The organism is Anaeromassilibacillus sp. Marseille-P3371 (assembly GCF_900169665.1).
Lineage (GTDB): Bacteria > Bacillota > Clostridia > Oscillospirales > Acutalibacteraceae > Anaeromassilibacillus.
The window spans coordinates 1-57,671 of record NZ_LT835157.1; the positions used below are offsets into that span (position 1 = coordinate 1).

Consider the following 57,671-nt stretch of genomic DNA (forward strand, 5'->3'; position numbering starts at 1 on the left):
AACCGTTGACGGAAGCGCGCTTTTGCAGGAAACGCCGAAGGTTCGAAAGGCGCTGTGTACCCACAGGAGCATGGCCCAGCCATCCTTGGCGGACATCTTAGTAAATTGAGCGAAGGGAGCCCCTTTCACAAAGAGCAGAATCCCCGCTCCGGGAAACCGGAGCGGGGGTTTTGCGGCTTTGAGACTTTGTGTACTTGGGATGTAAGCGAAAGATAAAATGTATGGGAATTTCCAAAAGGAAGCAAAAGATTGCAGGCCGAAAAGCACTGTGGTCCGCCGTGCCAGAGCACAGGTGTTTACACCACACTTCCGGGCCAGAATGCGAAGCTGCATTGCGAGGTAGCCATTGGCTGAACGCCGGGCAATTTGTATAAGGTATAAACGTGTACATATTCGATCAAGCACCCGGCAGCTGATAGCAGAAAGCTTGCGTAGGAGACGCCGCAGGCGCGGAAGACGCTGTGCGTCCACCGGGTCAGAGCACAGGCGTTTACACCACCCTTCCGGGCCAGAATGCGAAGCTGCATTGCGAGGTAGCCATTGGCTGAACGCCGGGCAATTTGTGTAAGGTATAAACGTGTACATATTCGATCAAACACCCGGCAGCCGATAGCAGAAAGTTTGCGTAGGAGACGCCGCAGGCGCGAAAGACGCTGTGCGTCCACCGGGCCGGAGCACAGGCGTTTACACTACCCTGCCGGGCCAGAATGCAAAACTACATTGCACGGTAACCATTGGCTGAACGCCGGGCAATTTGTGTAAGGTATAAACGTGTACATATTCGATCAAGTACCCGGCAGCCGATAGCTGAAAGCTTGCGCAGGAGACGCCGCAGGCGCGGAAGACGCTGTGCGTCCACTAGGTGAGGGCGCGGCAGGTCTATACGACCTGCCGGGTCAGAATGCTACGAAGCACTGCACGATTACGATTGGCGGATTGCCTCCGTAGGAGGAAACAAGTGCTGGACGCCTAACCAGCAGATTACAGATCAAAAGAACGGGAACAAACTCTTCCCTGTAAACAAGAAGGGCTCAATCCTGGGAATTCCCGGGGTTGGGCCCTTGTCTGTATTTTACCTTTCTATTTTTTAATGGTATGGTGAAGCCGGGATTTCCCGCATTTGTCGAACGCCCTTCACTGCTTTTATAAGGCATCCCCGTGGGGCAAAAAACAAACTCCTTGCATCTTGCTTTCGTCGGTCTCGCCATGGGTGCGAAAAGGCACTGCGTGCCCGCCGTAGGCGCGTCCCGACTGGAGATCCGCGAAAGACGCTATATATCCACTGTAAACAGCGAAGCCCCAGCCTGAAAATTGATTTCCAGGCTGGGGCTTCGTGTATTTTTGTAGGTTCTATTCTCCTGCCTGCACCGGCAGAGAATGGAGCCAAACGGATCTTTCAAAGACTATCGGATCTCCTGTTCCAAATGATCAAATTCATCCGTGTCGAAAAATTGTGCAAGCGTGATACCTAAACCATCGCAAATCATTTTAATGGTCAATACCTTTGGATTTTGGCTTTTTCCATATAGGATATTCTTTACAGAGGATGGCGGCAATCCACAGATATTTGCCAATTTGTTTATAGAGATGTTTCGTTCCCCACAGAGCTGTAAAATACGGTTTCGCACAGCTACTACTGTATTCATATCCTATATCTCCTTCGTTTTTTAATAGGATATAAAAAACAGTTGCAATTTATAGGCTATGCATGCTACTATATAGTCTATATATAGACGATAGGGATGTTTATATTATGAAAGTAGCAGTGATTGACTCCAGAAATTTATACATCGATCATTTAGAAAAATATCTTCCGGAAGATGCCACAGAAATCGTTTCAGGTGGCGCAAAAGGAATTGATACATGTGCAAGGAAATACGCCATAGAACATCACACCAAATTGACGGAATTTTTGCCTGAATACGATAAGTACGGTAAGGGGGCTCCTTAAAACGAAACTTACAAATAATCGAGTATACAGATGTTGTAATCGCGTTTTGGGATGGACAATCAAAAGGTACAAAGTATGTGATGGAAAACTGTAAAAAAAGGAATATCCCGATACAGGTATACAAAATTTAAAATCTCCATTGCGCTTCATTCATTTTATGAAAAATAAAAGGCTTCCGCCCTTGAATCTCTCTGGACGGAAGCCTTTTGTTTACAGCAGCGCTTTGATCTCCGGGATGGATAACCCCTGCGCCTTCAGCCTTTGAATCTCCTTTAAACGGGAAACCGCCTTTTCCCGGGGAAACCGCCGGGTGAGGTTCTCCTCCGGCTGCTCAAAGGGCAGCATCCCCTCTTCTGTATAAAACTTTAATGTGCTATACCGGCAGCCGGTCAGGCGCGCCAACTCCCCGATACTCACATAGGTAGATGTTTGAATTTTTTCCATGGACCGCTGGCGCGACACGACGGTTCCCCCTTCTATACCTCTTGGACTTACAGCGGATATTTGCGCAGACGCATGCCCTGTACCGGTACTTTCATCTGAACGGCAGTCGGTACGGCTTCATACAGCACATTATCGATTCGAATCAACGGCACAGCCCCCTGGCGTAAAACCGTATAGTGATGGCCGTATTGGGCCAAGCGCGCTTCTACGTCCTGTAGGCGCTGTTCCTTGTTCTCAAACCAAGCTTCTGTTTCAATAAAGATCGATTGTGAACGCTCCAAAAAAGGAAATACAAAGTCCACACCCGTGCCTATCGGAGTGGAAAAGGCTTCCTTCTTCCCTCGTAAAAAGTTTTTAACCGCAATTTCCGGAGCCCGATGAATATCTATAGCCAAAATGGCCCGAGCCATAGCATTGGTCTGATACAGTTGTGTCATGCGCTGTGCCACACGTTTTAACTCCTCTTTGGAGAAAAAGTCATATAGGCAACTGCTCTCGCGAAGAAGCCAAAGCATCAGAATGGTTTCATCGGTCATCTCGCCGTCCTCCAAAATCTCAGCGCGCAATCCCTCTGTAATGCGGGTATAGGCCTCTTCATTGCTCCGGTATTCCCGCATCGTCACACTGGCTGTCACATAGTTCATATCACAGCCGAGGAGGTTTGGAATTTCCTCCAAGAGATCCATTCCTTTGAGGGGATCCGCAAAGGAGCTTTCTATTCTTTTTAATGTTCTATTGGAAAAATGTATAACTTGCTTCAATCGTTCCGGCAGCGCCGTTTGAAGGCCTTCTTTTCTTTTCAGTAGCTCCCGTAATACCTCCTGTTGATGCGGAACCGCGGCGAGGTTTTCCACATCTTCTTCGGAAATGGTGGAAAATGGGCCCTGTAAGTTNAGCACTGTGGTCCGCCGTGCCAGAGCACAGGTGTTTACACCACACTTCCGGGCCAGAATGCGAAGCTGCATTGCGAGGTAGCCATTGGCTGAACGCCGGGCAATTTGTATAAGGTATAAACGTGTACATATTCGATCAAGCACCCGGCAGCTGATAGCAGAAAGCTTGCGTAGGAGACGCCGCAGGCGCGGAAGACGCTGTGCGTCCACCGGGTCAGAGCACAGGCGTTTACACCACCCTTCCGGGCCAGAATGCGAAGCTGCATTGCGAGGTAGCCATTGGCTGAACGCCGGGCAATTTGTGTAAGGTATAAACGTGTACATATTCGATCAAACACCCGGCAGCCGATAGCAGAAAGTTTGCGTAGGAGACGCCGCAGGCGCGAAAGACGCTGTGCGTCCACCGGGCCGGAGCACAGGCGTTTACACTACCCTGCCGGGCCAGAATGCAAAACTACATTGCACGGTAACCATTGGCTGAACGCCGGGCAATTTGTGTAAGGTATAAACGTGTACATATTCGATCAAGTACCCGGCAGCCGATAGCTGAAAGCTTGCGCAGGAGACGCCGCAGGCGCGGAAGACGCTGTGCGTCCACTAGGTGAGGGCGCGGCAGGTCTATACGACCTGCCGGGTCAGAATGCTACGAAGCACTGCACGATTACGATTGGCGGATTGCCTCCGTAGGAGGAAACAAGTGCTGGACGCCTAACCAGCAGATTACAGATCAAAAGAACGGGAACAAACTCTTCCCTGTAAACAAGAAGGGCTCAATCCTGGGAATTCCCGGGGTTGGGCCCTTGTCTGTATTTTACCTTTCTATTTTTTAATGGTATGGTGAAGCCGGGATTTCCCGCATTTGTCGAACGCCCTTCACTGCTTTTATAAGGCATCCCCGTGGGGCAAAAAACAAACTCCTTGCATCTTGCTTTCGTCGGTCTCGCCATGGGTGCGAAAAGGCACTGCGTGCCCGCCGTAGGCGCGTCCCGACTGGAGATCCGCGAAAGACGCTATATATCCACTGTAAACAGCGAAGCCCCAGCCTGAAAATTGATTTCCAGGCTGGGGCTTCGTGTATTTTTGTAGGTTCTATTCTCCTGCCTGCACCGGCAGAGAATGGAGCCAAACGGATCTTTCAAAGACTATCGGATCTCCTGTTCCAAATGATCAAATTCATCCGTGTCGAAAAATTGTGCAAGCGTGATACCTAAACCATCGCAAATCATTTTAATGGTCAATACCTTTGGATTTTGGCTTTTTCCATATAGGATATTCTTTACAGAGGATGGCGGCAATCCACAGATATTTGCCAATTTGTTTATAGAGATGTTTCGTTCCCCACAGAGCTGTAAAATACGGTTTCGCACAGCTACTACTGTATTCATATCCTATATCTCCTTCGTTTTTTAATAGGATATAAAAAACAGTTGCAATTTATAGGCTATGCATGCTACTATATAGTCTATATATAGACGATAGGGATGTTTATATTATGAAAGTAGCAGTGATTGACTCCAGAAATTTATACATCGATCATTTAGAAAAATATCTTCCGGAAGATGCCACAGAAATCGTTTCAGGTGGCGCAAAAGGAATTGATACATGTGCAAGGAAATACGCCATAGAACATCACACCAAATTGACGGAATTTTTGCCTGAATACGATAAGTACGGTAAGGGGGCTCCTTAAAACGAAACTTACAAATAATCGAGTATACAGATGTTGTAATCGCGTTTTGGGATGGACAATCAAAAGGTACAAAGTATGTGATGGAAAACTGTAAAAAAAGGAATATCCCGATACAGGTATACAAAATTTAAAATCTCCATTGCGCTTCATTCATTTTATGAAAAATAAAAGGCTTCCGCCCTTGAATCTCTCTGGACGGAAGCCTTTTGTTTACAGCAGCGCTTTGATCTCCGGGATGGATAACCCCTGCGCCTTCAGCCTTTGAATCTCCTTTAAACGGGAAACCGCCTTTTCCCGGGGAAACCGCCGGGTGAGGTTCTCCTCCGGCTGCTCAAAGGGCAGCATCCCCTCTTCTGTATAAAACTTTAATGTGCTATACCGGCAGCCGGTCAGGCGCGCCAACTCCCCGATACTCACATAGGTAGATGTTTGAATTTTTTCCATGGACCGCTGGCGCGACACGACGGTTCCCCCTTCTATACCTCTTGGACTTACAGCGGATATTTGCGCAGACGCATGCCCTGTACCGGTACTTTCATCTGAACGGCAGTCGGTACGGCTTCATACAGCACATTATCGATTCGAATCAACGGCACAGCCCCCTGGCGTAAAACCGTATAGTGATGGCCGTATTGGGCCAAGCGCGCTTCTACGTCCTGTAGGCGCTGTTCCTTGTTCTCAAACCAAGCTTCTGTTTCAATAAAGATCGATTGTGAACGCTCCAAAAAAGGAAATACAAAGTCCACACCCGTGCCTATCGGAGTGGAAAAGGCTTCCTTCTTCCCTCGTAAAAAGTTTTTAACCGCAATTTCCGGAGCCCGATGAATATCTATAGCCAAAATGGCCCGAGCCATAGCATTGGTCTGATACAGTTGTGTCATGCGCTGTGCCACACGTTTTAACTCCTCTTTGGAGAAAAAGTCATATAGGCAACTGCTCTCGCGAAGAAGCCAAAGCATCAGAATGGTTTCATCGGTCATCTCGCCGTCCTCCAAAATCTCAGCGCGCAATCCCTCTGTAATGCGGGTATAGGCCTCTTCATTGCTCCGGTATTCCCGCATCGTCACACTGGCTGTCACATAGTTCATATCACAGCCGAGGAGGTTTGGAATTTCCTCCAAGAGATCCATTCCTTTGAGGGGATCCGCAAAGGAGCTTTCTATTCTTTTTAATGTTCTATTGGAAAAATGTATAACTTGCTTCAATCGTTCCGGCAGCGCCGTTTGAAGGCCTTCTTTTCTTTTCAGTAGCTCCCGTAATACCTCCTGTTGATGCGGAACCGCGGCGAGGTTTTCCACATCTTCTTCGGAAATGGTGGAAAATGGGCCCTGTAAGTTCCCCTGATCCAGTTCCCATTCCAAAATAGCCGCAGCCGCCATACACCGAACAGCAATTTTCTTCGCCGTTGTCATATGCAAGCTATCCTGTGCATTCAGTGCCAGCAAGGCGAAGCCTTGTGCAAAGGTCCATTCTCTCATCCTATATTCCTCCCCTTTATCAAGACAAGCAGCCCGTCACTTATTACTTACTACTTACGATTTAAGTATAACGTATTGCCCTTTCTTTGTCAACATAGAATTCCTAATTTTATATATTGGGTTTTATTGAGTGCATAGAAACCATTTGTTTGATTCTTCATCCCTATGGGCCATCTTGCTCCTGTTCAGCAAATGTGAAACAGATTTACGGATGGGGATTGTGTCAGGGACTTTGGAGAATTGCCACCCGGATGGTTTGGGCTGTCTGATTGTCACCATGTTGCTGAAACATACGGAACACCCTGGGATATATACTACGCTACAAGCAGCAATCCTTTCGGTTTCTGATATTGTATGAACCCCTTTCAGGTTTTAAGGGTCTTCGCTCTACTTGACCTTTTCCAGCCCAAGGACAGGTATCGTACTTCAAGGGGACCATCGTACGGCCACCGTATCGCTGCATTTTCAATGGCATGTATCGAAAAAAGTAAAAGTGGAGTACCGTTTCCTTAGATACAGAATGGTTCCCCGCGTTCCGCTGGTATCCGTACATGTTTTGATACAAGTAAACAGGCAAATGCCCATGGGCCAGAAAAATACATTCCACCCACGGGCATTTGAGATGTTCGATTTTTTTCACCGCAGTAAGGCAATAAGGGGACATCGGTCTTTTATTGACCGATCTTACAGCCCAGCTGATCCCAATTCCGAAGTTCCTGCTCTCCACAGGGGGTCAGATGGAACTTTTCGGATAGAAGGTTCAGCACGTTGGGCGAAATAAATGCCGGAAGCGTCGGACCGATATGGATGTTCTGAATTCCCAAATAGAGCAGGGACAACAAAATACATACCGCTTTCTGTTCATACCACGAGAGCACCAAAGTCAAAGGAAGATCGTTTACTCCACATCCAAAGGCTTCTGCCAGTGCGGTAGCAACCTTGATGGCTCCAAACGCATCGTTACACTGGCCCATATCCATCAACCGCGGTAAGCCGCCGATCTCCCCCAGGTCCAGATCGTTAAACCGGTACTTCCCACAGGCCAACGTCAAAATAACGGTATCTTTGGGTGTATTTTTGACAAACTCTGTATAGGCATTTCGGCCTGGACGCGCTCCATCACAGCCGCCAACCAAATAAAAGTGCCGGATAACGCCCGCCTTAACGGCCTCGACCACCCGATCTGCCACGGACAGGATCGTTCCATGGCCAAATCCGGTTGTGACTTGTGTCCCCCCATTGATTCCAGTCATCGGATGATCCTCGGAATATCCTCCCAATTCCAGGGCTTTTTCAATCACAGGGGTAAAATCGCGCTCTTCCCCGATGTGTACCATTTCCGGATAAGCCACCACTTCTGTAGTAAATATACGGTCAGCATAGTTCGCTTTAGGCGGCATCAGGCAGTTGGTCGTAAACAGAACCGGAGCCGGAATATCTTGAAATTCTTTCTGTTGGTTCTGCCAAGCGGTTCCAAAATTTCCTTTCAAGTGCGGGTAGGCTTTGAGTTTCGGATAGGCATGTGCGGGCAACATCTCGCCATGCGTATAAATGTTAATCCCTCGCCCCTTTGTCTGTTCCAGCAGTGCATGCAAATCAAACAAATCATGGCCGGATACAACGATAAATGGCCCCTTCTCTATGGTCAAAGGCACTGTGGTAGGCTGTGGCGTTCCGTAAGTCTCTGTATTTGCCCGGTCCAACAATTCCATGCATTTCAGATTGACGCGTCCCGTTTCCAGCACCAATGGCAGGAGGTATTCCATATCCGCATCCTCCCCGACGGCAAACAGCCCGCGATAGAAGAAGTTATTTACTTCCTCGTCCGTGTAACCGAGAACACGGGCATGGTAAGCGTAAGCGGCCATACCTCGAAGGCCAAAGAGCAGAATCGACTTGAGGGACCTGATGTCCACATTCGGCTCGTTCCAAAGTTGATCCATGTCGTAATCTGTATTGTGAGAACAAGGGGAAGCGCAACCGCTACATCCCGGAAGCAACGCCTCCTTTTCTGCATGGACGGCATCTATTTGGCGTTGCACAACTTGCGCGTCAAAGCAAACATTTGTAATCGTAGTAAATAGGCCTTCAAGCATTACCCGGTGGGTGGACTCTGTCACCTCATGGCCATCGGAAGCGCGCGCCAAGCCAATGAGTGCGCCAGTCAGCTGGTCCTGCAGCGCCGCTACCTGGGCGTCTTTTCCGCAGACCCCCTGTGCACCCGTACATCCAGAACAACCGGCTGTTTGTTCACATTGATAACAAAACATTTTTGGATTCATAGCAATCCCTCCATCATCTTCCGCTGTTTTCAATCGTATTTTTGTACTTAAACCCTTGCGCTTACAGGTATGCAGGGTTTACCTCGATAAAATGGAACCGTTGGTAGAGAGAACGACCACCTGCCAGGGAATCATCTTTCCGCTCTGCTGCAAGGCGCGCTTCACCGCCTGTTCAATCCCGCCACAGCAAGGTACCTCCATGCGGACGACCGTTACACTTTGAATATCGTTTTGCCGGAGAATCTCTGTCAGCTTTTCCGCATAATCCCCTTCGTCCAATTTTGGACAACCGATCAGAGTCACGCGGCCGCGCATAAACCTGCGGTGAAAGTCCCCGCAGGCATAGGCCGTACAGTCGGCAGCAATCAACAAACTCGCTCCGTCCAAGTACGGTGCATTCACCGGGATCAATTTTATCTGTACCGGCCATTGGATCAATTCACTTGGCAATTCCTCAATCGGTTCTTTTGTTGCCGGAGCTGCTCTTTGAATCCGTTTCGCCTGACTTCCCGGACAACCGCATGGAAGATTGGCCGCTTTTGCCATTTTTGCCGCTTCTACAGCAGCCTGGTTATAGGCGGGCGCTTCCCGTTCCTCAAAGGAAATTGCTCCTGTCGGGCAAGCCGGCAAACAATCTCCCAGACCATCGCAGTAATCCTCACGGAGTAGCTTGGCCTTTCCGTTCACCATTCCGATAGCACCTTCGTGGCATGCCTCTGCGCAAAGTCCGCAGCCATTGCATTGAACCTCATCGATTTTAATAATTTTTCGTTTCATCCCAAATTTCCTCCCAGCCAGTTCCAGTTTCAATCATTTTCCAGGAACCTTTGTCCGGTTTCACTTGCTTTTGTGCTCTTATCCTACTATACTGAAGAAAATATGTATGTTGGAAATCCAACAATCGGAGGAAAATATGAAAAAATATCAGGAACTCTTTCGTACGATCCCCTTGTTCCGAGGAATCGCCGATCAAGAGCGCGAGACCATGTTGGATTGTTTGCACGCACGAGAACAACGTTTTGCAGCGGATTCGGTTATCTTATTGGCAGGACAGCCTGCAGACCGCGTCGGCATCGTATTGGAAGGGCAGGCGCAGGTCATCCGCGAGGAGTTTTCTGGAAACCGAACCATTTTGACCGCACTTGGCCCCGGCGATCTATTTGCCGAAGCCTTTGCGTGCGCCTCGGGAGAACACAAAACGCTTCCAGTCACCGTTTTGGCGATTACTGAAAGCGTCGTCCTGTTGATGGATTATCGAAAGATTCTACACGCCTGTCCTTCGGGTTGTAGTTTTCATCAAAAACTGGTGGAAAACATGCTTGCCGTCGTTGCGGACAAAAATCTGATGCTAAACCGCCGCCTGGGTCATCTCTCCAAGCGCAGTACGCGCGAAAAACTGCTCTCCTACCTTTCGGAACAAGCGACCTTACACGATAGCGCAGATTTCTATATTCCATTTGACCGGCAGGAATTGGCGGACTATCTCTGCGTGGAGCGCAGTGCCATGTCCGCAGTGCTGTCAAAACTACGGGCTGAGGGCCTCTTAGAGGTAGAACGCAATCACTTCCATTTAAAATCCTCGTGGAAAGTGGTATGAAATGTTTAGCTTTCCATTCCATTTGACCGGCTGAAACGGGCGGACGATCTCTATATAGCGCACTGTGCTCTGTCGCAGTGCTGTCAAAACTACATGTTGGAAGGGATTTGGAAAGTAAAACACAATCATTTCCACTTAAAATCCTGATGGAAAGTGGTATGAAACGTTTAGCTTCCCATTCCATTTGACCGGCTGAAATAGGCGAACGATCTCTATGTAGCGCGCTGTGTTATGTCCGCAGTGCTGTCTAAACTACGTGCCGAGGGGATTTTAGAAGTGAAGTGCAATCATTTCCATTTAAAATTCTCCTGGAAATTGGTATGAAACGTTTAGCTTCCCATTCCATTTGACCAGCTGAAACGGGCGAACGATTTCTATGTAGTGCATTGTGCTATGTCCGCAGTGCTGTCAAAACTACAGGTTGGAAGGGCTTTTAGAAGTGGAACGCAATCATTTCCACTTAAAATCCTGATGGAAAGTGGTATGAAGCGTTCACCATCGAATGAAGAACAAAAATCCAGTATGGTTTGCCGTCCTACAAAAATAAGCGGAAGCCCTTTGAATAGACCCCCACCAGCTTTGCTAGTGGTTTTACAGAAGCGGGCAAAGCCCTATGATACTAGCCACACCTCAAGGCGTTGGTACGGTCTGCCACATGCGAAAGATGGTTACTTGCTACCCGTAAACGGGTCTAGGTAATCTTTGGGTAGCATCTGATCCGAAATCGAATCCTCTTTCAGTTGGTTGTGGATCTATTCCGCAATTCTTTTCGCATTCTTACTCGCTGTTATCAACGTAACACCCGCGGCGCAAAACTTCCGGTTAGCTTAATAGCGATAGGGATACCCTGATTCTTGCGGCGACTGTCCCTATAAAAAATATTCATTTGCTTATTTGTGGTATAGATATATCGAATAACTGCCACAAATAAATTGTAAATATCCCTATCACTGTTACACTTTGTCCTATTTGTATTTGGAATGAGCATGACAGTCAGCTGAAATTGCCTACAAAGATAAGTAAGCGCAGATTGTCCAGATAATTATTGCATATATTTGCCTATATACAGGCAAATACGGCGAACCGACATGCCTGTTGAAATAATCAGATTACCTTTCCTTGGAGAAAGCTCACAAACTGGATACACTCATCTTCGATGGTATTCCTGCCAGCATATGCAATGGTACCGTGTATACTTCTGTCTCTACAATTGTTACCCATTTCCCGTTGTATAACTCTCTCAGTAGTATTTCTATTTCTTACACAGTTTTCTTATACAATATTTTCCTCTAGTCCTTTAGGACAATGCTATACTGTTCTGAATTCCATATTTCACGATAAGGAAAGGTCATATGGAACAGGATTTTTCTTTTTGATAAATTTACGGAACAGATTTGTTTCGATTCCTATAGACAAAACAATATGGTACTTGCAGTTCCAATTCGTTTGTGCGAGACTATTCCGTTGTCAGTTGCCTTCATACCTTTTGTCCTCCCTTTGATATTTCTGTGCAGTTGGCAGACCGCATTCCTATTGTATCAAAAAAAGTCTTATTCCTATGCAACGCTAAAGCTTGTTTGAACTCCTCAGCACGGCCGGGGATTTTTGAGATACAACAAAAAAGAACTGGCTCTGCTATTTCAGAGCCAGTTCTTTTCATGCACTTGTACCTTTGCTGAGAAACTCAATCCACGTTCATGATCGCCATACAGGACAAAATCTCCATTTTCTTCTATATGCCCTCCATAGATCTTGAGCGTCTCCCCCAGTTTACTTTCACTGACATAACTGATATGAATGTGTTTCATGCTTTGTTGGCGCATCTCCGAAGGCAAGAAATCCATCAGAATATCTCCATAAACGGCGTTGTTTAGATGGCAGTTAAAATCCAAATCGGAATAGTAAATGGGTCGTTCTCCCAAAAGCGGAAGATTTTCCGGCAGTACCAGGCGTTCCACCCGGTCCTCGGAGTCCACCTTTCCACCCTTAAAAATATTGTACGCCAAAAATACCTTGGGGCGGAGGATCTTATGGGTCTCCGGATCTGCGGAAACCGACGTCTGCATAATGCGGACAATTTCCTCTCCATCGGCATAAAACACAAAATCTCGATAAAACTGTACCCCGGCTGTGCCGCATGGATGGGTTTTGATGGTCAAAACATCATTGTGGACCGGCATACGCTTGATTGATACACTGTAATTCGTAAACAAAAAAACGATCCCGTCCGCTTTTAAGCGCTCATATCCAATGCCAAGCGCGCCCAGGTGCTGTTCACTGGTCTCCTGCGCCATCCGTAACAGCACACTCAGTTTTATTTTTGCATTCGCCCCTACCTCATAGCTCGCCACTTGTACGGTACGGCTATATTCTTCGATGGTAACCATCCAACTCCTCCTTTTCCTGTTCTCTTGTAAAAGAATTGCAATCCCCCGGACACTTAAAACAGTGCCGGGGGATTGTATCCGTCCCTCTTCCCGATGTTCAAGAACGATTTCCTACCAAGTATCACATTTTACGGGAAGGCAACCGCTTGAATCGTTCGTACAAAGCCGTATGGGACAAAGACTTATCGAATCACGTCAATACCCATATACGGACGCAAGACTTCCGGCACGGTGATACTACCGTCCGCGTTCTGATACTGTTCGACGATGGCCGGCATCACGCGGCTGGTTGCTAATCCGGATGCATTCAGAGTATTGACAAAATGCAGTTTTCCATCCTCCCCGCGATACTTCATATTCCCGCGGCGCGCTTGATAATCGCGCGCATTGGATGCGGAACTGACCTCTTTATAGATTCCCATACTGGGGATCCAGACCTCAATGTCATAGGTGCGCGCCATGGAGAAGGAACAATCGCCTGCGGCAAGTTTGCTCAGGCGGTAATGAAGCCCCAATTCCTGTACAAGGCGCTCTGCCTTGCCAACCATTTCTTCAAATGCCGCATCGGAGCCTTCGGGCGTTGTATATTGAACCATTTCCACTTTATTAAACTGATGGCCGCGGATCATACCACGCTCTTCCGCGCGATAGGAACCCGCTTCGCGGCGATAACACGGAGTATAGGCGATATACTTGCGGGGTAGCTCGTCCAAAGTGAGGACTTCCTCCCGGTGCAGATTAACCAGCGCTGTCTCCGCAGTCGGCAACATAAATTTGCGGTCTGCGCTGGTAGGATTGGCGATCCAATAGTCCTCTTCCACAAACTTCGGGAACTGCCCGGCGACATAACCACATTCATAATTCAACATGTGCGGCGGCAGAACCAGCTCATAGCCGTCACCCAAATGCTCGTTGACAAAGAAATTGAGCAGCGCCCATTCCATACGGGCGCCCCAACCGCGATACAGCCAAGCGCCATTGCCTGCAATCTTGGCGCCGCGCTGGTAATCAATCATCCCATGCGCCTCACAGAGGTCCACGTGGTTCTTCATGGGGAAGTCAAAGACCGGTTTCTCTTTAAAATAATGGAGCGGGACATTTTGCTCCTTCCCGCCGGCAACAACATCTTCATCCGGCAGGTTCGGCAAGGAAAGCATGAGTTCTTTTTGCTTTTCTTCCAACTCGCCCAGCTCTGCATCGTATTCCTTGATCTCTGCGGATAGAACTTTCATCTGCGCCATCAATTCCGTGGTGTCCTGTCCGGCCTTTTTCATCGCCGGAATCTGCTTGGAAGCCGCATTCTGCTCTGCCTTTTTCGCCTCCACCTTTCCAGTAACCGCACGGCGCTCGACGTCGATCTTCAAGATTGCGTCAATCGAGTCATCCAAATTCATTTCTCTTTTATGAATGGCCGCTTTCACCTTATCCGGTTCTGTCCGGATCAATTTCAAATCCAACATGTTCGTTGCTCCTTTGTCTTCTATATGTGATTATATGGGATGTTTCATGTGAAACACTCAATTGCTTTCTGAATCGAATAACCGCATCAATCCCGCCAAGTCGTCCTCCCCATAGAATTCAATCTGGAGAGTCCCGCGTTTTTTGGTGCCACTGACGCGGACCTTCCGCCCTAAATGTTCATTGAGGGCCAGCTCCACCTCGTCAAAGTAGTGAATCCTCCCACTTTTGCGCGGGGGCTTTTTTTCTTCCTTGCCATTGGCCTTGTTTACAAGCTTTTCCAGCTCGCGCACCGATATACCTTGCTCAACCACCAGTTGCGCAGCCCGCCGCATATCGTCTACCTCTTGGAACCCGAGAAGCGTCCGCGCATGACCTGCCGAAAGCTTTCCCGCGGCGACCAGCTCTTGAAGGTCCTCTGGAAGATGCAAAAGGCGCAGGGCATTTGCAACAGCCGGCCGGGATTTTCCAACCGTTCGGGCGATTTCCTCCTGTGTCATGCCGTACTGATCGATCAGGGACTGATACCCTTGTGCCTCTTCCAGCGGCGTCAGGTCCTCCCTCTGTAAGTTTTCAATCAGAGCGAGTTCCATGACCTCATGGTCGCTCATATCGCGGATGACCACTGGCACCTCGGAGACTCCCGCCATGCGCGCTGCACGCCAGCGCCGTTCACCCGCGACAATCTGGTATCCTCCCCCCAGAAGAGGACGTACCAAAAGCGGCTGCAATACGCCATGCTGGACAATGGAATCCGCCAACTCAGCTAAGGCCTCATCCTTAAATTCTTTGCGCGGCTGGCTGCGGTTCGGCTCTATCTCACTGATCTTCAGCGTTACGGTAGCGTTTGCGTCTTCCATATCATTTTCGGCAAAGATGGCATCCAGTCCCTTTCCGAGTCCGCCTTTCTTTTTTCCCGCCATAATCTGCGTTTCACCCCCTGTTGCCTGTTATTTGTGCGCCGTTCAACGCGACGCCTTTCTCAACACCTCGTCCGCCAATGCATCGTATGCATACGCGCCCTTGCTGCTGTGATCGAAATAGCCGATCGGCCGTCCAAAACTGGGCGCCTCGGAGAGACGCACGGTGCGCGGGATGACCGTAGCAAATACCTTCCGCGGAAAATATTTTTTTACCTCTTCCACCACCTGCTGCGTCAGGTTCAAACGGCCGTCGTACATTGTCAGCAAAACGCCTTCAATGTCCAGCTGTTCGTTGTATTGGCGCTTGACGCGCCGGACGGAATTCATCAGCTGGGACAGCCCCTCCAACGCGTAATATTCGCACTGGATAGGCACTAGAAGGGTGTCCGCCACGCAGAGCGCATTGGTGGTGATAATCCCAAGGGACGGCGGACAATCGATCAGAATAAAATCGTATTCCACACGCAGAGGGACAATGGCATTTTTTAAAATAGCCTCGCGATGTTCCATCTCAATCAGTTCCAATTCGGCGCCGGCCAAGTCCATGCTGGAGGGCAGCAGATCGAGATTTGCAAACTCCGTATGGATGCGCGCATCCTTTGCCGGGGTTTCCCCAATCAATACCTCATACATGGTATTTTTCAGCTTCCGGCGGTCCACGCCGACCCCGCTGGACGAATTCCCCTGTGGGTCGATGTCCACCAACAGTGTCTTCTTCCCCTTCGCGCCGAGCGCCGACGAAAGGTTGACCGCTGTGGTGGTCTTTCCCACGCCGCCTTTCTGATTTGCAATGGCTATGATCTTTCCCATCGTCCGCCCCCGTTTCTCAAAAAATTGCCACTCTCTTTGCTTAGTCCGGGTACAATTCATCCCAAAAACAAAAGGATATGGCAATCTGTTTTCTTTCCATATCGTTTATTCTCATGAACGTTTCTATTATAGCACGGAAGAGCTGGAAGGAAAAGTAGTTCTGTTTGAAAAAAGCCTGTTTCACGTGAAACAGGCTTTTTAAATGGGGAACAGCCGGCAAACAGGATGGAAAGTGATATGAAACATTTCGCTTTGCATTCCATTTGACCGGCTGAAACGGGCAGACGATCTTTGTGTAGCGCACAGCGCTTTGTCCTCGGTACGGTCTAAACTACAGGCTGAGGGGCTTTTAGAAGTAGAATGCAATCATTCCCACTTAAAATCCTCATGAAAAATGGTATGAAACGTTTAAAGTCCAGTCCTCTACAAAGAAGCCCTTCCCGGTGGGTTTGAAGGCCACATCTGGGAAGGGCTCCTACAAATTGTGTGAAAAAGGGGCGCTCAATCGTAATATATCAGACGTTTGCATCGGGGGCAAAACTCTTGGCTGCCTTTGGCATGAAAGCGGTCCAGTATCTTTGTAGAGTGGCAGTAGGGACACCGGCACTTTCTACGATTGACCCACTGTCCAATTAAGATCACAAGCAGAGGGCCAAAATATATGCTCCACAAGGGAAACGCCCACCGGTAAAACAAATAGATCAGTAGAAAGGCTGCACCATAAAATAGTAAAGGAACGAATGTCCATACCGCTTTGATTGTCTTATGTAAATCTTCCATGGTGATCCCTTCTCAACTCGTTTTTGTGCATGGAACTGAATAAATTAGGGCCTATCCCGACTGGATGCAGGAAAAAGGCTTGTTTTTTGTATGGATAAATTTGACACTACAATATTTCTAAAAATATTTCAATAGGAATCGTATATGTAGCCGCTGATTCTGTTCAACTGAAAGAAAGGGAACACTTCCATAAAAAGAATTCCTTTCCTACCTCGCAGATGGCCTTGAAATAGACGTACCTTTCCCAGGATACAACGATGAATCTTTTATGGGTATATCCTGGCTCAAGTCCACAAAATGCGTTTCGCCAGTTGTATGATCGACATAATAGGCGACCGTCCATATTCCGAAGTCCCCCTTTGTCACAGGTTGAAATAGGAAAATGGACAAATGGTTTTCCTCGTTCGAGAGGGTAAATTCCAGCCCGTTGCGCAGTACCTTCTTTGCGAGCGGCTTCGGTCCTGCCTCTATGTTCAGATGGTTGATTAAAAAGTCTGAAACGACCTGTTCCGGAACGATTCTCCACGGCTGATGCCCGTTATTGACTTCGTTTTGCAGCCATTCGTAATATTCCATCTGCTCCGGCGGCAGGGAGACCATTTCTTTGTCCATCCGTATGGCGGGTATGAACAAGCACCCCAAAAGGATGCAAGCAATCCCAACAATGCATAAAAATAATCTCGTGTGGTTTCTCATTGATCTTTTCCTCTTCATGCGCAAAAAGAATTAAAGAATGTCCGAAAAAGTCACCTCCACCCATCCACTCTCATACGAACTATAACCCAAATCTTTTGCAACCTCTGTTCCTAAATCAATGCCTGCTGGGTTTAAAACGGTTCTTTCACGATCATCCTTACCATTGTTATCATTATCATAATAGGCTGCATAATCATCTTTTCCATGGGGCTATCCCCTATCATTCAATTATACTTTCTATTTAAATCTTATATTAAAAAATTTCAATCATATCTGTATATGTGGTCATTTATTTTGACTATGATGCAATATCCTTTTATCCATGCTCTTCATATAATATCTGCTCATCCAAAGCGCTTGTGTGTCATCCAATCGTATTTCATTTTTATGGATCGATTTTATATGCTCTACATTGACTATCTCAGATTGATTCATCTGCACAAAACGATAATTTTGTAAATCCTGCAAGTAGTGGGATAAAGTCCCATTGGCACGGACAATTTCTTTTGTTGTATGAATCAAAATATGCCTGTCATATACTTCCACAAATACGATCTCTTTTATAGGGATCGTTATACTTTCGCATCGATTGCGTGTAATATGCAGAATCCCTTGATCCATATACTCTTGTACAGCGCGTTCCATCTCTGCATTTAATAACGCAGGATCGATTGGATGTTGAAAAACTTGAAATGCCTTGAGCATAAAGGAAAACGAATAAAATTGGGGATCATCAAAAATAAGCATCAGAAATGTGCTTGGGAGTTGTGTTCGAACCTTTTGCAAACTTTGCAAAAAGTTTGAATCGTGAATCAATTGTATTCATAAAAAATCCACAGACAATTGTCGGTTATGTAGGATATAAAATATCCCCTCTAAAGTTGTTATAAACGTAAAATGAATTGTTTGACTATACTTTTTACTTAGCTTAATAGTGATAGGGATACCCTAACTTTTGGGACGGCTGTCCCTGTTAAAAATATTAATTAGTTTAATAGCGATAGGGATACCCTGACTTTTGCGGCAGCTGTCCCTATTAAAAATATTGATTGCAGAATTTTTATTTAATAATCCCTTATCATCTTGCTTACACAAGATTAAGCAATTCATTATTGCTCACTTTCAAATTATTCTACAACAATTATAATTCTATTTAAAATTATTAGCAATACTTTTTTCAATTTAGATGGATTGTATCGCTATGCCAGTAAATAATCGCCCATGTCCGGCCATCTATCTCAAAACAGCAATGGAAAAAGCCGCTGTAGCGCAACGCGCCGCAGCGGCTTTTCACAGGGAAAATATAAGGGAAATGGGAGTAGTCTTGTAATCTGTTTTAAGGGCGCAGAACCTCTGCGCAGGGCTTTGCAGCGCAAACGGCCCGATTGGCCGTCCGGCTGCCGCCAGGCTGTCATGCCGGCTTTCTATGGGCTATGTCTTTTCCATTTCAGACCGCCCAACAAAATCCTTTTCAATCTGTACTTCCCCAAAAGGGACGTGTCCCCTTTCTTATTTGGGACCCGTTTGGAAAATCACCCTGCAATACGCGGGGCGGTTTTGTCCTCTACTTTTTCTTCCACATCTACGGCAGGAACTGCCTGTTCTACCCCAACCGTTACAGACGGGCTCTCCGATGGCCGCGCTACTGCGTTTGCCACCGGTCCTGTCTTTGGGATGCGTACAATGCACTCGATGTATTCTTCCGTTTCATTCCGGATGGTCTTTGCCTGAATGCCCGAAAGCTGCATAGTTTTGATCGCATGGCTGATGGTGTTCATGAAGATACGAATATCTTTTACAATGATCCGCTTCTTATTCTTGGGCTTGTCCTCTTTTTCCGCGAGAAGCCGTTCGATGTATTGGTCGGTCTGCTGTACGTTCAAATGCTGTGCGAGGATGGCGTCAAGCACCTTTCCACGCAATTCAATGTCCTCCAGCCGCAGTAAAGCGCGCGCATGGCGTTCGGTCAACCCATTTTCGCTGATTTTTTTGCGTTCTTCTTGCGTTAAACGCAAAAGGCGCAGTTTATTCGCCAAAGTGGACTGGCTTTTTCCTAAGCGAAGCGCTGCTTCCTCCTGTGTAACGCCCCATTCTTCGATCAACCGCCGGATTCCCTCTGCTTCTTCAAAGATTTGCAGATCCTGCCTTTGTAAATTCTCCGTCATTGCGAGGACTGCACTCTGTTTATCGCTACATGAGTTTACAATACAGGCTGCACTGTCCAGCCCTGCCAAGCGGCAGGCGCGCCAACGCCGCTCTCCTGCAATCAATTCATAACCATTTCTAGTCCGGCGTACACTCAGAGGTTGTAACAGGCCATTTTGCCGGATACTCCGGCTTAATTCCAGGAGTTCCTTTTCTGGGAATGACCGGCGCGGCTGGGCGGGATTTGGATAAATGTCATCCAGCGGGATTTCAATCACCCGCCGTTTATCCTGCATGATGCCCATAAAAATACCTCCCATCTGGTTTCTTTCTGCACATTTATGAAAACCCGCGTATGGGGCTTGTCCTTCTGTGCTTTAAGAATACCATATGGGAGGGAAAGTTTTTGTTGGAATGTGTACGCGAAAAAGTGTTTTTCCTGTGGCTTTTCGCCTAATTCCGAAAGATTCTCTTTATAATCCCAGGGAAACGTCACTACACCATCGTTTTTTCAATCCGCGCCTTCCACAGAGAATCATTCCATACCAAGCAAATAAGGAACCATATTTTTATTTTGAAACTCCTTTGACAGAGCAACTCAAAAATTTTTTGGTACGAAACCTGGTCTTTCCTCAGCGATACACTCCTTAGAAAGGCGTCCTATTTAAATAGCCTATGTATCTTGCAAGGCTGTATTGATTCCTGAATATCCTCATCTTTCTCTCCTGACGTCCAAGAAGCAGGCAAATCATATCTAAAAGACAGGTAATGCAGTCATCGAAATAGAGCCTTCCAAGTATTCATTTAGAATTTTATAGTTCGTAAGATTATAGTTGATTCTCTTTACAGCTTTTCTATTTTACCTGCGTTTTGGCTATCTCTGTGCCAAAGAAGGGCCGTCTCAAGGTTGTATTCCTGGACATCCCCGTCTTTATCCCCGGACAGACAGGAAAACGGGCCAATACAAGCTTCCAAAAGACTGGCAATCCAACAATCAAAATAGAACCTTTCAAGTATCCGATGAAAATTTGCCATTCGTAAGAGATATGGCTCATTTTCTTTGCGGCTTTTCTATTTTACCAGCGCTTTGGCTATCTCTGTGCCAAAAAAAGCCGCCTCTGCGAGTTTTCCTTCATTTTGGTTTAGATCGTCCTCGGTCAAAACACCGCATGTATAATAATTCGCCATCGGTTTAATCCCCAAACGAACAAAAAAACGGTCAATCCGCGCCAAAATTTCTTTGCACTCGCGGGGGTCCTCCCGTGCGCTCAGGGCAAGGCTGATTCCCCTCTTCCCTGCCGGCAGGGCCGCATGCGGCTGATGAGCGGGGCTGTAGGGGGTACAACGGTCGATAAAAGCTTTAAGCTGCCCGGTGATTCCGCCCCAATAGTCTGGGGAGGCGATCGCAATGACGTCTGCTTCGCTCATCCTTTTTAAAATCTCTTGTACATCATCCCGTTGGACACATTCCGCCGTCTGATAACAACTCCTGCATCCCCGGCAAAATGCATACTGCTGTTCCCCCAAACATAGAATCTCTGTCCCAATTCCTCTTTGTAGAAAGGCTTCTGCCACCAGGCCGAGCAGCCGCGCGGTGTTGCCATCCTTCTTAGGACTTGCATTGATCAGTAACGCTCTCAAAAAAATCTCTCCCTCCATCCGTAGTCTCCTTTTTTTCTGCACAATCTAGCGTAAAAAGTAGTCGCCATCCCCCATATTCTGAGGGAATTTCCTTCCCTTCTTTAAACAGCCCAAGCAAATGGCCCATCTTCCCATTGACGCCCGTTTTCCGGCGTAAACGCGCGGCGTCTCCCTTTTTCTATCGATCTTTCTCCGACGTCCCATCCGCCCCCATGCCCTATGTAAAAACTTCTGGGCATAGACGGCATCGAACAATCCATACCATAAAAAAGGATTCCAAAAATAAAAATCCCAAGAATTCTCGATTCAAAGGTCCCTATATCTTTCAGATTTTCAGATTTGTTGTAAATGAGTTGTGAACCATCGATTGATAAGCCTATGGATACAACACGATTGGAAACCAGTCATTTTCAAAAATCCATTCATTATACATCCATTCCCTTAAAATGGTTTTAAGAAAAGTACAAATGAATTTTTATGCCAAACGATTCCATATCTTTGCTCCCAATACCATTTCAATACCGTTTTGTCGTCCGCTTTCTGTTCAAAACAGAATTCCCTCTTTCCGTACAGCCCATAAAAAATCACGCACACAATGCACCATACGTGGATATTAAGAACAATCAAACCAGGGCCTTCGATATACAAGCTTTGCAAAGCATGGAAAAGACTTTATTCCCCAGGGCGCACCTTCTCATATTCTTTCAATTTGCTGAGACTCATTTTTATTTTAGATTGGGAACAATCAAAACAGAATTCGGTGTACAAACCTCGCAAAGCATGGGAAAGACTTTATTCCCCAAGGCGCACCTTCTCATACTCTCTCAATTTGCTGAGACTTATTTTTGTTTTAAATTCAGCACAATCAAAACAGAATTCGGTGTACAAACCTCGCAAAGCATGGGAAAGGCTTTATTCCCCAGGGCGCACCTCCTCATATTCTTTCAATTTGCTGAGACTCATTTCTATTTTAGATTGGGAACAATCAAAACAGAATTCAGTGTACAAACTTTGCAAAGCATGGTAAAGGCTTTATTCCCCAAGGCGCACCTTCTCATATTCTTTCAATTTGCAGGGACTCATTTTGGTTTTAAATTCAGCACAATCAAAACAGAATTCGGTGTACAAGCCTCGCAAAGCATGGGAAAGGCTTTATTCCCCAGAGCACACCTTCTCATATGCTTTCAATTTGCTGAGACTCATTTTGGTTTTAGATTGGGAACAGTCAAAACAGAGCCTTCGGTGCATAGGGAACCTGCAAAGGGCGGGAAAGCCTTCATCATTCAGCGTATTCCTTTCGCATTCTCCCCATCCTCTGAGATTTATTTTCTTTTAAAGCGGACTCTTTGCAATTTTTGCCCCATGCCGCGGATAAATGGAAGGCAGCGGTTTGATGCGGCGTATGCGGACCAAACTGCGTGCATCTCCGCCGGGAAGTGTAAAGTGTTCCACCCCTTCCAATTCACACCCCAAAAGGTAAACCGCCTTCTTTGCAGTTGCGATCTCTTCCTCCGGTTCCGGCCCTTTCATCGCCAAAAAAGTTCCGCCCATCTGTAAAAAGGGAAGGCAATACTCGCACAACAAATTGAGCGGCGCCACCGCACGGGCGGTTACAAACGAAAACTGCGCACGCAGATTTGGCATCCTTCCACCCTCTTCCGCACGCGCATGAACCACCGCCGCCTCGAGGCCAAGCTGTCCCAACACTTCCTTTAGGAATCGAAGCCGCTTGTTTAAACTATCCAGAAGAGTCAAATGCAACTGCGGACGCATGATTTTGAGCGGTACGCCGGGAAACCCTGCTCCAGTGCCAACATCGATGAGGGTGTCCCCTCCCTCCATATAAGGCAGTAACAAAATGCTGTCTAAAAAATGCTTGACTGCCACAGCTTTTGGCTCGGTAATCGCTGTCAAATTCATTTTTTCGTTCCACTCCAACAGCAATTCCATATAGGTCTGAAATTGTTTCAATTGCCCGGCTGAAAGCTCCACACCGTAAGGCGTAGCACTTTCCTGCAAATAATTCCGGATATCCTCACTCATGCTCTTCCCTCCTTTGCCAACCAAATCAGCAGAACGGAGATATCCGCGGGGCTGACGCCACTGATGCGCGAAGCCTGGCCAATGTTTGCTGGTTTCACCTTTTGCAGCTTTTCCTGGGCTTCTGTGCGCAGGCCAATCACCGCCGTATAATCCACACCGCGGGGTAATTTTTTGCCCTCAAGCCGGCGCATTTCTGCAATATCCGCCTTTTGGCGCTCGATATACCCTTCATATTTGATCTCGATCTCTACATTTTCAAATACGGCCGCAGGCAACACTGGACGGGTGATATCCACTGCCGTCAACGCCTCATAACTGAGCTCTGGACGGCGAAGCAGATCCGCTAACTTTACACCGGTGGAAACCGGCGTTGTTCCACGTGAAACAAGAATATCGTTGAGTACATCCGAGGGCGGCAAAACCGTTCGGCGCACACGGGCCATCTCGCGTTTTTTCTGCTCTTCCTTTTCACAAAAACGGCTCCAACGGCTGTCCCCAATCAACCCCAGTTCACGTCCGGTCGGAGTTAACCGCTCATCCGCATTATCTTGGCGCAAAACCAGGCGGTATTCTGAACGGGAGGTCATCATCCGGTAGGGATCTGTGACCCCCTTGGTAATCAGGTCGTCAATCAATGTTCCGATATAGGAGCCTGCACGGTCAAGAATCAAAGGCTCTTTCCCCTGAATTTTCAAAGCTGCATTGATGCCTGCAACCAACCCTTGCGCCGCGGCCTCCTCATACCCTGAACTGCCATTAAACTGCCCTGCGCCATACAATCCGGGAAAATCCATGAATTCCAGCGTGGCTTCCATCTGTAAGGGGTCCACACAGTCGTACTCAATCGCATACGCACAGCGCATGATCTCCACGTGCTCCAATCCCTTAATGGACCGATAAAAGGCAAGTTGTACATCCTCTGGCAGAGAAGAGCTCATCCCCTGCAAATACATCTCCTCGGTATCCTTTCCACAGGGTTCAATGAAGAGTTGATGGCGCTTCTTATCCGCAAAACGCACGATTTTATCCTCGATACTTGGACAATAACGAGGCCCCACCCCCTCGATCTTTCCACCATAGAGCGGAGAACGGTGAATATTTTCCAGGATAATCCGTTTGGTCTCCTCGTTGGTCCAGGAAACATGACAGACCGCCTGATTTTTCCCCGGATGTAACGTATCATAAGAGAATGGTACAACCGGCTCATCGCCTTCCTGCACTTCCAAATCAGTAAAATCAATGCTGGAACGCAGGACACGCGCAGGGGTCCCGGTTTTAAACCTGCGTAAGCGCAACCCCAATTTCTTCAAGGAATCCCCCAAAAAAGCCGCCGGAAACATACCATCCGGCCCGCTTTCATAGGCCACATCGCCTACAAAGATTTTGCCGCCTAAAAAAGTCCCCGTTGCGATCACCACTGCTTTGACCGCATATTGTGCACCCATACGGGTCGTCAACTTCCAACCGTCTTGATCTGGATAGAGATCGACGATCTCGGCTTGCTTCAACTGCAAGTGTTCCTGTAATTCCAGCTTGTGTTTCATCACCTTGCTATATTCTCGTCGATCAATCTGTGCTCGCAGGGAGTGGACCGCAGGCCCTTTCCCTTTGTTGAGCATACGGCTCTGCAAAAAGGTTGCGTCTGCTGTGCGCCCCATCTCTCCGCCGAGCGCGTCGATCTCCCGCACCAAATGCCCCTTCGCTGTACCGCCAATGGACGGGTTGCACGGGCAGTTTCCAACCGCATCCATATTGATGGTGAACACCACTGTTTCGCAACCCAGCCGTGCAGACGCCAAAGCCGCTTCAATTCCTGCATGTCCTGCTCCAATGACCGCCACTTCATATGTTCCCGCTTGATAGGTCAAATTGGGTTCCCCCTCTCTATTTTCCATTCCTTAACCGCTCAGATTTAAAAAAAGATTCTCTTTTTCTCTGTACAATCTACTTTTGAGCCGACATTCTTCCTCGATCATTTCCAGTTGAAAGAGATTTGCCGGTTCCCGTTTCTCCCAAAATCCAATGGGAACCTCCCTTTTTCTTCATTCAATGTAATCATCGGGTGTTAAGCGACCTGTTCTCCCATTTTTCATTCCCATTCGCTGTTCGGCCTCTTCTCATCCAACGCCTTTTATCTCCCGTTGCTTTTCCGAATTGCTTCACAATTCTTTCCGGTTTTTTATCACCGCCAAGACCTGCTTTTTTGCTCCTATTTCAGACCCTATCACACAATGCCGTTTCCCAAGCCAACTCGCTCTTTAAAGAACCAGTCTGAAAAGATGCGCCACCAGAGGACTTCCGGCATCCTACCCTCAATTCCTCGTGATGATTGCATGGACATTTTTCCATTCATATCCAATGGTTATTTACCAACACAGAACTGAGAGAAAACCTGATCGACAACCGCTTCTGTTGCGCGCTCCCCGGTCAATTCCAACAAGGCTGAAACAGCACCCTCAACAGAAACCGTCACTGCATCCAAAGTCATACCAGCCTTTTGTGCATCCAATGCCTCTTGTACACAGCCCTGCGCCCGCCGGGCCGCATCTCTCTGGCGTTCTGTAAATAAAATCCCGCTCGATGGGTCCAGGGTATTGGTCTTTAAAAGAGATGCAACCGCCTGCTGTAGCGCCTCTAATCCTTCACCCGACAGGGCAGAAATAAATACTATTTGTTTAAATTTTGAATTAATATACTTTAAGTTGATTACATTCTGCAAATCGCTCTTGTTGATGACCGCCACTGCGGGGGTATTTTGTACCGACTCGATCAGGAGACGGTCCTCCTCGTTCAAAGCTTGCGACGAGTCAAATACGGCCAAAACCAACTGGGCCGTCTGCACGCGCTCCCGCGCCCGGTCAACGCCGATCCGTTCCACCGGGTCCTCCGTAGAGCGAATCCCCGCCGTATCCGCCAAATGAAGCGGGATACCACCGAGAAGCACCGTCTCCTCCACTACATCGCGCGTAGTCCCTGCAAATTCTGTCACAATAGAACGCTCACAGCCGGAAAGCAGGTTCATCAGGGTGGATTTTCCGACATTTGGACGTCCGGCGATTACAGTCTCCACCCCTTCGCGCAGGACACGCCCCGCCTCAAATTGGGACAACAGGTGGTTCAGCTCCTCCTTGGCATCCTCCAAAGAGTGCTGCAAATCGGCCCCATTCACTTCGGGTATATCATCCTCGGGGTAGTCAGCCCATGCATCCAGGTGGGCTGCAACCGCGGTCAACCCTGCACGAATTTTCCGGATCCGGCGCTCCAATGCGCCATCCCGCCCAGCCATTGCGGCCTTTCCAGCCTCTAACCCTTGGGCGGATATGATCTGCATCACGGATTCCGCCTCAGTCAAGCCGAGTTTTCCATTCAAAAACGCGCGGCGGGTAAATTCGCCAGGACCAGCCGGTGCTGCCCCCGCTGCGAGCACCGCCTGCAAAACACGGCGCATCACATAAATCCCCCCGTGACAGGAGAGTTCCACCACATCTTCTCCGGTAAAGCTGGCGGGCGCAATAAAATTGAGGGCAATCGCCTCATCGATGTCGCCCTCCTCATCGTGTACCCGGCCATACAAAGCGGTATATCCACGGCATTCCTCCAGGACTTTCCCGTGCGCCGATGTAAATACACGCCCGGCAACAGCGCGAGCCTCCGGTCCAGAAATGCGCACAATCCCAATTCCTCCCGCGGCCTGCGGTGTGGAAATAGCAGCGATCGTCTTTGACATGAAAGTTCCTCCTTTGTACAAGAACCTGTTTTCAGGGATGTTCGGTCGGGCGCCTGGACGAACCCCTCCATATTCCAACAAAATCCACTAGGTTCCCCTTTCCACTGCATGACAAAAGGGGACGATTCCGCAGAACCGTCCCCCTTCCGTCTGTTATCCAGCAGACAGCATTATTCGCCGTCCTTTTTACGGTTGATGTCGATGCGGCCATAAAGCGGGCCGGAGGTTTCCTTCCGGGGCTGCTGAGGCCGCTGCTGCGGCTGGGAAGAAGGCCGCGGACCGCCCTGTGGGCGCGGGCCTCTGTTTCCGCCGTAATTCTTATGATAATCGCCGCGCGGCTTATCCCCATAAGGCCTGCGCGGACCACGGGAATTGTAGGGCTTGCGCGGCAAGGGTTTCTCCCCATCCACAGGTCCAATCACCACATGACGGTTGAGATCTTCCCCTTCGCTCCAACTTTTTGCTCCCTCCACTGTCTGAACCGCCGTGTGGATGATACGGCGCTCATAGGGATTCATGGGCTCCAAGGAACAATTGCGTCCTGTCTTGACCGCCTTTGCCGCAATCTTCTTTCCGAGAACCTCCAAGGTGTCCTTGCGTTTTTCTCGATAATTGCCAATATCCAGCGTAATACGGAAATAGGTATTTTCAATATGGTTGGCTACCAGGCCGGACAAATACTGAAGTGCGTCCAGTGTTTCTCCACGATGGCCGATGATAAAACCGACATCCTCACCGGACAAGGAAATCAGGGCCCCGCTCTCTTCCTCTTTGATGTCAAACTGCACATTGGACAGACCCATATTAGCAAGAATGCTCTTCAAATATTCTGCCGCAGCATCTGCGGGACTGTTCTTGACATATGCGCGCACCTTCGCAGGATTTCCTCCAAACAGGCCAAATGTCTTTTTTACCGGCATCTCCAGGATTTCAAATTCCGCCTCGTGGGATTCTACCCCCAGTTCCTTACACGCGGCCTCAAAGGCCTCTTCCACCGTATTACCCGTTCCAATTGCTTCTTTGATCACGTTTAACCCTCCCGGCTCACACCGCACGGTTTTCCTTTACGCGGCGCGTTCTTTACGTTATTTTTTGGTTCCCCGGTAATCGTCGCTGCTCTGTTTTTGCTTTCCCTTTTGTTTTTGGGGCTGTTGCGTCACGGCCTTTTCTTTTTTCTGCAATTTTGGCGCCGGCCCTGCTTGAATTTTGAGAGGAACAGCCAATGGTTTCATCCGCGCTTCCTCTACCTCGCGCAGCGCGACTCGCTGCGCCTCTGCTTTTGCACTTACGATTGCTGGGCTACAGAATTTGCGCAGAAGCAAGGACTGCACAAAGCTCACCGCCGTCTGAATGGTCCAATAGAAACCGACAGCACCCGGTACTGTGTAGGCGATCCAGGCCGTCAAAAGTGGCATCAGATAGAGCATCCACTTCATGCAACCTTGCTGCTGGCTCATGCCGGGCTGCATCTTCATCATAATCACCTGCGAAAGCAGGGATGTCAAAAGGCACAGTGCGGGAATCAACCACATAAAGGTCAAAAAGTGGCTGCTTTGCGGCGTATCCAAAAGGTTCAGGCCACAGAAATTGAATCCGCGGCTCAGGGATTCCATGCGGGACAGCTCGTCCCCAGTAAACATTGTCAGATGCGGACGAAGCTGGTCGAAATGTTTGATGATTTCCATCTGGGAATAATATCCGGCGTTGAGGGTCGTGCCCACGCCCGGAATCTGCGACAGCAAAGCCGTCGCTTTATTGATCGAATCCACGCTGATATGCAGCACATTCTGCAGCGGGTACAAAACCGTGTAGTAAATGCCCAGCATGATCGGAAACGGGATGAGGGTCACCAAACAACCGCTGGTCGGATTGACACCCTCCTGCTCCATCAGCTTCTGCATTTCTTCCTGCATTTTCAGCTTGTCATTTGCATATTTGGTGCGGATCTCCTGCTGTTTGGCTGCCATTTTGCTATTGGCCGCCATGGATTTTTGCTGTTTGATTGAAAAAGGAACAAGCAACAGCTTGGTGATAATCGTAAACAGGATAATTGCAACGCCATAATTCGGGACAATTTCGTAAAGGAACCACAACAAATATCCCAAAATACTACCAAACCAATTAAAAATTTCCATGTATGACATTCTCCTCTATTTTGATGTTCCCTTTTCCTTTTTCTCCGGGACCGGGTCGTATCCGCCCCGGCTGAATGGATTGCAGCGTAAAATGCGGTACAGCGCCAAAAGAGATCCTTTCAACGCACCGAAACGCTCAATCGCTTGCAACGCATAATTGGAACAGGTCGGATAATATTTGCAGCAGGGCTGCTTAAACGGGGAGATCCCCTGCTGATAAAACCGAATAAGCAAAATAAGCAGGCGTTTCATTTCAAAACACCCGCGTCTTTCAATTGCCGCATTAACACGCGGTAAATATCCGTACTTTTTACAAAGGGCGTGCGGCCGCGCGCCACTAAAATAAAATCAAATCCCTCTCGGATTTGCGGGGTCGCCTGACGAAACGCCTCCCGGATGATCCGTCTGGACCGGTTACGCTTGACGGCGTTGCCGGTCTTTTTCCCCGTTGTTATTCCCACTCGCACGTTTTGACTGCGATTTTTTAAAATATAGGTCACCACAACCGGCGACACATATGATTTTCCCCGCGTATAAATTCGCCGGAAATCCCGATTCTCTTTGATAGGTATAAACAAATCCATCGTTCTTCAATCGCTTTCAGCAGGATGCCTAAACACACGGCGGACAGCTACATTCACTCGCGGTTCTTTTTTGTCTTTTCTGACAAAAAGGCCGCATGTAACCTCAAAAACAGGAGGGCCTTTTCATAAAGGCCAAAGGACCGCCCCGCTAGAAAACCATGCGATCCCCTTTTCCATCGGAACCCTTTTTCATCCCCGTGTAACCGTCTCTTTTTCAACGGTTTCCGGCAGCCCAAACATCCTTGCGCCTCATGCTAAAAAGAAAGGCCACACTTCGGTGGCCTTTTGTCTTAGTAGCTCAGGCGCGCTCTGCCTTTTGCTCTACGGCGGGCTAATACCTTGCGGCCGTTGCTAGTAGACATTCTTTTGCGGAAGCCGTGCTCCTTTTTTCTGTGGAGCTTCTTGGGCTGATACGTTCTCAGCATAAATAAACCCTCCTTTCGGGGTACAAACCTTGCAATTTAGCATTATATATTATACCTGTCCGGGCTGTCAACCTTTTCTTACAGAAAAAATGTGCCAGAAAACCGGCGTTTGTGTATGATTTTCTCAAGAGATAAGGTCCGCCTTCTTTTCACACCACAAGATGCAGTTGTCCCGGATATGAAACACGTAAAAATAAAAAAATTTTTGGCCGAAAACTGTCCCACTTCCTTATGGAAATCCCTTGGGATACTCTTTTTTATTCTTTCTGAACCATTCCTTTTTCTTCCGCTCAATCTGTCTTTAAAGGCCACCTTCTTCATCATGCGGATGTGCCATTTTCATCCCTGTGTAACCGTCTCTTTTTCAACGGTTTCCGGCAGCCCAAACATCCTTGCGCCTCATGCTAAAAAGAAAGGCCGCACTTTAGAACGCTGCCTTAAGAAAACCGATCGGGCGGCTAATACCCCTCTTAGGGAAGATTGATATTCGCCCTATACCAAGTTTTTCCGATCTTAACGCGTCTTTCGGTGGCCTTTGATTGCACATTTTTGCGCGCCCTTTTCAAAAAAAGCTCCTGCGGGCGCGCAGAAACCGCAAAAATGTTTTCCACAGCTTTTCACCAAATCGATTTCTAACTGTGGAAAAGTTGTAAAAGCGATGAATTTGTGATACTATAAGATAGATACTGTCTGAAGTATACCGATTCCCAGAACTGGTAAAAAATGGATATGCCGGTTCCAATTTTGCCAGCTTTGTTTGTAATGTCGAGAAGGAGCAGCAAGGAAGATTTTAAAACACGGAGGTTCAACCATGGAATCTTTTACCGAAGCCTGGAGTTTTATTTGCGATTACTGTAAAAAGCATATCACAGAGGTGGCCTATACCACTTGGATCAGCCGGATCGAACCGGTCAGCTTGGACTTTGCGAAGGGGATTGCACTGTTGAAGGCCCCCAATGAATTCCATCGGCAGACGCTGAACCGGTGTTACATGGATCTTCTCAACGACGCCGTTGCAGAGATCTTCGGGCCGGGAATTCAGGTGCAAATATGTGTTCCAGAGGATATGCCATCCTCAGAAAAGGAGGAGGAAGAGGACACCTCTTCTCAAAATGACGACTACGAGTTCACCTTTGACACATTCATCGTAGGCCCGTCAAACAAATTTGCACATGCGGCATCCATGGCGGTCGCCACTAAACCGGCAACGTTATACAACCCGCTGTTCATCTATGGAAATTCCGGACTCGGAAAGACACACCTGCTCTATGCCATCTGCAACGAGATTTCCCGGACCCATCCGGAAATGAACATTGTCTATATCAAAGGGGACGAATTCACAAACGAGTTAATCGAAGCCATCCGTCACGGCACAACCGCAGAATTCCACCAGCGATACCGGAAAGCAGACGTATTTCTGGTCGACGATATTCAGTTTATCGCAGGCAAAGAATCCACGCAGGAGGAATTCTTCCACACGTTTAATACCTTATATGAAGCCAAAAAGCAAATTGTCCTGACGTCGGACCGGCCGCCAAAGGACATCGCCACCCTGGAAGAACGCCTGCTCACCCGGTTTGAATGGGGCCTGACAGCCGACATTCAGCCGCCGGATTTTGAAACACGCATCGCCATCATCAAGCGTAAGGCGGAGTTGCTCGGCATCAACCTGCCGAACAATGTGATTGAGTACATCGCCAACCGGCTGAAAAACAACATTCGCCAGTTGGAAGGCACGGTCAAAAAGATGAAGGCGTACTATCTTCTGAACGGCGACTCCTTAACATTGACGACCGCACAGATGGCTGTGAGCGACATCATCAACAACGAGCAGCCGGTCCCTGTGACCGTAGAGAAAATCATCGAGGAAGTCGCACGTACGTACGGCGCCAGTCCGGAAGACATCCGTTCGAGCAAGCGCTCTGCCAATATTTCCAACGCGCGCCAAGTGGCCATGTACATTGTCCGCGAGATCACACAAATGCCCATGACCTCTATCGGCGAAGAATTCGGAGGGCGCGACCATTCGACGGTGGTCTATGCGATTCAGCAGGTAGAAAAAGGGATGGCGCGCGACCCCAAGACAAAAGGGACCGTCGAGGATATTATCAAAAACATCCGCGATCGTTAAAAGGGCTTTTTTCAGCCGTGCTTGTCTTTTCGCCGTTTCCGCCAACCGGCAATTTTCCTGGACAAATGGGGGTATTTTTCGCCCCCGTGCGCCTTTGATAATACAAATAGTATAGAAAATTTTAAGCCGTTTCTAAAAAAGATACCTATGAAACGGACGGCTTTTTGTACCTCTAAAACTTTTAACGTGTTTTCAACTTTCCCCACAGAGTTTTCAACACTTTGTTGATTCTGCGGTTAATAATACAACCTTCCACAATGCATAAACATACAAAAAATGAAAATTCATGGTTATTTTTCCGCACCGCCGCTGGATTTGCGGAAATTTTCCACATTTCCCCGGCCCCTACTGCTGGTACTAAATCAAAAGCATACCAATGCAATGCTTATATAAAGAGAAAACCGGAAGTTGCAGTGGAAACACAGCAAACAAGGTGGAAAACATCGAGCCACTTTGGCCCGAATCGATAAAGGGTGATACGATGAAAATAACTTGCAGCAAACAACAGTTGACCGAAGCTGTCTCAAATGTACAGCGCGCGGTTTCCACAAAGTCCTCGATTCCAGCGCTCGAAGGTATTCTTTTAAAAGCTAATGAGCAGGGAGTCACCCTGTGTGGCTACGATTTGGAATTAGGGATGACAACAACCATTGAGGCAAAAGTGGATGAACCGGGAAGCTTGGTTTTGAGCGCACGTTTGTTTGGCGATATTGTGCGCCGCCTTCCCGCCGATCAGGTGTGTATTTCTTCAGACGAAAAGAATATCACCGCAATTACCTGTGGCCCCAGCGAATTTTCGATCGTAGGGATACCTGCGGAGGAATATCCGGAGATCCCTTCGATTACAGGGGAAACAACGATTGAACTTCCACACAGCCTGTTGAAGAGTATGATCCGCCAAACCATCTTTGCCGTTGCAGACACAGATGCCAAGCCCATTCATACGGGAACGTTGTTCGAATTGGGAAGTGGGACGCTTCGATTGGTCTCCGTGGACGGTTATCGGCTGGCAATCCGCGAGGAACCGGTACAAAGTGCGGAAGAAACGAACTTTGTTGTCCCTGGTAAGACGCTCAGCGAAGTGACGAAGTTGCTCAGCGACAGTGAAGAGGACACCCTCTCCCTATTGGTTGGACGGAGACATATTCTGTTTAAAATTGGAAAGTATACGGTGATCTCACGGCTTTTGGAAGGAGAATTCTTAGATTATAAAGCAGCGATCCCGTCGGCAAGCAGCACAGAAGTGTTTGTCAATACACGCTGTTTTATTGAAAGCGTAGAGCGTGTTTCACTGTTGATTACCGACCGTTTGAAGAGCCCCGTCCGTTGTGTATTTGAAGACAACGAGATCAAGCTGTCTTGTTCCACCTCCATGGGGCGCGCAAACGATCAATTTGAGGCACAGATGACCGGCAACACGGTAGAGATTGGATTTAATAACCGGTACTTGCTGGACGCCCTGCGCAACGCGGAGGGAGACGAAGTAAAGGTGCAGTTAAATGGCCCCTTAAGTCCAATGAAGGTTCTTCCGAGGGAAGGGAACGCCTTTTTATTCCTAGTGTTGCCAGTCCGCTTAAAAAGTGAAAACTGACCGGTATCCCCGCAGCGGATTCCCCAAAAACGTCGGTAACAGGGAAGAATCCGCTGCCGGAGGACCCTATTTTGAAGAAAAGAGACCGATTTATGAAGAAAGAACGTATCTCAATCGATACAGAGTTTATCCGTTTGGATGCTCTACTCAAATGTGGTGGCGCGGTGGATACCGGCGGCCAGGCAAAATTTGAGATTCAAGCCGGGAAGGTGCAGGTAAACGGTGAAACATGCACCATGCGCGGCAAAAAAATGCGGCCTGGCGACCAGGCGGTATACAACAACGTATGTTACGAGGTGTGTGGCCCTGAAGATCATTCATCTGGCATTTGAACATTACCGAAACCTCTGTGCGGGGAGCTTGTCCCCCTGTCCGGGGATGAATGTCATCTATGGCAGGAATGCGCAGGGGAAGACCAATCTTTTGGAGGCCATGTGGCTATTTACCGGAGGGCGTTCCTTTCGAGGCGCGCGCGACGGGGAGTTGGTCGCCTTTGGACAGGACAAGGCCACATTGAACCTGCAATTTTATAGCGAGGAGCGCGAACAGGAGGCGGAACTCACTATTCTGAATGGTCGGCGCAGTGCGGCGCTCAACGGCGTGCCGAAGCGTTCTCCGGCAGAATTGGTCGGAAAGTTTCGCGCAGTGCTGTTTTCGCCGGAGCATCTCTCCTTAATCAAAAGCGGTCCGGCATTGCGGCGAAATTTTATGGATGCGGCCCTGTGCCAGGTGAAGCCGGCTTATGCGCCGTTATTGTCGCGTTACAATCATACCTTGGTTCAGCGCAATGCGCTTTTGAAGGATATTCCGCGCCATGCAGAGCTGCTGGATACCTTGGAGATTTGGGATGACCGCCTGGCACGGTATGGAGACGCGATTGCAAAGGAACGGGCGTCTTACATAGAGAAACTGGAAGGTCCTGCGCGAGAACTCTATGCGGGGATTTCCGAAAATAAGGAATGTTTTGGAATACAGTATCAAAAAAGCGCCGAAAATCTAAGAGAGGCATTGGCAGTTGCGCGCCGCGATGATCTCCAAAGCGGGCATACCACCGTTGGTCCGCACCGCGACGATTTGGAAGTAACCGTGGACGGCGTGTCTGCAAGGGCTTTTGGTTCTCAGGGACAGCAGCGGTCCTTGGTCTTGGCGCTCAAACTGGCCGAAGCAGACGTCCTGGAACGGGAAAGCGGCGAAACGCCGGTGATCCTGTTGGACGATGTGATGAGTGAGCTGGACACCGGACGGCAGAACTACCTGCTCAACCGGTTGGACGGCCGGCAGGTATTTTTGACATGTTGCGAACCGGACGCAGTGAAGCGTTTGGAGGATGGAGCGCTGTTTGAAGTACGGAGAGGAGAGCTTTATGTACCTACATTTGGGGCAGGATACCGTGATCAAAATGGATGAAATCGTCGGTATCTTCAATATGGAAACCTCCACCATTTCAAAAATTACGAGAAACTATCTGGCACAGGCGGAAAAGTCCGGAAAAGTTGTCAATGTCAGTATGGAACTGCCGAAATCGTTTGTGCTTTGCCGTGATGAAAAGAACCGTGAAACGGTCTATATCTCTCAGATTTCCTCTGCGACGCTTTTAAAGCGCACAGGGTATATCGACGAAATTTCCAATGTTTAAATCAACGAAAAGGGGAAAATCATGCGACGAATGCTTCCAAAATGCCCGCATTGTGGGAAAACAGTCAACTGGTTCCGCGCATGGGCACTCAAAACACAGGGGGAATACCGCTGCGGAAAATGCGGCTCCTGTTCCAATGTGTCGTTGGATAAGCGTATCTACCCTCTTGCGGTAGTAGCGGCAGTGGCTGGCGCGATCTTTTTCGTATTATTTGTGGCGCTGGTACAGGAATTCAGCTTTACCGCACTGGTCTTGATCGCTGTGCCGTTTCTCATTTTCTTTTTCATCAGCCCATTTTTTGTGCGTCTGCGTCCCATTCAGCAGGCAAAGGACCCGCCAAGTGTGCCGCAATCCATCCGCCGCAGGCCAGTTCAAAGGCCGGTTCAAAGGCCGGTTCACGACACCCAGCGCGTGGATATTCCGCGTGAAATGCCGCGGCGAGGCCAGCCGGCGTCCGGGGCAGCCAGGGGCGCGCCCCAGAGGAATCCGGTTGAGGGGGGCGATCACCCGCGGATTCCAAAGCGGTTATGATGGATATCAAGGAGGCCGGCCGAGAAGCTGGCTTCGGATTGTCTGAAACGATCTTATGCATCCTGTTCGAAGAAAGGGCGGCCAGATTTTTGGGATTGGCAGACGGGACTTCCGTTTTTTAATTTTCAGTTGGTTTTGATTCTGCCGTACGGTTGCCGCCGGAGGTGTGAAGCGTTTTCGCACCTGCTATGTGTCTTATTGGGGGAATAGTGTAAAATGGATATAAACGAAGTCATGCAAGCGAATCAGACATACGATGAAAACCAGATACAGGTTCTGGAAGGGTTGGAGGCTGTTCGGAAGCGTCCGGGGATGTACATCGGTTCCACCGGCCCGCGCGGTTTGCATCATCTGGTGTATGAGATCGTGGACAATGCGATCGATGAGGCGCTCGCCGGTTACTGCAACAAGATCGATGTGGTGATTCTGCCCGGCGATGTCATTCGCGTCACAGATAATGGACGTGGTATTCCAGTGGGGATTCAGCATAAGACGGGTTTACCGGCGGTTACGGTGGTGTTTACGATCCTGCATGCCGGCGGCAAATTCGGCGGCGGCGGCTACAAGGTTGCCGGCGGCCTGCACGGCGTCGGTGCATCCGTCGTCAATGCGCTGTCCGTCTGGCTGGAGGTGGAGGTCTACCACGAGGGGAAGATCTACCATCAGCGGTTTGAATATGGAAAGGCCACAGGGGATTTGGAGGTCATCGGCGATTGTCCGATCGATCAGACCGGCACCACAGTCACATTTAAGCCGGATGCAGAAATCTTTAAGGACACGACGGTTTACGACTATGAAACCCTGCAAAAACGCTTGCGCGAACAGGCGTTTCTAAATGCAGGTGTGCATATCGAACTGCGTGATGAGCGCGATTCGGAACACCGTCTGCAGGATAACTACTGTTATCAAGGCGGTATTTCCAGTTTTGTGGAGTTCATCAACAAGGAAAAAGAGCCGATTCATGAGGACATCGTTCACTTTTCCTGCACCGCGCCGGACAACAACTCCACGGCGGAAGTCGCCATGCAATACAACGATTCCTATAACGAGTTGATCCTGAGTTTTGCCAACAACATCCATACGACGGATGGCGGCACCCATGAGGATGGATTCAAGCGGGCTCTGACCCGTGTGATGAATGAATATGCCCGCAAGTACAATATCCTAAAGGACAATGATAAGAATTTGTCTGGCGAAGATGTGCGCGAGGGCTTGACTGCGATTATCAGCATCAAGGTCAAGGACGCCCAATTTGAAGGCCAGACCAAAGCGCGCCTGGGAAATACCGAAGTGGGTACGCTGGTCAGCCAATTGGTGGCGGATAAATTGGCGACCTATTTGGAGGAGAATCCTGCCACCGCCCGCACGATCTTTGACAAAGCGCTGTCCGCTTCCCGTGCGCGTGAGGCCGCGCGCAAGGCGCGTGAATTGGTGCGCCGTAAATCGGAATTGGAGACCGCCTCTCTGCCGGGCAAGCTGGCTGATTGCCAGAGCCGTAACCCCGATGAGACGGAAATCTACATCGTCGAGGGTGATTCCGCAGGGGGCTCCGCCAAGGGCGGGCGCGACCGGAAATACCAGGCGATTCTTCCCCTATGGGGCAAAATGCTGAACGTTGAAAAGGCTCGTCTGGATAAGGTGTACGGAAATGAAAAGCTGATGCCGGTTGTCACAGCATTGGGCTGTGGGATTGGCGAGGAATTCGACCTCACCAAACTGCGCTATGGTAAAATTATCATTATGGCGGATGCCGACGTCGACGGCTCCCACATCCGTACGCTTCTGTTGACCTTCTTTTTCCGCTTTATGAAACCTCTTGTGGAGGAAGGGCATATCTATCTGGCACAGCCTCCCCTGTTCCGCGTCAGTAAGGGAAAGAACCACTACTACGCGTTCTCCGACAAGGAGCGGGACAAATTGATGGCAGAGTTGGCGAGCGGCTACGAGATTCAGCGGTATAAGGGCCTCGGTGAAATGGACTCCGAGCAGCTTTGGGAGACGACTATGAATCCGGAGACCCGCACAATGTTGCGGGTTGAGGTCGAGGACGCCGCGGCAGCGGATGAAGCGTTTACCATTTTGATGGGCGATAAGGTGGAGCCGCGCCGTGCGTTCATTGAAAAGAATGCAAAATATGTGCAGAATCTGGACATCTGATTGGCGGCCGCGCTTCGCCGGCCGGTGATATTGCAAACCAAAGGCCCCTGCCGGTTTTGGCAGGGAATCCGCAGAGCGACGCAAAGCGTCCAAACATATAAAGGAGAAACCTACATGAAAGATTACACAAGAGAAAACGAAGAGAACGCCCAGCCTCCGGAACCGCAGGGGGACGAGACCCCCGAACAGGAGCTTTTGGAGGAAGAAGAACAGGAGGAGCCTGTCCAGTGGGATGGCAGTGAAGCGGAGATCGTGGCAGAGGGGGCCGATGAGGATTACAAGGATACCATCACCGGCGTCAAGCTCTCCTATGTTCTGACGGAAGAGGAAATTCGCACCTGCATGCGTGCAACACAGTTTGATAAACGGCGTAAAAAACGCATGCGGATTCAGCTGATTGTTTTTTCCGTCCTGTTTTTGGCTTTCCTGGTGCTTTTCTTTTTGAATCACAATGCAGACAATCTGTTTTTTGCGACCGTCTGCGCGGCGTTTATCTTCATTATGATCTTTTTGCCGGACATCCGTATCAAGCAGGATGCCAGACGGAATACGGATGGCAAGGAGATCTGTATGGAAGTTTATCCGCACAAGATCGAGATGGGGCGCGGGGAAAACCAGTGGGAGATTCCGCTGGATGGTTCCTGTCAAAGTGCGATCTATCAGCAGAATATCGTTGTCTATTTTAAGGGTGACGATATGGTGATCCTTCCCATGCGTTGCGTGGAGCCTTCGGTTTTGCCAGAGGTCCAGGCAGCCATTCTGGCGGGAACGCATCCGCGGGAGGAATAGCTGAAAGGAGGACGGCGATGCCAACGTTTTATGAGGGAGACCCACTTGCTGTAGTGCGACAAACACTCACCGCGGAACAATATGCACAGGCGGCCGTGCTCGCGGAGAGCCACCGTTCGATTTGGAATCGCAGAGGTGTGCGTGCGGCGGCTGCGTTGACGGTGGCTGCGCTGGCGTTTTCTTGTATTCCGCTTTACCGGTATCAATATGCAACCGCTTGGATTCCTCTTGTGATCGGATGTTTGGCCGTCCTTTTGGCCGCCTGGTTTTTCTGGATACAGCCGGAAAACCAGCGCAAACGCGCCAAAGCGGTCTTTGAACAGAACCGTTTTTGGCAGGAGCCGTGTCAAATTTCTCTTTATCGGGACAGCGTTTGTTGCGATACCCCTTATGAAAAAATCAGCGCTTATTGGAGCGATTATGATGCATGCCTGGAAAGCCCTGCATTTTGGGTGGTGATAGGCGGTTGGGACCGGCGGCTTTTGATCGTCGACAAACAACGGACTTCGCCGGAACAACGGGAAGCAATTTCGATTCATCTGCGCGAACAGTTTGCCAGCCGGTATTTGTGTATCAAATCGTAAACGGGACGGGCTGCTGTCCAGAAAGACGAAAGTGTGCGGCGAAAAGAAAAAGCTCCCCACCGGACAAACGGAAAGGAATTTCTGCGGGTGTGCTGGAATCTGTCGGATATAAAACGGCCCTCCAAAAGAGCGTTGAGATCAGAACCTTTTTAGGGATCATCCGAGACCATCCTCTCTATTTTCTTAAAACAACGCCCGAAAAGGTGTATTGAGGTAGAAAAAATACTGAGTGGGACGCGAATATCATTCTTTCCTAGGCAGGTTGTTAGCCGCCCCTACAGGTTTTCTTAAGACAACGCTCGAAATGCGGGCAGATAGTTGTGCACCAGACCGTAAATAGAACGGGATGCTGTCCAGGAGGGCGAAGGTGCGCGGCGAAAAGAAAAAGTTCCCCACCGGACAAACGGAAAGGAATTCCTGCGGGTGTGCTGGAATCTGTCGGATATAAAACGGCCCTCCAAAAGAGCGTTGAGATCAGAGCCTTTTTAGGGATCATCCGAGACCATCCTCTCTATTTTCTTAAAACAACGCCCGAAAAGGTGTATTGAGGTAGAAAAATGCTGAGTGGGACGCGAATATCATTCTTTCCTAGGCAGGTTGTTAGCCGCCCCTACAGGTTTTCTTAAGACAACGCTCGAAATGCGGGCAGATAGTTGTGCACCAGACCGTAAATAGAACGGGCTGTTGTCCAAAAGGGCGAAGGTGTGTGGTGAAAAGAAAAGGTTCGCACCCAGGAAAGCCGAAAGACATTCCTGTAAACGTATTGGAATCTGCTGGACATAAAAACAGCTGTTAACGGTCACTCAATGCGGGCAGAGCGTTTTTGAAAACGATTTCCGCATGCTTTCTTTTGCATGGCATCCGGTTGCCAATGCCGTCTAGGCAATCTTTTGCATAGTGGGCGTGTCCATACGGAGATAAAAAGCGGCAGTTCCTGCGATCAAGCCAAAACGCATAGAAAGAAGCGGAGGGGACGCAATGGCAAAGTACGAAAGAACTCTGACGGGAGATTTTCAAGAAGTGTTGTCCTTTCTGGAACGAACGATTCAGGCAAGCGGAGGATTTCTTCATTTTGTAGATGGGACCGACTGCGATCTGGGCAATACACGGATCGCCGTACGCGTTTATGACCGCTATTATATGCGCAATAACAGCCGTGCCAGTTTGACTCTGACCGTCGTCGGCTGTGGAAACACCGTGACCGTTTCTGCGATCGGCGCCGGTGGTGGAACCGGGATGCTTTTCCATTTGGATTGGGGTACGGAGGAAGACATCGTCCAGATTGTGGAACAGAGCCTCGAGCGTTTTTAACGCGAAATTTGCCTTGATCGTTGGATTGAGCAGATGTCTTGATTCTATAGATGGTATAATTAATATAAATATATACTGCTTGTAATTAAATCGATTAGCAATTGACCAGGATTTAAACTTAAGAGTTGGTGAGCGTTGCTTCTTCGGCTCAAATGTAAACGTGTATACACGCTTCGATTCATCCGGCAGCAACGCCAGCTTGGAGGACGCATGGAACAACAGGAACCGCTGCTTTCGGTCAGCTTTTTACCGACAAAACAAGATTATGCCGACTATCAACTGGCTGCATGCCATGCAGCTGCATCGCCCGGGGAGCGCCTGTTTTTGCGCGCGTCCGGATTTGTACTGGTGGTGGCTGGATTTGTACTCTGCCTGTTCTTTGGGGTGGGAAACCCGCAAAATATGGTGTTTTTCTCCCTTTTGGTATTGCTTGGGTTGGCTGTGGGATTTTTTCACGATTCCATTGAACCGCTCTTTGTGCGCAGCCGGGCACAGTCGTTTTACGATCATGCCGGGGAACGTATGACGGCGCAGTCCCTGTTCTTTTTTATAGACCATGTGGTGGTAAAATCCGATCGCTATGCGGCCTCTCTTCCCTATTCCATGTTGTCCGTTTGGGAGGATGAGCGGGTGGTTTTGTTGCAGCTGGGTCCGGGGGAAGCGCGGTATGTTCCAAAGAGATCTCTTTCTCCGGAGGAGTCCAAAACGCTGCAAAAATTGTTTCAAAATGCCGGAAAAAACGGACCGGAACGCCTTGAATAGCCGGCGGGCAGTGGTTGATGGTTTGAATGGTTGAAAAGGCAAGCGGCCATTTTTGGGGGCGAGTCAGCCGGGAATTCGGGAGTGCCGATGTGTTTGAGGCAGTTCTGTGGGATTTGGAACACTCTATGCGAGGGAATTTTATGATCCCTCCCTCGTTTATTTTTATAAAGCGATCCCTGCGGATCGCCGTAGGCTCGAAAGAAAGGATTGGTTTCTAAAATGCAAGACATGCAGGAAAACGATCGCATTATTAACGTGGATCTCGAAAAGGAGATTAAAAAGTCCTTTTTGGATTATTCGATGTCGGTCATTGTATCGCGTGCACTGCCGGATGTACGCGATGGCTTAAAACCCGTGCATCGCCGCATCCTTTACACGATGTATGAGAACGGGCTCAATCCCGAAAAGCCATATCGCAAGTGTGCGGATACCGTCGGCTCGGTTCTGGGCCGGTACCATCCGCACGGCGACGCCTCTGTATACGATGCATTGGTGCGTTTGGCGCAGGACTTTTCGATGCGCTATATGCTGGTGGACGGCCACGGCAACTTTGGTTCCGTGGATGGCGACCCGCCTGCGGCCTATCGTTATACGGAAAGCCGTATGAGCAAGGTTGCGGTCGAGATGCTACAGGACATCGACAAGGAAACCGTCGATTTCATGCCGAACTATGACGACCGCTTGAAAGAGCCGGTTGTGCTGCCGAGCCATTTTCCGAACCTGTTGGTCAATGGGTCCACCGGTATTGCAGTCGGTATGGCGACCAATATTCCACCGCACAATATGGGGGAGGTCATCGACGGCATGTGCTGTCTGATCGACCACCCGGACGCATCGCTCGATGAGTTGATGCAGTACATCAAAGGGCCGGATTTCCCCACCGGCGCAATCATCATGGGGCGCGCGGGGATTCGCGCGGCCTATGCAACGGGGCGCGGACGCATCACAGTGCGCGCGCGCGCAGAGATCGAGGAGGAAAAAAACGGCCGGTTCAGCATCATTGTGACGGAAATTCCGTATCAGGTGAACAAGGCGCGTTTGATTGAGAGCATCGCCACGCTTGTCAAAGAGAAGCGTATTGACGGCATTTCCAACGTCGAGGATCACTCGGACCGCCAGGGGATGCGCATTGTGATTACGGTCAAGCGCGACGCCTCCCCGCAGATCGTTTTGAATAAGCTCTATACGTTCACACAGATGCAAACGACCTTTGGCGTCATCATGCTGGCCATTGTCAATGGCGAGCCAAAGACGTTGACACTCCGGGAGATTTTGCAGAATTACATCGACTTCCAGGAGGATGTCGTCACACGCCGCACGCGTTTCGAGCTTAAGAAGGCGGAAGACCGCGCACACATCCTGGAAGGCCTCCAGGTTGCTGTCGATTTCATCGACGAAGTGGTTTCGATCATCCGTACATCCAAAGACCGTTCCCAGGCGCGGCAGCGCATGACCGAGCGGTTCGGCCTGGACGACGTACAGACACAGGCGATTGTGCAGATGCAATTGGGCGCATTGACCGGGCTGGACCGCCAGAAGTTGGAGGACGAACTGGGCGCGCTGCATGTGAAAATTGCCGATCTGAAGGACATCCTTTCCAACGAGAGCCGTGTGCTTGCCATTGTCAAGGAAGAGGCGCTCGCAGTGAAGGAAAAGTTTAACGATGAGCGCCGGACCGAGATTGCAGCGATCAGCGGCGAAGTGGACATCGAAGACCTGATCCCGGAGGAAGAATGTGTACTCACACTGACCAACTTCGGCTATGTCAAACGGCAAAAGACGGATACGTACCGTACCCAGCGGCGCGGCGGGCGTGGGGTCTCCGGTATGACGCGGCGCGAAGAGGATGTGGCAACCGAGATGTTCGTCATCAACAGCCACGATTATGTGATGTTCTTTACCGACTTGGGGCGTGTTTACCGCCTAAAGTGTTATGAAGTGCCGGAGGGGGCCCGCACCAGTAAGGGCATGAACATCGCCAACCTATTGCCGATTTCCCAGGATGAGCGGGTCACTTCGATGATCCGTGTACCGGAGTTCGACGAGGATCGTTATCTGGTGATGGTCACGCGCAATGGCGTCATCAAACGCACACCTCTTTCCGCATTCCAGACCACCCGCAAAGGCGGCGTAATCGCCATCGATCTCGATGAGGGCGACGAACTCAGCTGGGTACGTCTGACCGACGGCAGCGACGACCTCCTGGTTGCAACGAAGAAGGGCATGGCAATCCGCTTCCATGAGAGCGATGTGCGCGCCATGGGCCGCGCGGCCCGCGGCGTCAAAGCCCTGACGCTCAGGCAGGGGGATTGCGTGGTCGGGATGAGCGTTGTGCGTGAAGGCGGCCTGGTTTTGACGGTCAGTGAGACCGGATATGGGCGTCTCTCTTCTATTGACGATTACCGCGTCCAATCCCGCGGAGGAAAAGGCCTGCTCAACTACCATGTGGAGAAGTACGGTGATGTAGCTGCCATCAAAGTGGTTGATTTGGAGGACGACATCATCTTGATTGCATCCGACGGTGTCATTATCCGCATTCGCGCAAACTCCATCCGTGAATGTGCACGTCCCAGCAAGGGGGTGCGCGTCATGCGCCTGACAGAAGGCAGCCAGGTGGTTACTCTGGCGCGGACAGCCCATGAGGACGACGAAGACCAGGATGAATTGCCGGAGGATGACGGCGACGGCGGAGACGATGAAATAATGGATGCGACAGAGGCCGAGGAGGATTCGGCGCAGGAGAATCACCATGAAGAATAAATGGATTGCCCTCCTGTTGGCGGCGGCCCTAGGGTTCACCGCGCTGGTGGGATGTACAGGGGAAAATGAGAAGGAGGAACCGGATCATCCGGTCTCCTCTTCCAGTTCTTCTGCGGAGGAAAGTGTCCCGGAAACGCCGGTCCCCGGAGGGGAATCTTCCACGTCTGTGCCGGGAAATCCGGTGGAGCCTGCTCCGGAGCCACCGGAGAGCAGCCCGGGACAGGTATTGCCTGTGGAGACGGAAAATCCGAATTTTGATGAGAAATTTCAGGACAACCCGATCGACAAAGCGTATATCCAGGACAACAATCAAGCGATTTCCAACAAAGATATGGTGGAAGTCTCCGAAAAATATGCGGGGATTTGGCGCGAAGAGGTCGCTGCCGCCTACGATGCACTTTTGGAGAAGGTGACCGACGAGCGCAAGGAAACCTTGAAGAAGGAACAGCAGGCATGGAGCGACGGCACAGAGGCAGCTTTGCAGGAATTCCATGACGATGCACAGGCAGTCGGCGGGAGTATGGCTCAGGTTGATGAAGCTAGCCGGGTGATGGACTACTACCGCGGCCGGGCTGCGACGCTTTACGAGGAGTTATATGCGCTCGATCCGAATTATACCTATCATTTTGCTGGATAATGGTTTCGGATCGATCGTCGAGTCCGTATCCAGATTTCAAGTATCGTCCGCGCCCCTGTCTGTCGAAGGGAAAAGGTCGATTTTCGTGGCAATACGATAAAATCCTAATAGTATAATTTTTTAATAATTATACTATTAGGATGATTTCGAAAAAAGTTTTTCTTTCTATAGTGCGTCGCCAGGGATATTCCCTCGAAATGAAAAGGCGATTGTGTAGGAAGAACGGTTCAATAAGGGGCCATTCGGGCGAAAAAAGTGTAATGAGAAATCTCGATCGATCAACTTTTAGTATTATCAACCGAGTTTTCAACAATGTGATTATTTTGTCAAATACTATAAGTTGTATATTATTATAATAATACGATTTGTATAGATAATAAGGAGGCCGGGCAATGAAATTGATAGAAAAGCAGTTGAGCCGTACCGATATCTACAAGGGGCGAATCATTGAGGTTGCTGTGGACGATGTAGAACTGGAAAATGGCGCAAAGGCTAAACGGGAATTGGTCATGCATCCCGGCGGGGTTTGCGTTGCGGCGCTGACCGATCAGGACGAAATGCTTTTTGTCCGGCAATTCCGCTATCCTTACCGAGAGGTCGTTTTGGAGGCGCCGGCAGGTAAGTTGGAGCGCGGCGAAGACCCCTTTGAAGCTTGCAAGCGTGAACAGCGGGAGGAAACCGGGACCACGGCGGATACTTATTTAAACCTGGGAGTGCTTTACCCTACGCCCGGTTACTGCGACGAGATCCTACATCTCTATGCTTGCCGCATCACAGGGTATGGGGAATCCCACTTGGATGAGGATGAATTTTTGGAGGTCGAGCGCATTCCATTGCAGAAGGCGGTCGAATTGGTAATGGATAATACCATCAAGGATGCCAAGACGCAGGTGTTGGTTTTAAAGGCTGCTCTCTTGGTGGAGCAAAAAAAGATATAACAAATTGTATAAATTATAGTTTTTATACAGCTTGTCAAATTTTATATAGCTGGAAAAGGCAGAAACCGATGGGGTTCCCGTCGGTACTGCGGTCAAAAGATCTGTTCCGTTTTGTGATACAGAACCGTACGCACTTAAGAAATATTCTGAGAAATGGTTGTTTGATTAGGGAAGTCCGCTGGATGGCACTAGGCCGATTTTTTCAGAGTAGGCGGAACTGGCATTTTTGAGGAAATGACGATGAAACGATTGTTGCTGGTATCGATGTTTGAAAAGATTTCTCATCGATTACAGGAGATAGAACTCGAATTTCATAACAAGACGGTCACCTATATTCCCACAGCAAGCCTTGTGGAGGATACAGGAGATTGGATCTCGCTTGAAAAAATGCATTTACAGCGCATGGGCTTGGCCGTCGATGAGCTGGATATTTCCAAGTCTTGTTATGAGACAATCCAACAGACTCTACAAAAAAACGACCTGATTTATATAGCGGGTGGAAATACCTTCTTTCTCCTGCAGGAATTGAAGCGTACGGGCGCGGATCGATTGATTGCCGAGGAGGTCAACCGGGGAAAGCTCTATATTGGAGAATCCGCGGGGGCGATTGTGACCGCACCGGATATTGGATATTCGGCAGCAATGGACGACCGGGAAAAAGCGCCAAAACTGAAGGAGGACTCCGGCCTGCATCTGATCGATTTTTTCGTCCTTCCACATGCGGGAAATCCCGCGTTTCAGGAGGCCGTGGAAGAAATTTTGCGAAACTACGCATCCTCTCTGGATTTAAAAGTGATAAACGACCGTCAGGCGCTCTTTGTTGCGGACGGCCGTGTAAAAATTCTAGAATAAAGAAAACTGCACAGTCACAAAGCGCTGTAGGAAGAAAGGACGGCCCGGCCTTTACTTGTTCGGGAGGCGTTTCTTACCACGGCGCTTTTTTCTGCGCAGTTTTTTATTTGATAGGTACCAAAAGGAGTGCTTTTCATCCGGTGAAGATCTTTTTGCTCCTTCCGGGTCAGAAACGATGGAATTGGCAATCCAATGGCGTTCTTGGAACGGAAGATTCCACTCTCAAAGGGGTAAAACCTTTAAAAGGACGCATTTCCAAACGGGCAAACGGAAAAACATCAAACCAACCAGAAATATGCTCATTCCATCAACGGAAAAACCTACAGAAAGGAATTTTTAAAGGTTGGCGGATTCCGTTGCGCCTTTTGTCTTATGGAAAATAGATACTTTCCCATAGGGGGCAAATACATATGGGAAACGGGTATTGGGCAATAGGAGGATTCTAACGTTATCTGCGGGCCTGGCTGTCAGGAACCATTCTTTTATTTCTTATATTTGGTGATGTCACAGCAACAGACCAAGGCGGCTGGTTCATTTCGCCATGGGATCAAGGAGGCATCGGCTAACAGCCAAGAATTCAAAAGAGGCTGGTAGATTTCTAAGACGAGGCTATTTTGCGTTTCAGAAAGGCGCTGGACAGGACAATCCGCACAGGGGTAACCCTGTTGAAAAAAAGATTCGTAGCAACGTTTTCCAATGCAGGCATTTGGGAAGATAGAACTCAGCCCGCGATTGATATAGAGCAGTTCAAACGATTTGGGATCGACCAGATAAATCCAGGAGTTCTGATTGTCCAACATGGTGCAGAGGGACTCCTGTGCCTGCATGGCCTTTTGTTGTGCGCGGTGTTTCAAAAGGAAAACGCTGAGAATCTCCGATATAAAGGCCAGAGCATCCACTTGATCCTGTGTCCAAAAACGGTTGATCGAGCAGTCGTCAAAGCCCACAAACCCCTGAAAGACCCCGTTGTCATAAATTGCGCTTTGTAAGAGCGATTTGATCCCCTGCGGGGCTAAGATGGCATAGGGTTCCTCTTCCAAGGAACAGATGTCCCGACAGTAGAAAATCCCATCTTCATTGAAATTGTCAAGGTAGCGGTTGTTCAAATCTTCTTCATAAGAGATGGACTGTAAATTTTCAATTTGAGGGGAGATTCCTTCATTGCACCATTCAAAGGTATTGCAGCAGTGGGTTCCGTCCTCGCTGTTTTCAAAGATATAAGCGCGGCTGACGTTGAATTTCTTCCCCACCATTTCCAGGATGGATTGTACAGCGGTCTCGACATCATGGGCTTGGTAGAGAATACGGAAGCAATGCTCTGCCAAGCGGTCGAGCAAGCCGTCTGGCTCATCGGAATCGATCTTCCCTCCGATGTATGAGACTGGCTGGGCTGTTGTGCGCAAAAAAGTCTCCGTTGTGGAGGATGTATCGTATGCATGATATTGATTTTTGCCATTCTTTTTGGCTTGATACAGCGCCAAGTCGGCATTGTGATACAATTCCTTGAAACTTTTCCCATGCAACGGATAGACCGCAGCCCCGACGCTACAGGAAAGGTGGATGGTCGGCGAATTTTCGGTACCATTGTTTACCGTCTGGATTTTCTCCAATTCATGAATAACCTGTTCCGCCTTTTTTTGCAGGATGGAAGTGCCCTGTAAATGTTCCATGAAGATGATAAATTCATCCCCGCCAATGCGTCCGACGATGTCGGTGCTGCGGAATTGTTTTTTGATTCGTTGCGCTGCTTCGATCAGGATGGCATCGCCAAAGAGATGCCCCATGCTGTCATTGATCTGCTTGAAATTATCCAAATCGAGAATCATCAATGCGGAACAGCTGTGTTCATCCAGGGATTTTAGATGTTCTTCAATGCGCTTTTGGGATGTCCCCTTATTGTACAGACCAGTTAGGGAATCGTGCTGGGCAATCTCCAGCAGCTTTTCCGCCTGCCGCTTCTCATTGTCGATATCGATTAAAACACCGATCGCATGAATGGGATGGTTGGCCTGGCTGATCTGTGCGGTCAGGCGCGCGCGGCACCAGAGGTACCGGTCGTCCGCCGTACGGATGCGTAGCTCCATATCCGCATAGTGCGACCCCTTTCGGATGGAATATAAGGATTCCACTACACGGGCTTGATCGTCAGGATGAATGTGGGAATCCCCTCGAAGGATACGCGTCAAGATCTTTTCCTGCGAAGGCATATAGCCAAATTTGCGTTCCCACTTTGGCGAGCAGATGAATGAGTCGGTTTCAATGTTCCATTCGATGATAATGTCATCGGTTTGGTCCATGATGATCTGATGTCGTTCGAGACTGAGGCGCAGTTTTTCTTCAAGATTTTTGCTCTCTGTAATGTCCGCTAAAATACAGCAGTAGGTATCCGGTTCACCAATCTGACGGGTCAGACGGCCCTGCTCCAAAATCCAGAGGGTTTGTCCATTGCAGTGTTTGACCCGGTATTCCAAACGATGGTCTTTTCCCGTGCCGCTTTGCCGCAATAAGGATTCCATCACAGCGGCGCGGTCACGTGGGTCGATCATCTCTAAAAATTTATTTTGAAATTTTCGTTGAATATCCTCCGTCGTATAGCCAAACAGGTTTAAAAAGCCCCGGCTGACATCCAAAATGGTCCAACCGGTATCTGTATAACAGCGAAAAATCCCACCGGGAATTTCACTGCTCATCAGGTGGACTTCGCCCGGCTGTACAGAACGGCCCAATGAATCGGGAGACAGGTGATCTGCCATTTTGGATTCTCCCCTTTCGTAAAAAATGTCCCATGCATACGAATCTGCAGTGGACAAAAAAGGACGGATGTGCGCAAAAAATGCGGAGAGATCGTCCGAGCATGTTTGAAAAAAAATCTTTATTTTTATTATACTGTCTGATTCTATATAAGTCAAAAAGAAATATAAAAATTCTTGTACGTTTCTAGAATCTACCGTGAAAGAGGAAAATATGGTATACTGAACCGGTGAACAGCGGCTTGGAGGGAGTAAAAATGAGTACGGGAGAGGCACAGAAGGTGACGGGCCGATTTGCCCCTTCGCCCAGTGGACGTATGCATGTAGGAAATCTGTTCAGCGCCCTATTGGCTTGGCTTTCAGCACGATCGGTAGGCGGCCGGATGGTTCTCCGGTTGGAAGATCTCGATCCAGACCGCACCTCACGGGCATGGGCTGACCGGATAGAGGAGGATTTGTATTTCCTCGGATTGGATTGGGAGGAAGGGGGGCATCTGGGAGGGCCGAATGGCCCTTACTATCAAAGCGAGCGAACAGAGCTTTATAAGATGGCGTTTGCACAGTTGGAGCAAAAGGGTCTTTTATATCCCTGCTTTTGTACGCGGGCACAGCTCCATACAGCCGAAGCGCCGCACAATTCAGATGGAGAAACACTTTACACGGGCCGTTGCCGGGAACTTACCCCGGAACAGATCATGCATCTTTCCCGCCTTCGACGACCAGCGGCACGGCTGCGCCTTCCGGATGAAACCATACGGTTTGAAGACGGCCATTATGGGCGGTTGGAGCAAAATCTGGCATCGGAATGTGGGGACATCATCCTGCGCCGGTCGGACGGCGTCTTTGCCTATCAGTTGGCTGTCGTCGTAGACGACATTGCAATGGGTGTGACCCAGGTTGTGCGCGGCCGCGACCTTCTTTCTTCAACGCCGCGCCAGATGTATCTTTATCGGCTTTTTGGCGCCGAGCCGCCTCAATACATCCATGTACCCCTTCTTTTGGCGCAGGATGGACGGCGGCTTTCCAAACGGGAGCGCGATTTGGACATTGGCGCATTGCGTGCCCATGGATTTACGGCGGAGGAGATCGTGGGGCGAATAGCATACCTTGCAGGGCTTCTTCCCCATCCTTTTCCCGTACGCCCAAAGGAGCTACTTCCGTTGTTTTCCTGGGAAAAGATCCCAAAGAAGGATTTAATGCTACCGGAAGATCTGTTTTCTTGATTGCAAAAGAAGCGATTTCCATAAGGTTGTCAAAACAAATTAAAAAAGCCATCGACGAGGGGATTATCCGTTTGGGAATCCCTTTGCGCTGGTTCTGCCGGGGGGACAGGAGGAATTCGATGGAGATTCGGTTGTTGCGAAATGCTGAGACCCAAGAGGCTGTTCGTTTGATTTGGGAGGTTTTTTCTGAATTTGAAGCCCCCGTTTATTCAGCACAGGGTGTAGAGGAATTCCGGATGTTCCTGCAAAATCGTGTGGAAATGAACGCTCTTCGGATGTACGGGGCATGGGCGGATGGACAACTCACGGGCGTATTGGCCATGCGCGGAGCGCATATCGCCCTGTTTTTTGTCCGGAAGGAATGGCATCGCCGCGGTGTGGGAAAGGCTTTGTTTCAAACAATGATGGACGATACGCCATACCTGGAGATGACCGTACATGCCTCCCCCTATGCGGTGAAGGTGTATCGGCGGTTGGGTTTTTTCGCCACGGATGCAGAACGGACAGAAAATGGAATACGGTATACGCCGATGCGTTACCAGGGGCCCGAAAAATGATCCATATGTGTTCCATATAAAAGATATTTCGTGCGATAAAAACAAAAGTGAAAATCATGGGAAAAGACAGAGGACTTTTCCTAGAACTTGACGCCCATCCAACAAGGGCGCACAGGATCATTTCTTCCTGTGCGCCCTTGTTGGATTTTCCAGTTTTTGCGGTTCCTATGGTTCCTACCGCAGATATAGGGGTTCATTTACCGTAGAAAAATATATTCCCTCAGGGTTCGTTTTGGATTCATACGGATATAATGGTTCGCTCCATTTGCCTATAGAATTTAAGTAAGGTCTGCAACGATTGTCAAGACGATCTACATTGCTTGCCTAATAGGCAAATCTGACTAACTACCGTGGTGAATGGCTAAATCATTGAAATCTCTGTGCCGGTTCCCTTTGTAGAGCTGGAAAAGATATTTATCGCCCCAATACATTGACCGTTGAATTTTCCCCATCCAGGCGTTTGGAGAATTTGTAATGGAAATTGTTCATTTCTTCCCGCAAATAAAATCGGTGAGCGTCCGTTCGCAGTTGATTGCTAGCTGCTTCCATTTGAGTACATCCCCAATCCTTTGCAATTTGACAACCGATCGCAAACATATCCTTTCCCACGCCCCGGCTTCGATAAGCATCTGCAACGGAGAATTCCAATATTTCTGCAATGGTTTCTGCGTGGTGCAGTTGGTCCTCCATACGTAGATTCATTACAGCCACCACTGTCCCCTCTTCCTCACACACCAGGCAATAGTAGTGCTTATCCTGAACTTGACGGGTATAAATATCACAAAAGCGTTCATAGGGGAGTTCCTTCTTTTCCAGGTCGCAAATCAAGTCGTAAATGGCTTTGCAGTCCGCCAGGGTACTTTTTCGAAACATAAATGCCTCCGTCCTTTTGTTTGCTAGCTTTCAGGGGAAGTCTTTTCCATAGAAATACCGTTATGTATAAAATAGAGCGTTCCCCCAGGTCTTAATGTCGAAATCCACAGAGAAAAAACCGCCCTATCAAAAGAGCGGTGGGATAAGAAATTTTTTAGAGACAGCCTGCGGCCATCCTCTCTATTTTCTTAAAACAACGCCCTAAAAGGTACGTTGAGATCGAGAAAACCTGTGTGGGACGAATATGAATCTTCCCTAGACAGGTTGTTAGCGCTCCTACAAGTTTTCTAAAAACAACGCCCTAAAAGGCACGTTGAGATCGGAAAAACCTGTGTGGGACGAATATGAATCTTCCCTAGACAGGTTGTTAGCGCCCCTACAAGTTTTCTTAAGACAGCGCGCTAAAAGACGCGTTGAGATCGGAAAAGTCTGCGTGGGACGAATATCCATCTTCCCTAGGCGGGCCGTTAGCGCTCCTACAAGTTTTCTTAAAACAACGCCCTAAAAGGCACGTTGAGATCGAAAAAACCTGTATGGGACGAAAATCAATCTTCCCTAGGCGGGCTGTTAGTGCCCCTATAAGTTTCCTTAAAATGACACCCTAAAAGACGCATTGAGATCGGAGAAACCTGTATGGGACGAAAATCAATCTTCCCTAGGCGGGCCGTTAGCGCCCCTACAAGTTTTCTTAAAACAACGCCCTAAAAGGCACGTTGAGATCGGAAAAACCTGTGTGGGACGAATATCCATCTTCCCTAGGCGGGCCGTTAGCACCCCTACAAGTTTTCTAAAAACAGCGCCCTAAAAGGCACGTTTAGATCGAAGAGACCTGTATGGGACGAATATCCATCTTCCCTAGGCGGGCCGTTAGCGCCCCTACAGGTTTTCTTAAGACAGCGCTCTAAACAGGGCGTTGTTTTAATTTCTATATGCGTTATTCCTCTTCAGGCATATCCATCAGTTTGCTTGGATCAGAGAGCACCTGCTGTGCGGCGATAGCGGCGGCACCCATCAATACAGGATTTTCCGACATAGTGTCCAATTCGATCACAATTTCGTTGTAGATCAATGGATTTACGCAGTCGTGGACACGTTTTTGGACGATGGAGAGCAGCAGTTCCCCATCCACTTTGGTCAGCTCATCACCGATTACAATCAACCCAGGGTTGAACTGGTTAATCAGATTGATGATACCAATAGCAAGGAACCCACAGACTTTCTCATATTCCTCGCGTGCGACTTTGTCGCCCGCTTTGACAGCTTCAGAAATTTTAGCAGTACTCAGGTCGTCCAGTGACAATAGGGTGTCCTCCCCATCACGAATGCGTTTTTCAATGTTCTCACACAAAACTATGTAGGAACAATACTTTTCCAAACAGCCGTAGTTGCCGCATTCACAGCGTGGACCGTTGAAGTTAATGGTGTTATGACCAAATTCGCCAGCCAGTCCACGATGGCCTAAGACAAGCTTTCCGTCCGTTATCATACCACAACCGACTCCCTGACCAGCCAAGACATAGATCATATTGCGGATACCATATTCCTTGCTGCGATACCACAATTGCGCAAAAGCGCCTGCATTAGCATCATTGACAATTTGGATCGGCACGGAAAAATCTTTTGTCAGAGCATCCTTGATTGGGAAATTGTGCCATCCGGCCAGTTCCGTTACAAAGAAGATGCTATCCCGCTCTTCATAATATGGGCCCGGCATTGCCATGCAAACGACCGGGATTTCTGTGTCCGCATTTTCTTGTAGCATGGTATAGATCGCCGTGCGGATGCGCGTAATCGTAATCTGTACATTTTCCTTTGGGCCTATTTTGTACTGCTTGACGCCGTACAATTTTCCGGACAGGCCTGCCAGGCAGAGATAAAACGCGCTGCGCGTCATGCGGATACCGATCACTTTATATTTTTGGTCGTTGAGTGCTATACCAATGGAGCGGCGTCCCTTGCTACCGCTCATCAATCCGGTTTCTACGACTAGCCCACAGGTGATAAATTCATTGATGATATTGGTGATGGTCGCCTGTTTCAGGCCGGACAGCTGTGAAAGGGTAGCGCGCGAACAAACCCCTTCCTGCCGCAGCAGATCCAACACCAGTGCGCGGTTGATTAATTGACTTTTTTCTTGATTGATACTTTTCCGGGTATTGAATTCGTTCATTATTTTTCCCACCCATCTAAAAGAAATGTTTGGCAAAGAAACTGGTAATTTCTTTTATTATACACGTAGCAATTCGACAAATAATTCTCATATTACAATAAATATGTACAAATAGCACCATTTTCTCGAAAAAATTTTATTTTTTATATGAACCATTTAGAAAGAACACATAAAATCTATTTTGAATAGGGAAGGTTTTAATTCATAACATATAGATAACAATTTCTGCCGGTATTTTTCATTGGACTCTCTGTGTTCCTTTGTGCAATATTCCTATTCTGTTCATCGTGCATTTTTCAAAAACTATTTGATTATGGAGAAGTTCCTGAACAAGGGTTCAGAGACAGGACCAAAGTGAAACATGGAGAGGGCCGTGGAACGATCTCTTCCCAGCGAACATAGGTACAAAATAGTATGGGACGCCCTGAATCGCAGTCTGTGGGCCGGGTACAGGGCGTCCTTTTATGTGGGTGCCTTTTAGCAACTGTTTTGCAACTGGCGGGGACGGGAAGAGCCACGCATACGATCAAAATTTACGGGTAAATAAATCGTCATTCTCTAATAGGCTCTCGACCGTTGGGAATCCTAGGCGATCCAACAGGTCGATCACATAGAGATTATCGATGGGGGTGGGCGCCGGCGCCTCCTCCCCATACCGATCGACCTCTTCACGTGCAAACTCCTTGTCGATCAGAGCGCGGGGGCCACCGACACAACCGCCGACGCAACCCATACCTTCCAAAAAGTTGGCGTCCAGCTTGCCTTCTTTTAAATCGTTCAACAGCTGTTTACAGGCAGGCACACCGCTGGCCTGTACCGCATGTACTTTGATCTTACGGTTGGGATTTAGACGTTGTACGCAGTCCTGTACGGCCTGGCTGACGCCGCCGGCACGCGCATAAATACGCCCACCCATGGAGGAATGTTCCCGATTGTCCTCAGCCATCTTTTCGGGGTGAATATCCGCAAAAGCGAAGATGTCGCGCACCTCCTGGAAGGTGAGCACGTAGTCCACTGCATCCGCGATGTCGGGTTCGCGCGCTTCCGCCTTTTTGGCCAGGCAGGGACCGATAAAGACCACTTTGGCCCCCGGCTCCAGGCGTTTGATGACCCGTCCGCAGGCGATCATGGGAGATACGGCAGCCGGCACATGCGGCATCAATTCCTTGTAGACCCGCCGCAACATGGCAATCCACATCGGGCAGCAACAACTGGTCAATTGATAGTCCCGGTCGGTTAGAATGTTTGCATCGAATTCCAGGGCTTCTTTCAGGGTTAAGATGTCTGCAAAGAGTGCGACCTCCACCATCCCGGTAAATCCCAGTGCTTTCAGGGCCGTGCGAAGCTTACCCGGGGTCACCTCTTCGGTGAATTGGCTGATGACGGCGGGAGCCACAATCGCATACACCGGCGCATCGCCCCGATGGATCATGGCCAGAGTGGGAAGAATATCTTTGCTCTCCACCAAATTTTTAGCTTTACAGCGTTCTACACAGGCGCCACAGCCTACACACATTTTACTGTTTACTGCGACATTGCCCTTTTCATCGGTATAGAGGGCATCAAAAAGGCATTTTCCCGCACAATTGGCTGCTTCCTCTTGCGAGCAATTGCAGTCGCCGACGCGCCAGACCGTCGGATATTTTTCTGGATTCAGCAGGCAGTCCAACTGGTGGGAATCAAAATCCTCCTGCCGGAGTTTTTCCAACTCCTCTTCGGTTTTATGGTTTACAGATGCGCGAACCAACCGGTCATACAGTGCGTTAAAGGTCGGCATATGATCAAATCCTTTCTATATGGAATCCATGGGGTTTTTCCCACCATTGCTTTTAATCGGAAAAAGTTTCTTCTGAAAGAACCAAGGGCAAATTGCGCAAAATTGCTTGAACAAACAAGGGGCCAATCAACCGGTTTCTCCCTTGTTTCGCGGGACAAAGCGTTGTTTTTTCTGTTACAGTAGGGTTACCATTTTTTCGTTCCACATTCGGACGTATGGTTCAGGTTTTCCCCTCTCCTCCTGACGCGGGCACATGGGAAGAGGCCGCCTGCCGGTACCACCCAGGGGTGACTCCTTCATAACGCTTAAAGGCGCGGTTCATTGTGATGGAATTTGCGTATCCCACCATGGACGAGATGTCTCCGATGGTGTGGTCCGTGTGGAGAATGAGGTCCTTGGCGCGCTCAATCCGGTATTTGTGCAGATAATCTAAGAAACCTATGTTCAACTCGGATTTAAACAGGTTGGAGAGCACGGGGAGGCTCATATGGAAATGCTCGGCCACCGATCCCGCGGAGAGATTGATGTCCTGGTAATGTTCCTGTATGTATTGGATAATCGGTTCGATGCGTTTTCCCTGTGGACGGCTTTGTTCCTTCTGGGTATCCAGATAATCGAAAATTCGGCGGGTACGCCGGCACAACGACTCCATCCCCCGCGCTTGACGCAGTTGGTCGGAACAACGCAAACTTTTGAGGAGTTCCGGGTCCAGGCCGCTGTCGAAAAGAGAGAGCAAGATCGAGTCTGTAAGATAAGAAATCTGGAGCTGTGCCTGTGGTAAAACAGCCGGATGACGCGTGTAAGCGTTTTCGATCTCCCGCAACATTTCAGTTGCCTGCTTGTAGTTGGCGGATTGAATGGAGTTGGACAGTTTATTGACCTGCGCCAAAAACTCGCGGTTCCCACTTCCTGCGGAAAGGACTTCAGCGAGGCGGCTGTAGACGCCAATGGAGCCATATTCCCCCGTCAACAGATGGTATTCGACTACCTGCATGGCCTCCTGGTATGCATCGTGCAGGTCATTGAGCAGAATGTGTTCGTTGCTCAAAGAAATGGAAACCTGCATATGAAGCTCAGAAGCAGCGAATGTTTGCATGTTTTTTGCGCACGTCTCAACTGCTTCTATTTCCTCACCGTCAAGATCAACGATACCGATATAGCGGTCCAAGTCGGCCACAACATAGGAGGAAAAACCGCCGTTTAAGAAAAAGGAACGGCAGGTTTCCTGCAAAAGGTTTCCAGCTTCTTCCCTCTGTGTGGGCGGCATTTCCGCCTCTTCTTCTTCATCGATCAAAAGGACAAATACAAGAAACCGTTTACATGCAGTTGGGAAGCCACATTGCCCCAGAGCCTCCGCAATGTCGGGCGTCAAACAGATTTCCCCTTTTAATAGACGTGTCACCAAACTGGTGGCGAGCAGGTCGCTCTGCGAACTGAGCTGATTTTCATATGTTTTTGCCTTTTTGGAAAGCTCTTGGACAGTGCTGGCGACCATTTGGAATTCACTTTGGTCTCGACAGCTCTTTTCCAGCGGCAGCGCGTCCACCATACGT

At 49.0% G+C, this 57,671-nt stretch carries 50 protein-coding genes (1 of these 50 running past the window's edge); 21 read left to right on the forward strand and 29 right to left on the reverse strand.

Annotated features, from left to right (window positions below):
* Window positions 1-1,403: 1,403 nt before the first annotated feature.
* The gene (locus B9Y59_RS00065; RefSeq protein ID WP_085530979.1) at window positions 1,404-1,646 is read right to left on the reverse strand and encodes a helix-turn-helix domain-containing protein; all 243 of its coding nucleotides are present in this window, start codon (window positions 1,644-1,646) and stop codon (window positions 1,404-1,406) included.
* A 107-nt stretch (window positions 1,647-1,753) separates the two neighbouring features.
* Between B9Y59_RS00065 and B9Y59_RS16080 the strand changes: the two genes are divergently transcribed.
* Window positions 1,754-1,951, forward strand: a complete 198-nt coding sequence (locus B9Y59_RS16080; protein ID WP_054324675.1) for a DNA-processing protein DprA — start codon at window positions 1,754-1,756, stop codon at window positions 1,949-1,951.
* Window positions 1,952-2,161: 210 nt separating this feature from the next.
* On the opposite strand, the gene B9Y59_RS00075 is transcribed toward B9Y59_RS16080, so the two are convergent.
* From B9Y59_RS00075 to B9Y59_RS00085, 3 genes are all read right to left on the reverse strand, one after another.
* The gene (locus B9Y59_RS00075; RefSeq protein ID WP_054324674.1) at window positions 2,162-2,413 is read right to left on the reverse strand and encodes a helix-turn-helix domain-containing protein; all 252 of its coding nucleotides are present in this window, start codon (window positions 2,411-2,413) and stop codon (window positions 2,162-2,164) included.
* Window positions 2,414-2,442: 29 nt separating this feature from the next.
* Window positions 2,443-3,072 (reverse strand): hypothetical protein, encoded by a 630-nt coding sequence (locus tag B9Y59_RS00080; RefSeq protein ID WP_143255169.1) that lies wholly within the window; start codon window positions 3,070-3,072, stop codon window positions 2,443-2,445.
* Between the two features lie 1,358 nt (window positions 3,073-4,430).
* On the reverse strand, window positions 4,431-4,673 hold the full coding sequence (locus B9Y59_RS00085; protein WP_085530979.1) for a helix-turn-helix domain-containing protein: 243 nt from the start codon (window positions 4,671-4,673) through the stop codon (window positions 4,431-4,433).
* 107 nt (window positions 4,674-4,780) lie between these two features.
* Here B9Y59_RS00085 and B9Y59_RS16085 point away from each other — a divergent pair, with 107 nt between their 5' ends.
* The gene (locus B9Y59_RS16085) at window positions 4,781-4,978 is read left to right on the forward strand and encodes a DNA-processing protein DprA (RefSeq protein WP_054324675.1); all 198 of its coding nucleotides are present in this window, start codon (window positions 4,781-4,783) and stop codon (window positions 4,976-4,978) included.
* Window positions 4,979-5,188: 210 nt separating this feature from the next.
* Here the strand turns inward: B9Y59_RS16085 and B9Y59_RS00095 are convergent, their stop codons facing one another.
* From B9Y59_RS00095 to B9Y59_RS00110, 4 genes are all read right to left on the reverse strand, one after another.
* Window positions 5,189-5,440 (reverse strand): helix-turn-helix domain-containing protein, encoded by a 252-nt coding sequence (locus B9Y59_RS00095; protein WP_054324674.1) that lies wholly within the window; start codon window positions 5,438-5,440, stop codon window positions 5,189-5,191.
* Between the two features lie 29 nt (window positions 5,441-5,469).
* Window positions 5,470-6,456, reverse strand: a complete 987-nt coding sequence (locus tag B9Y59_RS00100; RefSeq protein ID WP_085530983.1) for a hypothetical protein — start codon at window positions 6,454-6,456, stop codon at window positions 5,470-5,472.
* A gap of 671 nt (window positions 6,457-7,127) precedes the next feature.
* Window positions 7,128-8,738: a hydroxylamine reductase gene (hcp, locus tag B9Y59_RS00105; protein WP_198945573.1), complete on the reverse strand. Its 1,611-nt coding sequence runs from the start codon at window positions 8,736-8,738 to the stop codon at window positions 7,128-7,130.
* A gap of 78 nt (window positions 8,739-8,816) precedes the next feature.
* Window positions 8,817-9,515, reverse strand: a complete 699-nt coding sequence (locus B9Y59_RS00110; protein ID WP_085530985.1) for an ATP-binding protein — start codon at window positions 9,513-9,515, stop codon at window positions 8,817-8,819.
* A 136-nt stretch (window positions 9,516-9,651) separates the two neighbouring features.
* Here B9Y59_RS00110 and B9Y59_RS00115 point away from each other — a divergent pair, with 136 nt between their 5' ends.
* On the forward strand, window positions 9,652-10,335 hold the full coding sequence (locus B9Y59_RS00115) for a Crp/Fnr family transcriptional regulator (protein WP_085534425.1): 684 nt from the start codon (window positions 9,652-9,654) through the stop codon (window positions 10,333-10,335).
* A gap of 1,640 nt (window positions 10,336-11,975) precedes the next feature.
* Here B9Y59_RS00115 and B9Y59_RS00120 read toward each other — a convergent pair.
* The 16 genes from B9Y59_RS00120 to rpmH all read right to left on the reverse strand — a co-directional run bounded on the left by B9Y59_RS00120 (window position 11,976) and on the right by rpmH (window position 30,089).
* Window positions 11,976-12,722 (reverse strand): acyl-[acyl-carrier-protein] thioesterase, encoded by a 747-nt coding sequence (locus B9Y59_RS00120; protein WP_085530987.1) that lies wholly within the window; start codon window positions 12,720-12,722, stop codon window positions 11,976-11,978.
* A gap of 182 nt (window positions 12,723-12,904) precedes the next feature.
* Entirely contained in the window at window positions 12,905-14,182 is a 1,278-nt protein-coding gene (gene serS, locus B9Y59_RS00125) for a serine--tRNA ligase (RefSeq protein ID WP_085530989.1), read from the reverse strand.
* Window positions 14,183-14,239: 57 nt separating this feature from the next.
* Window positions 14,240-15,103 (reverse strand): ParB/RepB/Spo0J family partition protein, encoded by an 864-nt coding sequence (locus B9Y59_RS00130; protein WP_085530991.1) that lies wholly within the window; start codon window positions 15,101-15,103, stop codon window positions 14,240-14,242.
* Window positions 15,104-15,145: 42 nt separating this feature from the next.
* Window positions 15,146-15,913, reverse strand: a complete 768-nt coding sequence (locus B9Y59_RS00135; RefSeq protein ID WP_085530993.1) for a ParA family protein — start codon at window positions 15,911-15,913, stop codon at window positions 15,146-15,148.
* 987 nt (window positions 15,914-16,900) lie between these two features.
* A complete protein-coding gene (locus tag B9Y59_RS00145; RefSeq protein ID WP_085530997.1) occupies window positions 16,901-17,389 on the reverse strand; it encodes a hypothetical protein in 489 nt (162 codons plus the stop codon).
* A 285-nt stretch (window positions 17,390-17,674) separates the two neighbouring features.
* On the reverse strand, window positions 17,675-18,136 hold the full coding sequence (locus B9Y59_RS00150) for a LytR/AlgR family response regulator transcription factor (protein ID WP_085531000.1): 462 nt from the start codon (window positions 18,134-18,136) through the stop codon (window positions 17,675-17,677).
* Between the two features lie 785 nt (window positions 18,137-18,921).
* Window positions 18,922-19,839 (reverse strand): ParB/RepB/Spo0J family partition protein, encoded by a 918-nt coding sequence (locus B9Y59_RS00155; RefSeq protein WP_085531002.1) that lies wholly within the window; start codon window positions 19,837-19,839, stop codon window positions 18,922-18,924.
* Between the two features lie 766 nt (window positions 19,840-20,605).
* Window positions 20,606-21,175: a flavodoxin family protein gene (locus B9Y59_RS00160; RefSeq protein WP_158088886.1), complete on the reverse strand. Its 570-nt coding sequence runs from the start codon at window positions 21,173-21,175 to the stop codon at window positions 20,606-20,608.
* Between the two features lie 1,332 nt (window positions 21,176-22,507).
* The gene (rsmG, locus tag B9Y59_RS00170) at window positions 22,508-23,218 is read right to left on the reverse strand and encodes a 16S rRNA (guanine(527)-N(7))-methyltransferase RsmG (RefSeq protein WP_085531006.1); all 711 of its coding nucleotides are present in this window, start codon (window positions 23,216-23,218) and stop codon (window positions 22,508-22,510) included.
* The gene (gene mnmG, locus B9Y59_RS00175; protein WP_085531008.1) at window positions 23,215-25,113 is read right to left on the reverse strand and encodes a tRNA uridine-5-carboxymethylaminomethyl(34) synthesis enzyme MnmG; all 1,899 of its coding nucleotides are present in this window, start codon (window positions 25,111-25,113) and stop codon (window positions 23,215-23,217) included. Before mnmG ends, rsmG begins: the two co-directional genes overlap by 4 nt.
* A 467-nt stretch (window positions 25,114-25,580) precedes the next feature.
* Window positions 25,581-26,945, reverse strand: a complete 1,365-nt coding sequence (mnmE, locus tag B9Y59_RS00180; protein WP_085531010.1) for a tRNA uridine-5-carboxymethylaminomethyl(34) synthesis GTPase MnmE — start codon at window positions 26,943-26,945, stop codon at window positions 25,581-25,583.
* A gap of 170 nt (window positions 26,946-27,115) precedes the next feature.
* Window positions 27,116-27,973 (reverse strand): RNA-binding cell elongation regulator Jag/EloR, encoded by an 858-nt coding sequence (gene jag / locus B9Y59_RS00185; RefSeq protein WP_085531012.1) that lies wholly within the window; start codon window positions 27,971-27,973, stop codon window positions 27,116-27,118.
* A gap of 57 nt (window positions 27,974-28,030) precedes the next feature.
* Window positions 28,031-29,080 carry a YidC/Oxa1 family membrane protein insertase gene (locus B9Y59_RS00190; protein ID WP_054324654.1) on the reverse strand — a complete coding sequence of 350 codons (1,050 nt, stop codon included), beginning with the start codon at window positions 29,078-29,080 and terminating at the stop codon, window positions 28,031-28,033.
* A gap of 15 nt (window positions 29,081-29,095) precedes the next feature.
* On the reverse strand, window positions 29,096-29,332 hold the full coding sequence (yidD, locus tag B9Y59_RS00195) for a membrane protein insertion efficiency factor YidD (protein ID WP_085531014.1): 237 nt from the start codon (window positions 29,330-29,332) through the stop codon (window positions 29,096-29,098).
* Window positions 29,329-29,664 (reverse strand): ribonuclease P protein component, encoded by a 336-nt coding sequence (gene rnpA / locus B9Y59_RS00200; protein ID WP_085531016.1) that lies wholly within the window; start codon window positions 29,662-29,664, stop codon window positions 29,329-29,331. The genes yidD and rnpA overlap by 4 nt, the downstream gene beginning before the upstream one ends.
* Before the next feature lie 290 nt (window positions 29,665-29,954).
* Window positions 29,955-30,089 carry a 50S ribosomal protein L34 gene (rpmH, locus tag B9Y59_RS00205; protein ID WP_038322395.1) on the reverse strand — a complete coding sequence of 45 codons (135 nt, stop codon included), beginning with the start codon at window positions 30,087-30,089 and terminating at the stop codon, window positions 29,955-29,957.
* A gap of 91 nt (window positions 30,090-30,180) precedes the next feature.
* Here rpmH and B9Y59_RS14845 point away from each other — a divergent pair, with 91 nt between their 5' ends.
* The 16 genes from B9Y59_RS14845 to B9Y59_RS00285 all read left to right on the forward strand — a co-directional run bounded on the left by B9Y59_RS14845 (window position 30,181) and on the right by B9Y59_RS00285 (window position 46,768).
* On the forward strand, window positions 30,181-30,573 hold the full coding sequence (locus tag B9Y59_RS14845) for a hypothetical protein (protein WP_143255171.1): 393 nt from the start codon (window positions 30,181-30,183) through the stop codon (window positions 30,571-30,573).
* A gap of 327 nt (window positions 30,574-30,900) precedes the next feature.
* Entirely contained in the window at window positions 30,901-32,220 is a 1,320-nt protein-coding gene (gene dnaA, locus B9Y59_RS00210; RefSeq protein WP_054324649.1) for a chromosomal replication initiator protein DnaA, read from the forward strand.
* A 481-nt stretch (window positions 32,221-32,701) separates the two neighbouring features.
* On the forward strand, window positions 32,702-33,811 hold the full coding sequence (gene dnaN, locus B9Y59_RS00215; RefSeq protein WP_054324678.1) for a DNA polymerase III subunit beta: 1,110 nt from the start codon (window positions 32,702-32,704) through the stop codon (window positions 33,809-33,811).
* A gap of 92 nt (window positions 33,812-33,903) precedes the next feature.
* Window positions 33,904-34,143, forward strand: a complete 240-nt coding sequence (locus B9Y59_RS00220) for an RNA-binding S4 domain-containing protein (protein WP_085531018.1) — start codon at window positions 33,904-33,906, stop codon at window positions 34,141-34,143.
* On the forward strand, window positions 34,112-35,218 hold the full coding sequence (recF, locus tag B9Y59_RS00225) for a DNA replication/repair protein RecF (RefSeq protein ID WP_242967163.1): 1,107 nt from the start codon (window positions 34,112-34,114) through the stop codon (window positions 35,216-35,218). Before B9Y59_RS00220 ends, recF begins: the two co-directional genes overlap by 32 nt.
* Entirely contained in the window at window positions 35,175-35,447 is a 273-nt protein-coding gene (remB, locus tag B9Y59_RS00230) for an extracellular matrix regulator RemB (protein ID WP_054324648.1), read from the forward strand. The genes recF and remB overlap by 44 nt, the downstream gene beginning before the upstream one ends.
* Window positions 35,448-35,468: 21 nt before the next feature.
* Window positions 35,469-35,978: a hypothetical protein gene (locus B9Y59_RS00235; RefSeq protein WP_143255172.1), complete on the forward strand. Its 510-nt coding sequence runs from the start codon at window positions 35,469-35,471 to the stop codon at window positions 35,976-35,978.
* A 216-nt stretch (window positions 35,979-36,194) separates the two neighbouring features.
* Window positions 36,195-38,135, forward strand: a complete 1,941-nt coding sequence (gene gyrB, locus B9Y59_RS00240) for a DNA topoisomerase (ATP-hydrolyzing) subunit B (protein WP_085531022.1) — start codon at window positions 36,195-36,197, stop codon at window positions 38,133-38,135.
* A gap of 114 nt (window positions 38,136-38,249) precedes the next feature.
* Window positions 38,250-38,924, forward strand: coding sequence for a hypothetical protein (locus tag B9Y59_RS00245; RefSeq protein ID WP_054324646.1), 675 nt, complete (start codon window positions 38,250-38,252; stop codon window positions 38,922-38,924).
* Between the two features lie 17 nt (window positions 38,925-38,941).
* A complete protein-coding gene (locus tag B9Y59_RS00250) occupies window positions 38,942-39,508 on the forward strand; it encodes a hypothetical protein (protein ID WP_085531024.1) in 567 nt (188 codons plus the stop codon).
* Between the two features lie 978 nt (window positions 39,509-40,486).
* Window positions 40,487-40,819, forward strand: a complete 333-nt coding sequence (locus B9Y59_RS00255) for a DUF6054 family protein (protein WP_054324644.1) — start codon at window positions 40,487-40,489, stop codon at window positions 40,817-40,819.
* 210 nt (window positions 40,820-41,029) lie between these two features.
* Window positions 41,030-41,581, forward strand: a complete 552-nt coding sequence (locus tag B9Y59_RS00260) for a YcxB family protein (protein WP_085531026.1) — start codon at window positions 41,030-41,032, stop codon at window positions 41,579-41,581.
* Between the two features lie 219 nt (window positions 41,582-41,800).
* Window positions 41,801-44,341, forward strand: a complete 2,541-nt coding sequence (gene gyrA / locus B9Y59_RS00270) for a DNA gyrase subunit A (protein ID WP_054324641.1) — start codon at window positions 41,801-41,803, stop codon at window positions 44,339-44,341.
* The gene (locus B9Y59_RS00275) at window positions 44,331-44,978 is read left to right on the forward strand and encodes a lysozyme inhibitor LprI family protein (protein ID WP_158088887.1); all 648 of its coding nucleotides are present in this window, start codon (window positions 44,331-44,333) and stop codon (window positions 44,976-44,978) included. Before gyrA ends, B9Y59_RS00275 begins: the two co-directional genes overlap by 11 nt.
* A 392-nt stretch (window positions 44,979-45,370) precedes the next feature.
* A complete protein-coding gene (locus B9Y59_RS00280; RefSeq protein WP_054324639.1) occupies window positions 45,371-45,916 on the forward strand; it encodes an NUDIX domain-containing protein in 546 nt (181 codons plus the stop codon).
* A 240-nt stretch (window positions 45,917-46,156) separates the two neighbouring features.
* Complete coding sequence (locus B9Y59_RS00285; protein WP_085531032.1) at window positions 46,157-46,768, forward strand: Type 1 glutamine amidotransferase-like domain-containing protein; 612 nt, start codon at window positions 46,157-46,159, stop codon at window positions 46,766-46,768.
* A gap of 482 nt (window positions 46,769-47,250) precedes the next feature.
* Here the strand turns inward: B9Y59_RS00285 and B9Y59_RS00295 are convergent, their stop codons facing one another.
* The gene (locus B9Y59_RS00295) at window positions 47,251-49,521 is read right to left on the reverse strand and encodes a sensor domain-containing diguanylate cyclase (protein ID WP_085531036.1); all 2,271 of its coding nucleotides are present in this window, start codon (window positions 49,519-49,521) and stop codon (window positions 47,251-47,253) included.
* Window positions 49,522-49,775: 254 nt separating this feature from the next.
* Here B9Y59_RS00295 and gluQRS point away from each other — a divergent pair, with 254 nt between their 5' ends.
* Together gluQRS and B9Y59_RS00305 are read left to right on the forward strand one after the other, a co-directional pair.
* Entirely contained in the window at window positions 49,776-50,741 is a 966-nt protein-coding gene (gene gluQRS / locus B9Y59_RS00300; RefSeq protein WP_054324633.1) for a tRNA glutamyl-Q(34) synthetase GluQRS, read from the forward strand.
* Window positions 50,742-50,860: 119 nt separating this feature from the next.
* The gene (locus tag B9Y59_RS00305; protein WP_085531038.1) at window positions 50,861-51,298 is read left to right on the forward strand and encodes a GNAT family N-acetyltransferase; all 438 of its coding nucleotides are present in this window, start codon (window positions 50,861-50,863) and stop codon (window positions 51,296-51,298) included.
* 414 nt (window positions 51,299-51,712) lie between these two features.
* Here the strand turns inward: B9Y59_RS00305 and B9Y59_RS00310 are convergent, their stop codons facing one another.
* From B9Y59_RS00310 to B9Y59_RS00330, 4 genes are all read right to left on the reverse strand, one after another.
* Window positions 51,713-52,171, reverse strand: coding sequence for a GNAT family N-acetyltransferase (locus B9Y59_RS00310; protein ID WP_085531040.1), 459 nt, complete (start codon window positions 52,169-52,171; stop codon window positions 51,713-51,715).
* A 934-nt stretch (window positions 52,172-53,105) separates the two neighbouring features.
* Window positions 53,106-54,341, reverse strand: a complete 1,236-nt coding sequence (locus tag B9Y59_RS00315) for an ROK family protein (protein WP_054324895.1) — start codon at window positions 54,339-54,341, stop codon at window positions 53,106-53,108.
* Window positions 54,342-54,867: 526 nt separating this feature from the next.
* Window positions 54,868-56,118, reverse strand: a complete 1,251-nt coding sequence (locus B9Y59_RS00320; protein WP_085531042.1) for a [Fe-Fe] hydrogenase large subunit C-terminal domain-containing protein — start codon at window positions 56,116-56,118, stop codon at window positions 54,868-54,870.
* 220 nt (window positions 56,119-56,338) lie between these two features.
* Window positions 56,339-57,671, reverse strand: partial view of a helix-turn-helix domain-containing protein gene (locus B9Y59_RS00330; protein WP_085531046.1) — the 3' portion only. 959 nt of this gene lie beyond the right edge of the window; only the last 1,333 of its 2,292 coding nucleotides appear in the window; its start codon lies beyond the right edge, outside the window; it ends in the stop codon at window positions 56,339-56,341.

Coding starts and splice junctions, on each gene's coding strand:
- B9Y59_RS00260 (WP_085531026.1), top strand. CDS start 41,030: ATGGAACAACAGGAACCGCTGCTTTCGGTCAGCTTTTTACCGACAAAA.
- B9Y59_RS00135 (WP_085530993.1), bottom strand. CDS start 15,913: ATGGGAAAGATCATAGCCATTGCAAATCAGAAAGGCGGCGTGGGAAAG.
- B9Y59_RS00285 (WP_085531032.1), top strand. CDS start 46,157: ATGAAACGATTGTTGCTGGTATCGATGTTTGAAAAGATTTCTCATCGA.
- B9Y59_RS00235 (WP_143255172.1), top strand. CDS start 35,469: ATGCGACGAATGCTTCCAAAATGCCCGCATTGTGGGAAAACAGTCAAC.
- mnmE (WP_085531010.1), bottom strand. CDS start 26,945: ATGTCAAAGACGATCGCTGCTATTTCCACACCGCAGGCCGCGGGAGGA.
- dnaN (WP_054324678.1), top strand. CDS start 32,702: ATGAAAATAACTTGCAGCAAACAACAGTTGACCGAAGCTGTCTCAAAT.
- B9Y59_RS16085 (WP_054324675.1), top strand. CDS start 4,781: ATGAAAGTAGCAGTGATTGACTCCAGAAATTTATACATCGATCATTTA.
- B9Y59_RS00220 (WP_085531018.1), top strand. CDS start 33,904: ATGAAGAAAGAACGTATCTCAATCGATACAGAGTTTATCCGTTTGGAT.
- B9Y59_RS00155 (WP_085531002.1), bottom strand. CDS start 19,839: ATGGGCATCATGCAGGATAAACGGCGGGTGATTGAAATCCCGCTGGAT.
- B9Y59_RS00085 (WP_085530979.1), bottom strand. CDS start 4,673: ATGAATACAGTAGTAGCTGTGCGAAACCGTATTTTACAGCTCTGTGGG.
- B9Y59_RS00295 (WP_085531036.1), bottom strand. CDS start 49,521: ATGGCAGATCACCTGTCTCCCGATTCATTGGGCCGTTCTGTACAGCCG.
- B9Y59_RS00110 (WP_085530985.1), bottom strand. CDS start 9,515: ATGAAACGAAAAATTATTAAAATCGATGAGGTTCAATGCAATGGCTGC.
- B9Y59_RS00275 (WP_158088887.1), top strand. CDS start 44,331: ATGAAGAATAAATGGATTGCCCTCCTGTTGGCGGCGGCCCTAGGGTTC.
- B9Y59_RS00315 (WP_054324895.1), bottom strand. CDS start 54,341: ATGAACGAATTCAATACCCGGAAAAGTATCAATCAAGAAAAAAGTCAA.
- yidD (WP_085531014.1), bottom strand. CDS start 29,332: ATGAAACGCCTGCTTATTTTGCTTATTCGGTTTTATCAGCAGGGGATC.
- gyrB (WP_085531022.1), top strand. CDS start 36,195: ATGGATATAAACGAAGTCATGCAAGCGAATCAGACATACGATGAAAAC.
- remB (WP_054324648.1), top strand. CDS start 35,175: ATGTACCTACATTTGGGGCAGGATACCGTGATCAAAATGGATGAAATC.
- B9Y59_RS00130 (WP_085530991.1), bottom strand. CDS start 15,103: ATGGCGGGAAAAAAGAAAGGCGGACTCGGAAAGGGACTGGATGCCATC.
- B9Y59_RS00245 (WP_054324646.1), top strand. CDS start 38,250: ATGAAAGATTACACAAGAGAAAACGAAGAGAACGCCCAGCCTCCGGAA.
- hcp (WP_198945573.1), bottom strand. CDS start 8,738: ATGAATCCAAAAATGTTTTGTTATCAATGTGAACAAACAGCCGGTTGT.
- gyrA (WP_054324641.1), top strand. CDS start 41,801: ATGCAAGACATGCAGGAAAACGATCGCATTATTAACGTGGATCTCGAA.
- B9Y59_RS16080 (WP_054324675.1), top strand. CDS start 1,754: ATGAAAGTAGCAGTGATTGACTCCAGAAATTTATACATCGATCATTTA.
- B9Y59_RS00150 (WP_085531000.1), bottom strand. CDS start 18,136: ATGCTTATTTTTGATGATCCCCAATTTTATTCGTTTTCCTTTATGCTC.
- B9Y59_RS00115 (WP_085534425.1), top strand. CDS start 9,652: ATGAAAAAATATCAGGAACTCTTTCGTACGATCCCCTTGTTCCGAGGA.
- B9Y59_RS00190 (WP_054324654.1), bottom strand. CDS start 29,080: ATGGAAATTTTTAATTGGTTTGGTAGTATTTTGGGATATTTGTTGTGG.
- B9Y59_RS00320 (WP_085531042.1), bottom strand. CDS start 56,118: ATGCCGACCTTTAACGCACTGTATGACCGGTTGGTTCGCGCATCTGTA.
- rnpA (WP_085531016.1), bottom strand. CDS start 29,664: ATGGATTTGTTTATACCTATCAAAGAGAATCGGGATTTCCGGCGAATT.
- mnmG (WP_085531008.1), bottom strand. CDS start 25,113: ATGGAAAATAGAGAGGGGGAACCCAATTTGACCTATCAAGCGGGAACA.
- B9Y59_RS00310 (WP_085531040.1), bottom strand. CDS start 52,171: ATGTTTCGAAAAAGTACCCTGGCGGACTGCAAAGCCATTTACGACTTG.
- B9Y59_RS00280 (WP_054324639.1), top strand. CDS start 45,371: ATGAAATTGATAGAAAAGCAGTTGAGCCGTACCGATATCTACAAGGGG.
- serS (WP_085530989.1), bottom strand. CDS start 14,182: ATGTTGGATTTGAAATTGATCCGGACAGAACCGGATAAGGTGAAAGCG.
- gluQRS (WP_054324633.1), top strand. CDS start 49,776: ATGAGTACGGGAGAGGCACAGAAGGTGACGGGCCGATTTGCCCCTTCG.
- B9Y59_RS00255 (WP_054324644.1), top strand. CDS start 40,487: ATGGCAAAGTACGAAAGAACTCTGACGGGAGATTTTCAAGAAGTGTTG.
- rsmG (WP_085531006.1), bottom strand. CDS start 23,218: ATGAGTGAGGATATCCGGAATTATTTGCAGGAAAGTGCTACGCCTTAC.
- B9Y59_RS00145 (WP_085530997.1), bottom strand. CDS start 17,389: ATGAGAAACCACACGAGATTATTTTTATGCATTGTTGGGATTGCTTGC.
- B9Y59_RS00065 (WP_085530979.1), bottom strand. CDS start 1,646: ATGAATACAGTAGTAGCTGTGCGAAACCGTATTTTACAGCTCTGTGGG.
- rpmH (WP_038322395.1), bottom strand. CDS start 30,089: ATGCTGAGAACGTATCAGCCCAAGAAGCTCCACAGAAAAAAGGAGCAC.
- B9Y59_RS00305 (WP_085531038.1), top strand. CDS start 50,861: ATGGAGATTCGGTTGTTGCGAAATGCTGAGACCCAAGAGGCTGTTCGT.
- B9Y59_RS00250 (WP_085531024.1), top strand. CDS start 38,942: ATGCCAACGTTTTATGAGGGAGACCCACTTGCTGTAGTGCGACAAACA.
- B9Y59_RS00120 (WP_085530987.1), bottom strand. CDS start 12,722: ATGGTTACCATCGAAGAATATAGCCGTACCGTACAAGTGGCGAGCTAT.
- B9Y59_RS00100 (WP_085530983.1), bottom strand. CDS start 6,456: ATGAGAGAATGGACCTTTGCACAAGGCTTCGCCTTGCTGGCACTGAAT.
- dnaA (WP_054324649.1), top strand. CDS start 30,901: ATGGAATCTTTTACCGAAGCCTGGAGTTTTATTTGCGATTACTGTAAA.